Here is a 53,659-nt window from a genome sequence, read left to right as displayed (position 1 = left end):
GACAACGAGCCCCTCGACGGGTGCCGGCAGTACAACGACGGCCAGGCGGCAGCGTTCGCGAACCGGGTCAACGCGCGTCTGCGAACCAGCGGGCTGCAGGGGAAGACCTACCTCGGGCTGTCGGTCGCGAACTCGCAAAGCTGGCCGGCACTTCTCGCCACCGGTTGCGACATTGTCATCGCCGCGTACTCGTACGCACCATTCGCCTACACGCTGGCCACGATCCCCGCCGACCGCAACCACGGGCACCAGACGGGCGGCGTCACCATCGGCGGCATCGCCGTCGACCACGACGTGTGGAAAGACGACGCGTTCAACTTCGCCGCCACCGCGGCCACCACCATCACCCCGCTTGCACCCCCGACACCGAAGGACGACGACATGACCGTTTACCTCAAGCCCACCGACAATTCCAGCCCGCTCCCTGACGGCACCAGTCGCATCTGGACCGGCTACCGCACCCTCGACGGCATCGAGTACGCCGACGTGTGGGGCGTTGACGGCAACGGCACAGCACGCCGGCTGACCGCGATCCAGTGGCGCATCCTCAACGCCCTGCCCAAGACGGCGATCACCCTCAACGTGGTCGAAGTCACCGGCAACGAGCTCGAGCAGATCGTCTTCGCACCCGCATTCTGACCCCCCACTCGCGCCGTCGAGAGGCGGCCTCACCCCTGGAGGGGAAATGCAAACCCTGAATCAACGTATCGGTGCACGCATCACCCGCATCGTGGGCACCATGTGGGCGGCATACCTGTTCACCCTGCTCGCCCTCGTCTCACTGCCCGCTGTGATCGCGTCGGGCGATTCTGTGATCCTCGTCGCATGGATCGCCCAGACGCTGTTACAGCTCGTCCTGCTGCCCGTCATCATCGTGGGCCAGAACTTGCAGGCCGCGAAGGTTGAAGCCCGTGACGCCGAGCATGCGGCGAAGGTCGAAGCTCGCGACATCGAAATGTGGACGACGATCATGCGCGACAGTGCAGAGAATCACGCAGCCGCATCGTTAGAACGCGACGAGATGACGGAGATCCTGACGGACCTCCGCGAGATGGTCAAGGCACAAGCATGACCATCGCTCAGGAGTGGACACCCGACATGCTGCGAACCCTCATGCAGCAGCAGATCGACTCACTGCAAACCCTCATGACCCAGCAGGTGTCTGACCTGCGGACCATGCTCGACGAGCGGTATGCGACCCAGACCCGCGCCGTCGACGCCGCCTTCTTGGCCCAGTCCACCGCCATGGCAACCGCGCTCACCGCCGCCAAACAAGCTGTGGAGACGGCCCTGCAGGCGCAGGAGAAAGCCGTCGACAAGGCCGAGGCTGCCGCCGAAAAGCGCTTCGATGCCTTTCGACTTGAGTCTGACATGCAAATCCGGGCCCAGGGCGAGAAGCAGGACACCGACTCCGCGCGACTCTCGGACCGGCTGAATAAGTTGGAGCTCCGCCTCACGTCCCGGCTTGACCTCGATCAGGGGCAGGCCACGGGCACCACGGATGCGAGCGCCCTGCACCGGATCGCCATCGCACAAGGCTGGGCGATCGCGGGCGTCGTCGTCGCCATGATCGCCGCCGTCGTATCCCTCGCCATCCTCGTCACCCACCCCTAGGAGAAATCATGTCCACCATCGTCCAAACCATCACCACGAACATCTTGAAGCGGGCGTGGGGTGACATCGAACCGAAGCTGTGGGCGTGGCTCGCGACCGGTGTCACCGCAACTGTCGTCGTCAAGGCGGCCGCGTACGCAGGCATCGCGATCGATCCTGCCGCCGCTCTCGCTGTCTCAACGCTCGTCGGCCTCATCGCGGGTTACCTGAAGTCGAGCACGGAGCGTGTGGCCCCGGTCCTGCCCGCCGTTGAAGTGCCCGCTCAGCCTGCCATCGTGACCCCGGCCGCCCCGATCGTGGACGCCCCGGCCCCTGAGGTTGTCACCATCATCCCGGAGCCCCCCGTCGCAGCGATTGTGACGCCCGTTTCTGTCCCCGCGGTTGTCCCTGTCGTCCCAACCGTCTGATGTGCGAGTGCAAGCACCCCTGCAACCAGCCGGGGTGCCAGCACGACCGCGCCTGTGACTAATGCAAACACCCCAGCTAGGAGACATCATGCCCTTCACCCCCAAGGTCTACCAGGACGGTGCGGCAGGTAACACTCCGATCCTCGCGGCTGACCTCAACGCGCTCGAGAACGAGGCTGCAGCCGAAGACATCCTCATCCTGGGGTCCGCGGCCGCGAATGCATTCGCCGTCCATACCGCCGCCCTTGCCACGCACACGGCACAGATCGCAGCGGGCGATATCACCAACCCGGCATCCCCGGCCGCGGCTGTCATCGTCCCCCGGTGGACCCCCAGCACCGTCTACGCAGCATCCGCCATGGTCACCTCCCCGAACGGCGACAACGTGACCGCCCTGGCAGCGCACACCTCGGGGAGCACGTTCACCCCGGCGAACTGGGCGCTCTCACCCGTGCTATCTGCCACGTTTGCACGATCCGCTGCGGCCCGTTTCGCACCCGGACGGCGATGGGCATTCCTCGGTGATTCGATCACGTACGGCAGCAACGCAGCAGCACTCTACAGCTATGTGGACGTGGCGCTCCGTGGTGCAGGGGCACGAGCTCGAGACATCGCGGACGGGTCGATCAATGCGGGCGTGCCCGGTGATACCAGCAATGGTGCTCTCGGCCGCTTCGATGCGCAGGTGGCCGCATTCGCCCCGCAGGCAGTCCACATTCAGCTTGGGACCAACGACGTAAGTCAGGACGTAACGCTGGCCGTCTACTCCGCCAACATGAAGGCGATCGTTGCGAAGTGCAAGGCCCTCGGCATCCCGGTAACGATCGGGACCGTGCCGCCGCAGGCCGCTGGGACGGCTGGCCTCACGGACGCGCACCGTCTTCTTCGCGACTCGTACAATCTCTGGCTTCGCCTCTGGGCACCGGGCGCAGGGGTGATCCTCGCGGACACTTCTACGGCGGTGACCGACCCCGCGACAGGCGACATGCTCGCCGCCTACAGCAGCGACGGCACCCACCCAACGACGGAAGGGCACCGACTCCTCGGCCTCGCGGTCGCTGCGGCAATGAAGCAGGTTACCGACGTGCAGCCCGCATGGTTCGTATCATCCCCGTCAAAGGGTTGCCTCGTCGCAAACCCGATCATGGCTGGGGCCGGAACCATCCCGACCGGCTGGTCGGACGCGACGTGGCTCGGCGGTTCCGGGACCGTGCCGACATTCAGCCTCGTTGCCGACACGAGCGGAACCCTCACCGCCGGGCAGTGGTCGCAGTTCGCATGGACCGCAGCCGCCGCCGCATCGCAGCGCGTGCTCAGCACGGGCAACTTCCCGGGCAGTCCGTTCGCCGCGGGCACTGTGCTTCTCGTCTGCGGTCGCCTCCAGATCGATGACGTGTCCGGATGGCTCACCGCCCACGTCGTGGGCGGCGGAAATGCCAAGGTGAGCGTGGCGATCATTGATGCCGATTCGGCCGTCAACGTGGCCGTTGCAATGGTGGACGTGGACGCGGCAGGAACGATCAGCTTCGCCAAGCTCGTCACGGTCGCGGCCGCGCACACTAACATGGCCCTGACCCTGCGGGCGAACGTGCCTGTCGGGGTCAGCGTGAACATCCGGATGGGTCAAGTAGGCGTCTACAACCTGACCGCGCTCGGAGTCGGCGCGAACAACTAGGGCGTAGCCGTCAGGCAGGCAACGACGGCGTCCGCCCAGATCGTGTTCCCCTGATCGTTCGGGTGCACGCCGTCGCGGAGCTGAGTGCTCGTATCCGAGAACGCGGCGAACACATCGCAGACAACGTTCGCAGAGGCGAGAGCTTCGCGATCTCCCGCGATGTAGTCGGAGTAGTGCAGGCCGAGGGAATTGCTGCCGAGGTCGGCAATTGGTGAAGGCACGATCCCAACAATGAAGGCGTCGGGAAGTTGTGCGCGGAGATCCGCGATCGTCTGGGCGGTCAGGCTCTTGGAGTCCTTGATGCTGAGCGCCTGACCCATGTTGTTCGGAGTGCCCGGCTCAACGAACACGATGTCAGGATGGTCGGCCTCGACCGCCGCAACGCCGCCGCTTGCGCGGATCGCCTTGATTGTTTGGCCTGGGTAGCCGTGGACGCCGATCGTGAATCGGTCGCCGAGCGTGGTCTTGAGCTTCCAACCCCAGGTCTCCGCGTAGGTGCTCGCGCCGTTACCCGCTGTCAGTGAGCTTCCGAGGCTGGCCATAGCGACCGGTCCGGGCTTCGCCGCAACGAAGGTCTGGAATGCCGTCCTCGCGGCCTCCACTGTGGGCGATGCAGTCTCGGCCGGTCGAGCGTACGAAGACTCGGTGGCGCGTGGACTGAGCGCGACGACGACCAGGGCAAGCGCTGCGACCACCGTCAGGCCGATACCGACCATCGTCAGCATGCGAGTCTGCCTCGACTGGTGGTGGTTCCTCCGGCTGCGTTTCTTCCCCCGTGACATAACTTTGAGCCTACGGGGCTGCTACCCGGCAGGATGCCGAACGAGACCCCCCGAACAAGGGCACACCGCCCTCGCGTAACCCCGTCAATTCGACCCAGTACGTGTGATTCGTCCGCACGCAAATAAGGCCCTCGGCCATCCACTTCGGTGGGTGAGCCGGGGGCCTTTTCGTCGTTAACGCGCGAGCACCGCCGTCAAGCACGACGGGCAGTGACGTCCCCCGCAACTCCCCCATTCCGGGTGACACGGCGTCACATGCCAGTCGCGGCCTCATGGGGTACTGTTTAAAACTCGTTAGGCTAAACGTTAGGCTTACAAACCGTTTCCCGGATGGGGGTCGAACACCCTTGCATCCCTTTGTTTCATTGGTGCCCCCGGTTGGAATCGAACCAACGACAAGCGGATTAGAAGCTCGCTGTTTAATGGTTTTGGGGGCAATGAATCATTGAACATCCGCATGATTACGCGGTTCACATCTCGCTAGCACCCCGTAGCGCGAAGACACTTAGGCTAACGGTTAGGCTAACGTCGTGCTAGGTTCTAGACATGAGCGAAACAGGGAACACCAAGAGCAGCATCTCCCCATCCGGGAACACGGTGCCGAGCATCACCAACGCGAAAAGCCTCGAAATCAAGCTCGGCGACATTGTTGTAACCGCGGGGTCCAAGACGCAACGGGTGGTAGACGGCATTTCGAGGGGCGAGGTTCACGGCACCCGCCTGGACCGGGGCAACGTGGCCCATTCCAGGTGGCTGAACCCGGACAAGCTCACGATTCTCGGATCGGTCCTCTAGACATGCCCACCAAGACGAACACCAGAAGAACCGGAGCCGACCTCGCGCGGGAGCTCATTGCGATCACCCAGCGCATTGACGATGCCAGCTTTGGGGTGGGGGTTTACCAGTTCAACGCCGGCCCTGAACTTGCCAAGTTCCGGGCGCGTTACGCAGCGGCCTACGAAGACATGCGCGCGCTAACCGTCGAGATTTCCCAGATCTAGCTCGCAACAAAAAAGGCCTCACGGGTGTAGGAGCCCGTGAGGCCAGTTCAATCCAAGCTCTCGACAAGGAAGGAACATCATGCACTCTAGCAACCCCCGTAACGCTTCAGTCGGCAGAAGACTGGATAGGTCCGGTGTCATGTGCGGCTCAATGTGGAGCGTGCATGCCAGAAGAATCCCCGAAGGGCCGCGGCCCCCGATCATGGAGAAGGTGGCCAAGATGATGAACGACAGCCAGGAGCGCAAGGCGTGACCAAGCCTCGTGTCCCGAAGCCTGAACCCGAGGCTGTGAAGAAGACCCGCCAGCCGCGTGGGGAGCCCCGACCGTACCAGCGCGCATCCGATGGAATGTGGTGCGTGCCCGTCGAGCTCCCCTCGCGTGACGGCACACGCCGGCGCAAGGTCCTCGTCGCCAAGACCGAGGGCGCCGTGAAGCTCAAGGCAAAGAACGCCAGGCGCGACCTGCTCAAGAACGGGGATCTCTCGACGTCGAGTGTCACCGTTGAGAAGTGGATGAACATCTGGTTTGACACGATCGCGCTGAAGAAGATTGCCCCGCGTACTGCGAGCGCATACCGGGGCCAGATCAACAACTACGTGATCCCCGCGATTGGCAAGATCCGGTTGGACAAACTGACCGCTGTGCACATCTACCGGGTGGCCGATTACATCACGTCAAAGCCGAAGAACCCGAACGACCCGAGCAAGGGTTTCCTGTCCTCGACCACAGCGATGAACACGCACCGGATGCTGACGGTCGCACTCGACTATGCCGAACGCGAGTCACGCATCACGAAGAACCCCGCCAAGCTCGCTGACGCCCCACGTAAGGCCGTGGCGAACCTTGGCGTAATGACAGCCCTTGACGGCGTGAAAGTCCTACAGGCGGTCGCAGGTGACCGGCTGGGATCGCGCTGGGCGACGGCGCTACTCACGGGTGCGCGGCAAGGTGAAGTGATCGGGCTGGAGCTCGACCGGGTAACCGATGTTCTCGACCTGTCCTGGCAGCTGCAACGCATCACCTGGGAGCACGGTTGCGGCGGAACGTGCGGACGCAAGCGCGGCACCGACTGCCCGCAACAGAAGATCACGCACCCCGCCGACTGGGAATATCGACGCCTCGGAACCACCGGTCTGTGTCTCACCCGCCCGAAGTCTGCGGCAGGGTGGCGCATCATCCCCCTCGTGGAACCGCTGCGCACCATCATCGAGCGCCGCATCGCCGTGGCCGCGACCGAACCCAACCCGCACGGCCTCGTGTGGACGCAAGATCCCAAGCTGAACCGGGGCGGCGCTAAGGGTACGATACGTGTCCGGCAGCCCCTTGACGGCTCACCCCTCGACCCCTCCCCCGACAACCTCGCCTGGCACGCCGTACTCGAACGCGCCGGGGTCGCAAGTGTCCCCCTGCACGCCGCACGACACACAACCGCGTCCCTGCTACTCGAGGCCAACGTGCCCGAAGCGATCATCATGAAGATACTCGGGCACAACTCGTTCGCAGTGACCCGCGCCTATCAGACGGTCGATCGCAAGCAACTTGACAAGGCGCTGACGGCAATCTCCGCTTTGATGCCTCTCGACGTACCCCCAAAACAGGGTTAGACATGCCTAAACCCCTGATCAGCTGTCCCCATTAATGAGGACTACACAGCTTTGGGTGTCAGCGGTGGGACATACCGTTGAACCATGCACCGAGAATGGCTCGGCGCAGGGGAAGCACTGGGGTACAAATTGAGCAAGTGTGGATACACAATCACCGAATCAGCGGATGCAGCAGGGGTCGAGGAAAGAGACATCGAAGTCGCGCTCGCCACGAACAAGCTGAGCGCCCGAAGGGTCCCGTGCATGGGATCTGACCGGGCTATCGTCCTGCACGCAGATTTGGTGGCATGGCTGGAAACCATGCCGAGATGGATTGCCTAAAGCGGCGCAATCCCTCGGTCGGGCTCGGCGTTGCGTGAACTGGACGCAGCGTCGGCCTCGGCTATCACGGCCCGAGTTTTCAAGCCGAGCGCCCAGCAGATAGCGTCGATCTGCTCGATGTCGATCTGCTTCTCGCCGGCCAGTATCTTCTGCATTTGCGGTCGCGAGATTCCCACCGCGGCGGCCAGAGCTGTCTTGGTGATGTTGTCACGGCCCATGCGGGCGCGCAGGATAGACGTAATAGCTTCTGTGAGCGGACCTGGCACGCTCTTTGTTCCTCCGGGCATGCCCCCAGTGTGCCACCGATGGAACTAATCCGCTATTTTTCGCCTAAATAGTTCCATATGGTTCCTAAACGTTCCAACGTGTGCCATGCTGTTCTACATGGAACACACCAAGCTAAGAAGAGCAAGGATCGCGACTGAGCTTCGCGCAGAACTTGCCCGACAGAACAAGACCAAGGCCAGCCTGTCACGAGCCACCGACATTGCAGTACCAGTCCTGAGACGCCGCCTAGCAGGCGTCATGCCCTTCTACGTAGATGAGCTTGACGCCTGCTGCGCTTTCCTCGGGATATCAATCTCTGAACTCCTCCAGCGTGCCGACTCCGCTGAGGTTGCAGTATGACCGCCCTCGACCGCTGGTCGAATCTGGCCCCGGCCCCTATCGCCTATGACATTCCAGGCGCGGCCCGCGCTATCGGCCAGTCGGTCGACACCATCAAGAAGGCTATCGCGGCCAACACCTTGACCCCTCGGTTTCGCAACTCGAAGCCGATGATCCTCCACAGCGACCTCCTCGAGTGGGCTGAAACTGCCCCCCTGGACAAGCCGGAACCCCTGCAGAAGTAGGGCATCTGTCCCCCGTCGCTCTCGCCGGCGTCTGGGGATCAGGTTTGCCGAACCTAAAACGGCTGCACGACCAGCTCTGCCCCATGCCACACGCCGCCTCCGGGTCCGCGTGAAGGAGGGGGCGCTCGCTCATTCATAACTACACACGGAACCCCGCGAAATAGATGAGGGGAAGCCTCCGCACGGTTTAGCACCCGGCCGGAGAGGCGCAGCAGATTCGTTGCGTAGAGCGTCAGGCCCGTAAAGCCCTCGCTCACATGACCCAGGCCACAAACGGCAGGGGAGCACGACCGCTGACCCCCTGAGGTTGGTGGGTAAGGCCGTCGATGACCGCTCTAGCGCGATCGGCGGCAGACGTGGTTACAGACGGCCCTCATGGGTACCCGGTAAGGGCTAAGCGGTCACGAGGTAACCAGCCGGTCGGCTTCGAGTCCCGACCAGCCAGTGCGTGCGCTCACTGATCGGCGCACTGGCACTCACCAACAGAGAGGTCCATATGAAATACGTCTTACTCACCCTTGCCGCGATCGTCGTGCTTGTCGGTGCGTGGTTCGGCTACTGGGCGCTCGCTCAGGCCAACCAGACCGCACAGTACGGCGTGAACACGAACGGCCAGCAGTACCAGTCGGGTCTTGTCTCCCAGGAGCGCGACCGCATCGCCGGTTACGACAAGGCGCTCGACCCCGCGCAGAAGGCACAGATCAAGGTCACCTTCTGCCAGGTCTTCCCGGACCTGAAACCGGCCCCCACCGATCTGGTGCAGGCAAACGCCCGCATCTGCTTCTAACAGAAAGAGCAACCATGAACCGCAAGAAAACCATTCTCGCCTTGGCCGCCGTGGTCGCCCTCGGGCTGGCGCTGACGGGCTGCACGGAAACGCCGAGCGCCACGCAGAACGATCAGGTGGCGTCGAACAGCCAGTTGGACCGTTACCAGAAGAACCAACCGATCCCCGCCGCTGACTGGTCCCAATACAGGCAGACGGTGATCGACGTGGAGAACGCGCAGATCCACGGGGTTGCGACGACCACGTTCTTCTTCAATCAGGGCACGCCCAAGCCGATCAAGGTGTGCCCGTCCATCGGGTTCGCCGTCCCGACGACCGCGCAGCTGACCAATCCGGACCAGATCACCAACACCAGCGGGGCGGCGGCCGGCTACGGGGTTGTCGCACAGCAGGAGCCGAGCGGCGTGTACACGGGCGCATCGTCTGGAACGTACGTCGTCTGTGTCGCCTCCGATGGGAGTAAGTACATCTCCTACTGGGAGGGCGACGTGCAGACCGAGGGTGGCGCTGCCCACTGGGACAACACGCAGGGTCTGATCCTGCTCGACGGTGCACCAACCGTCACCGCAAAAACGCAGTAGCACGACGGGCGCCGAGTCGGTCGCGGGGTTGCGGAGGTTCGAATCCTCCCGGCGCTACGCACACACGAAAAAGGCCTCACCGGTTCGAGCCAGTGAGGCCATCACGCACACGAAAGGAACGTCATGGACACCGTACCAACTATCACCGGCGCCGACACGACGAGAGCCCGAGAGTCGGACCCGCTCACCTCCCACGCCGCGGCGGACAGCAACACGAACCGGGTGCACGTCAAGGCCGCCGTACTCCGGCTGATCACGGGCCGCCCGATGACGGACGAGCAGTTGACGGCCGCGTACTTCGCCGAGCTCGACTACGTGCCCGCCGACCTCGACTCACCCCGCAAGCGGCGGTCGGAACTCACCAAGGACGGCGTGATCGAAGCATCCGGCGTCACCGCCACGGGCCGTAGTAACCGACAGGTCAACGTCTGGCGGGTGACCTCATGAGCTTCACGCCCCCGAACTTTGATCCGCACGCCGACAGCATCGACGTGCCCGCCTACGCCTGGTCTGACCCGGAGATCTCCCGCCTGGATCTGATGGAGAACCGTCAGTGGGTACGCGACGCTGTGGCGCGGAGCCTCATGCTCCCGCCCATTGTGACTGCCCCGATTGCCCCGCCCCGGAAGTCGCACAGCGCACTCGCCTGGGCTACCACGGCGCTCCTACTGGCCGTCCTCGGCCTGCTCGTTCTCGCTGTGGCGATCTCCCAGTGACCGCCATCTGGAAGGTCGCACGAGTGCTCGCCGTCGTCTGGACTGTCCTCATCCTCGGCGCGATCGTCGCAGTCGTGTGGCGGGCTGCCTCGTGACCGCCGTCGAGGAGATCCAGGCAGCGATCGAGAAGCTGACTTCGCTTCGAGATGAGTGCGGCTACTTCGAGATGAACGGGTGGCTCGCCGAAGAAGTCCCCGGGGCATCGGGCGCAATCGACGATCCAGGATACGCACCGGTCACGAACGACCCACTAATGGTCACCCTGCACCGCACCATCGACGCGCAGCTCGACATCCTGTCCGATGGGCTGAACGCTCTCATGAATCCCTTGCCGTTCTTTTTCGTGAACGGTAAGGACTTCTCGTCGAACGTCTATCACTTCCACATTGAGCTCGCCCGCGCAATCAACGGGACCGCCTAATGGCTTCCTCAGGTCAGGGCGTCGCCGTCGAGATCGCCAATACCGAGTGCACGGAGCCCGTCATCCTTCTGGGCTTCGAGGTCCCTTGCAACTGGTCGGGCATCTCGGACGTCGACGTGGACTCGGACAATACCGCCTGGTGGACGTGCCCGTACTGCAGAACGCTCCACGAGACGACCGCTGAGGCGCTCGGGATGGGTGAGCCACCTTGCTGAAACTCATCCTCTGGCTCCTCTTCATCGTCGGCATCCTCGTCTTCCTCGTCGGGGCGCGCTTCGTCTGGCCTCTCTGGCCGACCCTCGGCTGGGGATTCGGCCTCATCACACCACTCATCACCGTCGCCTACATCCAGGCGACGTACTTCACAGAAACGGATCACTCATGACACAGGCAATCACCGAGCTCACTGCTCACCAGTACGGCGGCATCGTCGGCACGGCAACGATCCGGCCGGACGGGCCCGGGCTGATCGTCATCGCCGGGCCGAACGGTTCCGGCAAGTCGTCCTTCCTCAACGGCATCGAGGAGATCTTCGCCCCGGGCGGGATCAAGGGCACCCCGAAGCCCATCCACGACGGCGAGACGGAGGCGTACCTCGAGGTCGTCACGTCGAAGGCGCGACTGCGGAAGACGTACCGCGAGGGCAAGGCCATGAAGTTCGAGGTGTGGGCGCTCGACGGCGCCAAGTACCCGTCCGGTCCCGCGTTCGTCCTCGAAGCGGCAGGCGGCCAGTCGTTCAACACGAAGACGTTCATCAACCTGGACGCACCGAAACAGCGAGAGGTGCTGTTGTCCAAGGTGGCCCTGCCGTTCGACCTCGCCAAGTTGGAGGCCGAGCACAAGGCGGCGTACGACGGGCGCACGGATGCGGCACGCGAGGCAAAGCGGCTCACGGCCGTCGTCGAGGCGCTCGTGAAGCCCGCGGCCGGCACGCCCACCGTGGAGGTGTCGGCGACGGCAGTGCTCGCGGAGGCCGAGACGGCCCGCCTGCACAACGCGCACGTCGACCGGCTGCGCGCCGCGGCGATCAACGCGGAGAACGCGAAGTCGGATGCCGAGCGCGAGGTCGCCCGTCTCTCGGATCTGCTCGACGCCGCCAAGACATTCCTGCTCACCGCCACAGAGGTCGCCGCGACGACTCTCGCCGAGGCTCGCACCGTGCGCCCGGTCAACGTGGACGCCATCACCGCGAAGCTGGCGAGCGTCGAAGAGACGAACGCCACCATCCGGGCCGCCCGCGCCTGGCACGACGCCGACGAGCGAGCGACCGCGGCCAACGCTGTGGTCGCCGGGCTGAACGCGAAGCTCGAGGCGATCGCCAAGACGAAGTCGGACGGCCTCAAGGCCGCAGTCTTCCCGATCACGGGCATGTCGGTCGATGACACGGGCATCACCATCGACGGCATCCCGTTCAAACAGCAGGTGAACTCGGCGGCGAAGATCATCACCGCGTTCGACCTGGCCACGAGCGACAAGTCGGACCTGCGACTCGTCTTCATCGAGGACGGCGACATGCTCGACGCGGTGTCGCTCGCCGGGATCCGAAAGCTCGCCATTGAGCGCGAGTACTACGTCATCGTCGAGCGGGACCGGGATGACTCTCGCGAGCTCGGCGCCGTCTTCACCGCTGGGGAGCTGGCGGCATGAGCACACCGATCAAGCGGGAAGACATCCGCAAGGGCGACAAGGTACGCGAGATCCGCGAGTACACCGCAACGTGTGACCAGTTCGTCGAGGCATACCCCGGCAACACCTACGAGCTGATCAACCGCCCCGCCGAGCTGCCAACCGAGTATGGCCTCTACCAGATCAGCAACGGCATGGTGCTGGACCTGAGCATCATGGGGTGGCGCTCCCCGAATCTCATGCACTACATGGAGACCGAGGCTTCCCAGTCGGAGTCCTTCACCCTGCTCCGTCCTGTTGCCGAGGTCGCCGCCGAAGTGATTGCGGACGTGCGCAAGGTCATCCCGGCTACCATGCAGCACCCCTCGATGCAAGCCGTAATCTCCAAGTGGGTCGCCGAGTGAACGCCGCCCAGATGGCCTTCGCCCGCGATCTGGCCGACCCGGATTTCAGCCTCTCGGTACCGAATATCGCCAAGGATGTCATCCGCCAGCTCGTGGAAGAAGTTGAGGCGTTGAGCGCTGCAAACACCCTGGCGATCGGTGCCACCAAGTGACCGACATCGGAACTGACACCGGCCTGATGCCCGCACACTCGCAGCACCTCACCGGCCGCCGCGTGATCGGCATCGACCTGTCAATGACGTCAACCGGGATCGCGGTCATTGCGAACGGGGTGATCGCGACACACACGATCACCTCGAAGCCGGACGCCGGGACGCTGCGCAGCTTCCTTGCTCGGTCCGAAAAGATCGCGGAACAGATCGACAAAGCGGTGATATTCGACCGCACCGACCTTGTGGTCATCGAGGGCATGGCATTCGGCGCCAAGTCCTCCTCCCTCGACAAGATCCACGCGCACTGGTGGCTAGTGGTCAAGTACATCAGCGAGTTCGTTGATCAGGAGCCCGTGGTCATTACCTCGGGCCAGCGCTGCAAGTACGCGACCGGCAAGGGCAACGCGCCGAAGGACAAGGTTCTCGCCGCGGTGATCAAGCGCTACGCACAGGTCGACGTGAAGGGCAACGACGAGGCCGACGCTGTGATCTTCGCCGCGATGGGTGCCCGACACCTCTGGATGCCCGTCGAGGAGTCCCTGCCCCTGCTAAACCTCGAAGCCATGGACGCCGTGAGGTGGGAGGTATGACCGCCTACCGAATCCTGACCGCCACGGCAAATACCCCGGAATGGCTGACGCTCCGCAAGTCGATCATCGGGGCATCCGAGGTCGCGTGCATTCTCGGCCTGTCCCACTATTCGACACCCCTGGGGATCTACCTCGACAAGCTGAACCCGAACGTCACCGACGACATGACCGAGTGGCAGGAATGGGGCCACCGCCTCGAGGATGCGATCGCCACATGGGTCGCTGACAAGAAGGGCCTCACGGTCCTGCCGTCGCCGGGGCTGCTGCAGTCCACGGAATACCCGTGGCTCGGTGCAACCCCTGACCGGGTGACCGACCTCGGAGAACCTCTGGAACTTAAGACGTCGGATCGGTTCATGGCTGATGCGTGGGCTGACGGGGTGCCGGACAACTACCTGATTCAGGTGTTCGTCCAGATGATCGTCCTCGGCGCCCGCCGCGGGTACCTTGCGGTGCTCCACGGTGGCAACCGTCCGGAGTTCTACGTCATCGAGTGGGATCAGCAGGTGGTCGACCAGATCATCAGCATCACGAAGGACTTCTGGCAGAACAATGTCATGGCGAAAACGCCGCCTGAGCCCACAACGAGCGAGGAACTGGCGCTAACCCACCGCGACTCTGGCGAGACGCTGGACGGCGACGAGCGCTTGCTCATGGCGTGGTACCTCGACGGGCAGGAACGCAGCGCGTACAAGGAAGCCGACGCCCGCATCGAATCGGTGAAGGCCGCGTACAAGGAACTGCTCAACGTCACGAACAAGAGCGTCCTCGCCTACCAGGGAAAGGCGCTCTACACGTGGAAGCGCCCGAAGCCGACGACGTCGTTCGACATGGCCCTCTTCAAGGCTGAGCATCCTGCACTCGTGGACATGTACACCCGCGAGCACCCCGCAGCGCCCCGATTCCTCCGCAAGGACACCAAGGCGCTGAACGAAGAATTCGCGACCGACCCGCCCGAGGGCTGGGAGGCAGGACTGACCGTCTCCGACGTGCTCAGCGACTACGGCGAACTCACCATTTGGAAAAAAGAACAGAAGGCACACAATGACTGACCTCTCCGGCAAGATCGCCACCCAGCAGGTAGCGCAGCGGAAGAACCCCACCATCAAGGATCTCGTGCAGGCACAGCAGGCCGCGATCGAAGTGCAGCTGGCCGGCGCGCTCAACTCGGCCGCGTTCGTCCGGGCGGCGATCAGCACCATCGCATCCTCCCCGAAGCTGCAGCAGGCCACCCCGGCCTCCGTACTCGGCGGCATCATGCTGGCCGCGCAGCTCAAGCTCGAGATCGGCCCGGCGCTCGGACACTTCTACCTCACCCCCAGACGTGAGAAGGGCGTCGACATCTGCCTGCCGATCATCGGCTACCAGGGCTACATCGAACTGGCCTACCGGTCCGGGCGCATCGAGAAGATCGAGACGTTCCTCGTCCGCGACGGCGACAAGTTCGACCACGGCGCCAACAGTGAGCGCGGCCGCTTCTTCGAGTGGAACCCCGCCGACTACGACGAGGACCGCGCATGGACGGGCGTCGTCGCAATGGCGAAGATCAAGGGCGCCGGCACCGTGTGGGCGTACCTGCCGAAGGACAAGGTTCTCGCCCGCCGCCCGCACTACTGGGACAAGGGCACCCCATGGCAGACCAACGAGGAAGAGATGGCCCGCAAGACCGGCATCCGCGCTCTCGCCCCATACCTGCCGAAGTCCACCGAGCTCGCCAAGGCAATCGAGGCCGACGAGAACAAGGTGGAGTCGATCGCGGGGATTCACGATCTCGTCGTCACCCGCGACGAACCCGAGGTGATGACGGTCCAGGAACGGCCCGCCGACCCGATGGAGCGCACGGCCGAAGAGCAGGCCGAAGACGCGGCAGGGCAGTGATCACCCCGAAGCCTGACCCTCCAACCCGCCTCGCTGAGAAGGCTGCGTACGAGATTTGCACCTTGCGCGATATGGGCCGGTGTGTAAGGTGTGGCGCGGTCGGGACGGTGCAGCGCGACCATCGCCAGAATCGGATGCGAGGGAACACGGTCGCCTCGAATTTGCAGGCGCTGTGTCCCCGCTGTCACCAGTTCAAGTCGGAGCACCCGATGCTGGCGACGGAGGAAGGCTGGTCAGTCCCACGGTGGGGCGTCCCGTCATCCTGGCCGGCACAACGCATGGTCTGCGGGCCTCACGGTCTGCACCTCGTCTGGGTCCTGTACGACGACCTCGGCGGGTGCGCACGGTCGACGAGGCCACGGCGCGACGGCTGATGACCGGCGACGGAACGGTGTTCTGATGTCGCTCGACAAGGCAGCAATCCTCGCATGGTTGGCCGAACGTCAGGCATCAAGCAACGACGTCGTGCACGCCGTGTACAGCGGACTCCGCACTCGCATCGAGCGGGGCGATTTCAACGAGAAGGAAGGAGGTAGAAATGGCGTGGTTCAAGGTAGACGACAAACTCCACTCGTCGAGAAAGCTGATGCAGATCCCGCGCCGACACAGGCTGGCGGCGATCGGGCTGTGGACGGTGGCGGGGTCGTGGGCGGCTGATCAGCTCACCGATGGGCATGTCCCCGATTTCATGATCGACGAATGGGGCGGCACAACGACGCTCGTTGACGCACTCGTTTCGGTGAGGCTGTGGGCGCGAGTCCCTGTCGAGTTTCCAAACTCAAGCGTCGAGTCTCGAAACTCGACGGCTGAGTTTCGATTCTGGAACTGGGAGGAGTACCAGCCTACGAAAGCTGAGGTCGAGGCGGGCCGGGAGAAGAACGCCGAGAAACTGCGGAAGTGGCGGGAACGTAACCGGGTTACACAGCCCGATGTAACCGAGTTACAGGGTGGTTACGAACCACTTGGTAACCCTGCCCCCGACCCGACCCGACCCGACCCGACCCCTATTACTTCTAAAGAAGTAATAAAAGAGAGACCCGCTAGTCGCGGTTCTCGTCTCTCTCCCGAATGGATGCCCTCTGCTGCCTCTGTCGCAACGGCGAAGACGGACGCGCCGGACATCGACTGCCAAGCCGAACACTCAACGTTCGTCGACTACTGGATCGCCCAGCCGGGCCAAAAGGGAGTCAAAACGAACTGGGAGTCAACGTGGCGGAACTGGATGCGCCGCAAGCAGGCGGACGTCAAGAGCCGGCCGACACGACAAACCCCCGAACAGCGAGCACGGGCAACCCTGGCGCTCGCAACTGACATCGACATGAAGGGAATCAGCGCATGACGCTCGACGAGTGCAAGCAGGTAGTCGCCAAGGTGCAACTGGGCGACAACAGGCAGGTTGACCGGCTCGTGATCATGGAGTGGTTCGACACCATCGGTCACCTGAACGCGGCGGATGCGATCGCGGCCGTGAAGATGCACCGGCAGGAGTCAACGGACTACCTGCAGATGGCGCACGTCATCCGGAACGCCGTGCGAGTGAGGGCGAAGCGGGCAATCGACAGCGGGCCGGTCTACTGCCGGACTCACGACTTCTACCCGCTGCCTTGCGACCGGTGCAAGGAGCACCCGGAAGAGGTCAGCTTTTGACCACCTACGTCGAAACCCCATCGGATACGGCTTTCACCGTGTTCATCGAAACATGCATGGCCGCGATGCGGATGTCACCTGACCGGTGGCTCGTGTCGCAAACGGACCGGCCTCAGGGCCAGAACAGGAAGTAAGCACATGGCAATCATCAAGATCAGCGGGACCGTCGACAGGATCTTCCAGGACGGCCGCTGCGTGAAGATCACGGAGTCGTGAAAGCGGCTAATGACCAGCGCTTTTCATGCATTTCCGATAGAATGGAGACGGCCCCAAACCGAGTGTTAGTCGCACTCGCCGGGGCCTGACCCACAAATCGTCTAACCGATTGGAGGGCTGCCATGAATGGTACCCGAACCTGCACAATCCCCGACTGTGGGAAGCCATACGAAGCGCGCGGGATGTGCGCTTCGCACTATTCGCACTGGAAGTACGTCACGCCGCCCGACGAACGGAGCCGACCTACCGAGTGCGAGCGATTCGACTCGAAGTACACAGTTGGGTCCCAGTCTGAGTGCTGGGAGTGGAAGGCCGGTGTGACAGAGGACGGCTATGGCCGGTTTAACACGTCTGGTGGGCGACGGGTAATTGCTTCCCGGTATGCGCTCGAACGGGCGAAGGGCGCAGCTCAACAGCCTGAGTTCCGCGCATGTCACACCTGCGACAACCCGCCGTGCGTGAACCCGGCTCACCTCTACTGGGGGACGGAGAAACAGAATTCCCAAGATGCCGTCGTGAGGAATCGCAAGTCGCACGGGAACAGCCACCCGACATCGAGGCTAACGGCAGCGAACGTCCGATCAATCCGTACGCGGTACGCAGCAGGGGATTTCAGCACCGTACTCGCACGCGAGTTCGGAGTCTCCCCAGCATCCATCCGAGAAGCAACGTCAGGCGCGAATTGGAAGCGCGCTGGCGGACCCATAACACCTGTGAAAAAAAGGAGCCGAAATGGCAAAGATTGAAATCGAGTCCGCATTCGTCGAAAGCTGGACAAAGCACTCTGATGAGCACCCCGCATGGGGAATCAAGACCGCCGAACCGCACTCGAAGAAGAACGACGCCGGCAAGTACGAAACGATCGGGCGCACCTTCCGCACGGTGAAGGTGTCGAGAGCGTCAGGGATCGACCTGTCCGAGTTCGTCAAGGGCGACCGGGTGCACGTGTGGGGCACAGAGGCCACGGAGACCCGCGAGCACGAGGGGAAGAAGTACTACGACCTGATCGTGTGGGCCGATCGGGTCGAACCCGCCGAACGGGGCTCTGCAGCCACAGGATCGCCGGAGACGGCTCAGGAAGCTCCGGACGAGGAACCGTGGGCTCAGGCACCCACCGACGACTACGCGGGCGGAACCCCCTTCTAGCCCTGATCCACCGGGGGCGGCACTAGTCGCCCCCGCTTTGACAACTCCACACAGACAGGAAGACACGATGACGATCGCTGACCGCACACTCACGAGAGACGAGGTTGACCGCTGGCTCGCGGGCCCCCGCTCCCCGCTCGAACCCACACGCACTCTCTCGCGTATCCTCTTCCTCCGCGAGAAGGTCAACTTCGATAAGTCATTCGGCTTCCACATCGACCAGTCCGAAGTGAACCCGATGCTGAAACCCCACCAGCGCGACCTGGTGCAGTGGGGTGTCGCCGGCGGCCGTCGCGCGTTCTTCGCCGCGTTCGGCCTGGGCAAGACGTTCGTTCAGATCGAGACGCTGCGGCTGATCACGAAGCACCGCGGCGGCCGGGCCCTGATCGTCGCCCCGCTGGGGATGCGGCATGACTTCATCGCTGACGGGCAGAAGCTCGGCGTGGACATCTCGTTCATCAAGACCGCGGCGTTCGGCCTCCCGGCAGAGGGCATGTTCGTCACGAACTACGAGAGCGTGCGGGACGGGAAGATCGACCCGAACCTGTTCACGGCCACGACCCTCGACGAAGCATCCGTGCTCCGCGACTACGGCTCGAAGACGTTCCAGACGTTCCTGCACCTGTTCAAGGACATCGCGTTCCGCTTCGTCGCCACCGCGACGCCGAGCCCGAACCGGTTCAAGGAGCTGTCCCACTACGCCGCCTACCTCGGCATAATGGACTCCGGCCAGATCCTCACCCGATTCTTCCAGCGGGACTCTTCGCAGGCGGGGAACCTCACGCTCCATCCCCACAAGGAGCGCGAGTTCTGGCTGTGGCTGAACACCTGGGCGTGCTTCATCCAGAAGCCTTCCGACCTCGGCTATTCGGATGACGGCTACGAGCTCCCCGAGATCGAGGTCCGGTTCCACCGGGTCGAGGTCACGGACGGCGAGGTCCGCACCGACTCGGACGGTCAGGCTGTCCTCTTCGCGAACGGCGCGCTCGGCCTGTCCGGCGCCGCGCTGGAGAAGCGCAACAGCCTGCCGGCGCGGATCGAGAAGCTCACCGAGATCGTGAATGCCTCCCCCGAAGATCACTTCGTGCTCTGGCACACCCTCGAGGATGAGCGCCGGGCGATCAAGAAGGCGATCCCCGAGGCCATGGAGATCTTCGGCACCCTCGACCTCGACGAGCGCGAGGAGCGCGCGGTGAAGTTCGCCGACGGTGAGTCCCGGATCCTCGCGACCAAGCCGTCGCTGTCCGGGTCCGGGTCGAACTTCCAGCGTCACTGCCACCGGGCGATCTACGCGGGCATCGATTTCAAGTTCAACGACTTCATCCAGTCCGTGCACCGTCTCCACCGGTTCCTGCAGACGGAGCAGGTGCAGATTGACGTGATCCTGGCGGAGTCCGAGGAGTCGGTGATCGAGATCCTGCTGGCGAAGTGGGAGCAGCACAAGAAGCTGACCTCCTCGATGTCGGACATCATCCGCGAGTACGGTCTCGACGCCGGCGCCATCTCGGAGGCCCTCACCCGGACGATGGGTGTCGAGCGGGTCGAGGCGTCCGGTGCTAAGTGGATGTTTGCCCTCAACGATTGCGTTCTGGAAACCCGCGACCACATGGAGACCGACTCGGTCGACATGATCCTTTCGAGCATCCCGTTCGGCACGCAGTACGAGTACTCGCCGAGCTACAACGACTTCGGGCACACGGACGACAACGGGCACTTCTGGCAGCAGATGGACTACCTGACGCCGAACCTGCTCCGGGTGCTCAAGCCCGGCCGGGTGGCGGCCATTCACGTGAAGGACCGGATCCTCTTCGGCAACGTCGAGGGCACCGGCAACCCGACCGTGCAGGCCTTCCACGCCGAGACGATCGCGCACTTCCGGTCGCACGGCTTCGACTACCTGGGTATGCACACCATCGTCACCGACGTCGTGCGCGAGAACAACCAGACCTATCGCCTCGGCTACACGAAGATGCGCGCTGACGCGTCCTCGATGGGCATGGGCATGCCCGAGTACGTGCTCATCTTCCGCAAGCCGCAAACGGACCGGACGAAAGGCTGGGGCGACGAGCGGGTCACGAAGAACGTCTACGACCCGTCGAAGCCTGTCACCGAGGAGAACAACCCGGAGGACGGGTACTCGGGCTGCCCGCTGGCAGATCGACGCACACGCGTTCTGGCGCTCGTCGGGCGACCGGCACCTCACCCCTGAGGAGCTGGCGCAGCTCAAGCCCGAGGACATGTCTCGCCTGTTCACCGAGCAGACGAAGCACGAGGTCTACGACTACGCGTCGCACATCAAGGTCGGCGAGCTGCTAGCCGGCCGGAAGCGGCTGCCGTCGACGTTCATGTCGCTCGCCCCGGCGTCCTGGCATCCGGACGTGTGGCATGACGTGAACCGCATGCTCACCCTCAACAGCGAGCAGGCCCGCCGCAACCTGACGATGCACATCTGCCCGCTGCAGTTTGACATCGTGGACCGGCTCATCATCGAGAAGACGAACCCCGGCGACCTGGTCTATGACCCGTTCGGCGGGCTCGGCACGGTCCCGGTGCGCGCCAACAAGCTCGGCCGCCGCGGCCGTGCCGCGGAGCTAAACCCTGAATCGTTCCGCGACGGGATCAAGTACCTCGAAGCGGGCGAGCGAAAGCAGGAGATGCCGTCGCTGTTCGACCTGATCGACCTCGCCATGGAGGAAGCGTCGTGAAACACGCAACCACCGATTCATCCGAGGCACCCGTCACTCCGACTGGGGCCTTTTCCTTTGCCCAGAAAGGGGCCTCATGATCGAGCACGGAACCCCCACGAACACCACATGCCACGGCTCGGATTGCCTCAATAAAGGCTCGGCAACCCTGATGACGTGCGACGAGGCGGTCATCCGGTACCGCGGCGACTACCCGTACATGAATGCCGTGAAGGCGGGCACGGCGACCGCTGAGAAGGAGACGTACACGGTCCCGAAGCCCCCGCGGCTGGTCCTCGAAACGGTGGAGGAAGCGGCGGCACGACCGGCACCGGTGAAGAAGTCCAGACGGGGGACGCTGGGTCGCCGCGTGGTGAAAGTCATGATCGGCAAGGCAGGCGTCACACACGGCACACCGTCCGGGGCGAAGGCGTGCAACACCAACTGTCCGAATGAGGAGGCTGGCGGGATTTCGTGCACGGATGCCCGGCGTGCCTGGCAGCGCGAGTACCGGAAACGGCGAATCGCAGGGGACGGCCCGCCCTTGAATCACGGCACCATTCACGCGTATCAGGGCGGGTGCACGACGGTCGAGGGTTGCCCGCTGCCCGCTGGTGAGACGTGCACTGATGTGAAGCGGGCGGCCGGGAAATTGCAGGACAAGGCACGACGAGAAGGGCGCCCGCGGTGAGCCTCACCTGGCCGCAGATCACCGCGGCCGCAGCATCCCTTCGAACGGTCGGCGGTTGCTACCAAGCACCTTGCCGACGCACTCGAACATGACCACCAACATCTACGGAAGGAAAGCACCATGGGCAAGGAAGATGAGAGCTTGATCACGATTGAGTGCTCACAGCCAGGCGGGGCCTACACGCTGTTCAGCAGCAGCCCGAGGCTCAAGGTTCATCTGGCCGGGCCCGCTGAGAGCGGCGGCACAGGGCCGTGCATCTGCGGATTCGATCGCCATGCGCGAGACGAGAACGGGCGGCACCTCGTCGGGTTCTCGGTCGGCGGCGGAATGACCGGCCCCCGCGTCAATCACGAGGTCTGCTCGGATTGCGCACGACTGGCGGGTGACTCGGCGATACGCGGAACACACGCCGATCTGTTCGCCAAGCACGCCGCCGACCTCCTGTCATCCCAGAATCATGCCGCCCTGAAATCTCAGAGCGACTTCTACCGCAAACACCCACGAACAGACGACACAGGGAGAGACGAATGACGAACCGAGACGAAATCCGCAAGGCCATCATGCAGGAGCGCATCGACCTCGGCCTGCACCCGAAGGTGGGCAATCAGAGCCTCGCAGAATCACGGCGAGTCCTGATGACGTGGACGAAGGCTGAGATCGCTGAGTTCTACATCCGCGCCGAGTCGGACGAGCTCAAGGCCATCGACCGCGCGATCGCTGCCGAGATGGCGCTCCGGGAGCACCGCGCCGAAGCATTCACTCTGAACAAGCGCGACATCCGCGACACCCCCAAATCGCCTGAGCAGAAGCGGGCATACGAGGAATGGATGCACCGAAACAAGGGCAAGAGCCTGCTGGTCGACAGCATCTTCCTTGCCGGATGGAACGCGAGAGCAGCGAGCGACGACACGAAGGACGACGAATCATGAGCGAGAACGACAAGCGTGTGAAGTGTTTCGCGTGCGGACAGCCGGTACTGCCCATGTCTTCACTGGGCGTGTCCAAGACCGAAAACATCGCCCTCTGCAACCAGCACTGGAACTGGTGGATTGCCCGGTGGCTGAACGCTGAGGACGAGCCGCCATGCGGTGCACACCTGATAACCGACACGGAGGGAAACGAATCATGAGCAACCTGGACCGCATTTACGACCAGATCGACAGGGCAGTGGAGCGCGGAGACATGACCGATGAGGAGGCCCGTCAGGAATGGCTTGGTGCCCAGCAGGACGAACGGCGATACGAGGATGGCGAGCGATGAGCAATGACAAGATGGCCAGATTGCAGAACGCGGTGGTGGAACTCGCCGGATGGTCGGGCAACGACATCGCCGGTCTAATCGAGGATGGGCTGATCGAAGGCGGAGACCTCGAATCCATTCCCACCCCTCCCGCAGGAGAGCCGGAACGGGAAGCGCTGCGAGAGGTTGTCGCCGAGTGCCTGCGAGATATCACCTACACATGTGGGCGCGTCTGGGAGGCATGGCAGTACGGGACGATGACGCAGGATGACTTCTCGCCCGCTTGGGAGGATGACGAGGTGACCGGTGGGATTGTCGATGCAATCCTCGCGGCCCTGCCCTACCGTGAGCCTGAGCCGCGAGAGGTCACGACGTTCGAGGAACTGGACGCGCTGCCGCTGTGGAGCATCGTCAAGGGGCTCAATGGCGTCGGACGCAAGACACCGGACGGCTGGTTGCTGGATGGCTACATCTACCCGCGCACGAGCGAGGACCTCGAGGAGTACCTGATCGGGCCATTCCTGATCCTCTTCACGCCGCCCGTCACCCCCAGTACGGAGCAGCCCTCGTGAGCGCGGTCCGCCGCGTGCTGATCAAGCTCGGCATCGTGAAGCGCAAACCGTACACATGCCGTCACTGCGGCTACGTGGTGCCGCTCATGGGATCGCGGCAGTGGCAAGCGGTGGTCGCCTATGACCACTTCGAGAAGCGGCACTGGGAGCCGGACGCGCAAACCCCCACCGCAGCCCACCAGCCCCCAGCACAGCCCGTAACGCCCACACCGGGCACACGACAAGCGCGGAACCTGAAACGGCCGCAGAGAGCGAAGGAGAGAGCGATGAGTGACACGGTGATTCAGTTCCCCAAGCGACTAGGGCTGCGTTCATCCAGCGAGCAGCTCGACGCCCTGAAGGCGATGTCGATGGGCGAACTGCTGGCGGCATGGATCACGAAATACCCAGACAGCACGTTCAGCGCGGACGAACTACTCGCGGCGAAGGGTAAGCGGATCCGCGTCCAAGCGATCGGCCGAAACGAATGGACCATCGTCCAAACCGAGCACTGCGCACCCACAATTCCGGCGCGTCCTGAGGGCGCAGAGAGCGAGCAGGCACGATGAGCAAGAAGATCAAGATCAAGGTCCACGAGATCGCCACGGATGGCATGCCCCGGATGGACGAGATGACGGGGCGAGTCGCTTTCATCTTCGACGGGTGCATGGTGTCCGGTTGGCCGATCGAGGGCGGCGACCCCCTGTGGGAAGCGAACAGCGACGTTGGCAGCGGCCAGAAGTTCCTCGGCGTCACGCACTGGATCGAGTTCCCGGTTCCGGTCTGGAAGTTGACCCGATGAGCCGTAAGCAGTCATTTCGCCCGGGAGCATGGGCACCGAGCGACCACAACGAACAGGTGGCGTACCGAAAGTACATGAAGGCTCTCGTGCGGGCAACCAAGAACGCGCCCGTGTCGCTGGATAGCGTCCGTGACGCGTTCAAGGCTCTCTCGCTCGCGATCAGCAGATCGGTGTGGCGATGACTGACGCCCGCGTGCACCTCACAGCGAAGGTCAACGGCGGCCACGAGATCCGTATCAAGGAAACCGACCTCGCCGAACTGGGCATGGATGGCCTCGCCGCTGAACTCGAAGCCCGCGGATTCACCGCCGACCAGCTCGGCACCCCCGTGTACAAGCCCCACCGGATGCACTGGGTGATACCCGTGCGAGGAAGAAGCGAAGAATGAGCAACCTCCTCGAAAGGACCAAGCCAGTCACCACGGACACCGGCGACCACGACACCTTCTCGCACTACTTCGAGAAGACCGACCTCGACAAGGCATGGATCGACGGCCAGCCCATCGAAGCCCTCTGCGGCAAGTGGGACATCCCCACGAAGGACTTCACCAAGTACCCGGTCTGCGGGACGTGCAAAGACATCATCGGAAGGATGAAACCATGAGCGGCAGACAGGCCGACTACGTGCTCACCAACGACGTGCCGGAATGGCTCGCAGCCCAGGAGGCGCGCAATGAGTGACGCAGAACTCTTCCCCTGTGCCAGAGGTTGCACCTGGGACCCCATCGACGACGAACCCCCCAGGCCGAAGGGCGCACGTCACGGCATCCTCTGCGACTCGTGCTTCTACCGGATCCGGGGAGCACTGAAACTGGTCCCGGACCTCATGGCGAACATGCGCGCGCAGCTGTTCACCATGGGGACCGCCGACTACTCCGAACGGGTGTCAGGGGGCGGCGGGAATTCGCCCGCGCCGCTGAACATCGGGCCGCTCGACGCGAGTGACGCACTGTTCGCCAAGCTGCTCTCATGGTGCACCGAGTTCGCCGAAGAACTGCACGTCGCCCCGCCAGCCGTCCCGTCATGGGCGAACACCCGCGAGGTCCAAGGGTCCAAGCCCGTATCCGTGGAAGCCGCGCATATGCTCGCATCCTGGCTGTGTGATTGGCTGCTCGACAGGGCCGAAGAGATCGCACAGTCACCGTCCGCGGTCGCCTACCACGATGACCTAACCGCGGGCCACGAGGACGCACGAGGCGTGTTCAGCCTCTCAGCCATGTATGGCGTCGAAGCGCGGCCCGTGCGCCCAGCAGACAAGCGCGAGTGCGAGGTGTGCGGGGAACGTGAGATCTTTTGCAAGCCCCCCGACCTATTCGACCCTGAGGTCTCGATCATGTGCGGTCGGTGTGCTCATGTCGTCACACCGGACGCCAAGAAATATGCGGCCTATCTCGCAGAAATAGCCTGATCGAGGCCGATAACCGATAGAATGGAGACGGCCCCGACGAGTGTTTGACGCACTTGGCGGGGCCTCACCCCACATATCGTCTAACCGATTGGAGGGCTACCGTGAATGGTACCCGAAACGCTCCCGCCGCCGAGAATTGGCTGCCCATTCCAGACTTCCCAGGATACGAGGTTTCCGACCTCGGCCGCGTGCGATCGTTCATGCGCTCGGCACCGATCATCATGCGCCAGCAGTTCACCTCAACGGGCGGCTATGGGCATGTTGGGTTGCATAATGGCACGAGCCACACACGCAAGGTGCACTCTCTCGTCCTACTGGCATTTGTCGGCCCGCTGCCGAAGGGCATGGTGCGGCGCCACCTCGACGGCAACGTTCGAAATAACGCCCTGAGCAATCTGCGGTATGGCACGCAATCTGAAAACTTGCTCGACCAACGGGAACATGGGACTAATGCTCGTTCCAACAAGACCCATTGCCCGCAGGGGCACGAGTACAGTCCGGAAAACACGAAGATGGACGGCGGATCGCGCATCTGCCGGACTTGCCACAACCAGCAGGGCCGTGATGCCTATGTCCCGAAGGTCCGCCGTGATCCAATGGCGAAGACCCACTGCCCAAAGGGGCACGCTTACGACGGGACGGTCAGATCAGGTGGTTACCTGCTGTGCAGGATCTGCCACAACGCCTGGGCGCGCGCCGATTTCGCTAAGAAGATGGCGGCACGGTGATCGTCAACCAGCCGAACTACACGATCCGGAAGGCAGCCGAACGAGCCGGCCGGACAACTCGCACGATCAGCCAGTGGATTCGCGACGGCATGGAGTGCCGCGAGGTCGCCGGAATCATCGTCATCGATCACCGCGTGCTCATGGCTCGGCTCCGGTTGAATGCCGCCGCGAACCCGAGCGTCAAGGGCGGCACAACACGCCGAGAAAATGGATGCACGACTTCATAGTCAGGCAGTATGCTATGCATGTAAGGCATTCCCGTTCCCACGGTGAGTGTCCATCTGACTTTCAAAAGAGAGGGCGGCTACTTCGGTAGTCGCCCTTTTTTTGTGCCCAAAACTTGCCGAAGTGCAGACGCCGGTAGCTCACCGGCAGGCAAGCCAACGAGCGCACGAGAGCACCGAACAGGCATCGTGCACAACTGAACACGCGCTAGCCACGACGGTAGATATCGGGGCTCAAGGGTGGCGAAGTCCCAATGGTGGGCACTGGTGTCGAATACCAGGGCACGGTTTGTAGCCGTGAGGGGTTCGAATCCTCCGACATCCGCGGATACACATAGCCCAAGCAGGTGTCTAGTCGCGGTAGCACGAGACGAAGCGATCCCCAGAGTGTTCCCCGAATCCACCGTGACTGACTGCTGCTCGACGGCGATTCGCGCAAGGCGAGCATTGGCCCCTCGCTGTATCCACCCAATATTTTCCGCGCCCGCCCACCATGAAATCCCCTGAGAGGCTACGACCTCCCCCGCAGACACTGTGTTTCGTGAGCGGGTGAGCGAGTCCTGGCCTATGCCGTGAAGGCGACTGGAAAACGGGGCGGGCGCGGAAAGCACCTACCGAAAGGCGCGACATGGGCAAGCCGAAGCGCGACCTTACCAAGTCCTACGCTCGACAGGCCAAGGCCCGCAAGCTGCCCCCGGTGACACCCCCGCATCCGTGCATTCACTGTGGCAGCCTTCCAGCGCCGTGGTGCTGGCCCGGTGTCTGGCTGTGTGACGACTGCGCCGGCTAAAGGCACCCCTTGCACGCCTCGTCTACTCCACGGGGCGTTCACCTTTCCGTCATCCCGCGTCAACACCGTCCATAGCGGTGAAGGCAGCCCTGAGGTCGTGTTCCTGTTCACGACTGGTTGACCTGCGCGGGATGACGGAAGTTCTTCGAGAGGGCGAACATGCGGCGGCTCAAATGGCTGTTCACGGCGTTCGTCACGCGCAAATACTGGATCTGGGATTTCGAGTCTTACCCCGAGGCGCATCGGTACCCGAACCGGGACAAGATGCAGCACGAAGCGATCGACTGCTGGTGCGGTCCTGCGTCGTCCGTGCACAACGACGGAGACGGCGACTGCTGGCACGTGCTTCATTGCTCACTCGACGGCAGAGAAGCCAGGGAGCGCGCATGAACCCGTTCCAGTGCCAGTACTGCAACCGCGTCTGGCCCACGATCACACTCGCCACCCTGTGCACGCACAAGGTCAAGCCATGACCGGCCGCGAAGACGACACCGAAGAAGCCTACGCAACCCAGTTCGACGCCGAGCACACGGTAGACGAAAAGTGACACCGATCGAGAGGCCCACCATGGCACTGCTGACCATCGCTGACCTCGACCAGTTCAAAGCCTCCCCCGTCGACCCCACGTACCCTGCGGACACGCGCACGTTCTACTCGCCCATCGATGACGTCCATGGGGCACTCAAGGCCGTCATCGCGTCCGCGCAGCACAGCCTTATCATTTCGATGTTCGGCTGGGACGATGACGAACTCGCCGAGATCATCGCGCACATCATCGACAACCCCGCCATCTTCGTGCAGATCACCCTCGACAAGTCCCAGGCCGGCGGGGTGCACGAGAAGGCTCTGCTGACCAAGTTCAAGCACGAGATGGACTCGAACTCCGTCGCCATCGGCACGTCTGAGCACGGGGCTATCGTTCACCGGAAAATGGTGATCATCGACGGCGTGTGGCGCATCGGCGGATCCACCAACTGGTCCGCCTCGGGCGAGACCCTTCAAGACAACGAAATGACTGTTCACCGAAACGCGGTCATCTGCGCTGAGGCCCGCCCCGTGCTCGACATCTCGCACAACAAGGCGCTCAAAGATATGGCTAAAAGGCTGGCCGTCCGTGTCTGAGCTCGCCGGCCAGATCGGCCTCGTCCGCACGCGCGGCCCGCTTGGCTGGCTGATCCGTGCCGTCACCCGCTCCCCCGTGAACCATGTCGTGGTCGCCGTGGACGAGGTGCTGTGCATTGGCGCCGAGAAGTCCGGGGCCCGCATCCGCCCGATGACACATTTTGGGCACATCGACTGGTCGTCGTTCGCACTCACGGACTCGGAGCGTTCCGGGATCGTCGCATGGTGTGAAGGCATCGAGGGCAGCCCGTACTCGTGGATTGACGACGTGGCGATCGGCCTTGAGCAGATCATGCACGAGCGCACCCCGCGCTGGCTACTCCGCCGGCTATCGGCCACAAAGACACTGCAGTGCGCCGCCCTGGCTGATGCCGCCTACGTGTATGGCGCCGGCATTCAGGTCTTCGAGGACCGCCGTTACTTCGGGTGCGTGTTCCCCGGATCCTACGTGGCCGTTTTCAAGGCGAAGGGCTGGCTGTGATGGTTGAACCTTCCGCCGCGATGCGCTCACACGCCGCTGAAACGTTCCGGATGTTCGTCGCCTACATGCAGGCGGGTTTTCTCGAGGAGCAGGCGCTCGCCCTCGTCATGCAGCACATCAAGCTAAGGACTGACCAGTGACACTCGCAGACATTGAGGCTGAGCACGGCTTCACCTTCGGCGGCAAGGGCGAATCTTCGGGTTCACCGGCCGTCGCCGCCGTCGTGTGCGGGAAGCCCGGCTGTGCGAACCTCGGACATCACGTGCAGGTGCACGCTGATACTCCGCAGCCCGTCCACTGTGGCTCGTGCGGGGGTATCCTCCTCTGCCAGCACACCACGGAGCCTGTTACGCGCTTAGAGGGCACTGTGCAGGCTCCCATCCGGGTCACCGTCGACGTGTGCACGGTGTGCGGGCTCGAAACGAACCCTTCACGGGTGGAACTACCCGCGGTCGACGTCGCAGGTTTGCCCGCTGCAGCGTTCGCCGCTCACATCGGCTGAGGCTGCTCTTTGGTGGCTAACCACTTCTTGTAGGCCTTGTGAACGCCGTTATCGGTCATGCCGAGGATGGCTGCGATCTCGCGCCACGTAACGCCAGACGATCGAGCTGCTTCGATGCGTTGGGCGCGGTCGGCCTCGAAATCGTATGAGGCGAGCGCCTTGAGGTCGTCTACGGCATCATCACGAGTCATCCACACAGTGTACCCGAGTACACAGTGTACTGGAATTGGGTAAACCCAGTCATGTATCCGCCCTCATACGGCATGCCCGACATCCTGGCCAAAACAACAACGGAGCGCACACCATGAACCCCTGGGAAATCGTCAGCTGGATCGGCGCTATCTGCACCGGTGTCATTATCATCACGCTCACTGTCGGCCTCGCGGTCGCCGTCGCTGTCGCCCCGTTCAAGACCGAGAAGACCGCAGCCCCCTCCACGGTCAACATCTTCAAGGGCCACGGCGGCGCCCAGTGACCCCGAACCTGAACGACGACCGGCCCCGTCAGCACGCCACACACTGCCGGGCACTGGCCAACCCGCCCAGCCGTGACCACCTCAGCGGCCCGAAGCTATTCAGGCTCGACGACCTCCGCGAATGCGAACACGGCCGCATCCAAATCGTCGCCAAGACCAACGGCCGCATGCAATGCCCCGGCACATGGGCGTGGGAAGACCTCCCCAAGCTGTTCAACCGCCGCGAATGGAACCGGGCAAGGGACCTCCTCGCGTTCGTACCCGAGCCGACATCTGCACCCACCGCAGTCGCGCCAGCTTCGGACAGCGCAGCGGCAAAGCGGCCTCGCCCCGTCGGAACACCAATCTCCAAAGGTTCGCAGCCCCGCACGAGTAACGCTGGCCCGCAGAACCCGCCACCCTCGCCCGGATCCGGATCTGCGCAGGCAAGCTGCCCACCCCGCGACCTCAACGCCGCATACTTCAGCCCGAGAGGGAAGGCCACCCAGTGAAGACCAGTCACGCACGCGCGATCCGCGCCGGTATCGAAGACGCCCGGGCAGGGTACTGGGACAACAGGGAGGGCTCGCTCCTCCTGAGCTTCACCGAGTACCAGCCCCGCCTGTACAGCGCAGCGTGGGAGCGCACATCCCGCAAGCCTCCGCACGCGACGCCCGTCAAGCCACCATGGCTCACGGACAACACTTCGCGCACCAACGCACACACCAACGCCCCCGAGACACTCTCCACCTGCACCCGCTGCGTCCTAGCGATCATCGGTGGCAGCACGTTGACGTATGACCAGCTACTCGCAGCACACACGGACGCGATACACGGCGCCCATGAGTGACCAACGAGCACAGACGATCACAGCCACCTGCCACCACTGCGGAACACAGGTCGACGTCCGAAGCGTGTGGGACACCACAGAGATAGACCAACACCTGGCCGAAGCGCACCCGAGCACCCGATAAGGGCGAAGGAGACCAATGAGCTACGTCGCCCCGTTCCACGCCAAGATGCACATCTCAGACCCAACAATCATGTTGCAGGCCGAAGCCGAAAGCTGGGCACACGATCAGCTCCAGCGCGAAATGGTCACATACGCCGACACTCACGGCCTCTGCGACTTCGACCCCGAAGCGGTCCAATACTCTGCACGCGAAGACACCGCGACCCTCGAGCGCACCATCACCGCCACATGGCACCCCGAAGACGCCAAGCCCATCGAAATCGAAGGCGGCGCCCACGACGGCATGCTCGTCAAATCACACAACGGGATGGCACACATCATGCTCCCCGTGGTCGTAGTCCCGCAGCTCTTCATGAGCGACGGCCCCGTGACAGTCATACCCGCCAGTGCAGCACGCTACAAGCTCGCAGGCATCAACCCACAAACCAACCGGTGGGTGTACATCCCCGAATGAACGCACACACGACCCGGACGCCTGAGCCTCACCCTTTGGTGAATGTATACCCAGTAGGGAGATTCGATGCCTCGGGCTTACGTCGTCAAGCAGATGTGCACGGCACAGAAGAAAGATGGCGGCGGCCCGTGTGGGCACTCGGCGATTGCTGGGGGGATGGTGTGTCGCTTTCATGGCGGTGCTGCCCCTCAGGTTCGGTCGAGTGCGATGGTGCGCGCGCAGCTGTCGAAGTGGGCTTTGGGTGAGGCTGTGGACGATCCGGGCGAGGTCCTGCTGCGCCTGGTCACTCAGTCGCGGATGCGCGTGGATGCGTACAGTGCCGAGTTGGAGAAGCTGGTCGCTGAGTCCCCCACGCTGCGTGATGCGCTGGTCGGTGATGCGATGGGCGAGTTCGGCAAGGTCGGCGAGTACATTCGCGGTCTTGCACAGTTGGAGTCTTTGGAGCGTGACCGTCTGGCCACCTTCGCGAGTAAGGCGGTGCAGGCGGGTCTTGGTGAACGTCAGGTGCGTCTCGCTGAACGTCAAGGCGAGCTTATGGCCATGGTGTTGACGACGGTCCTCGACTCGGCCCAGCTGGGGTTGAGTGCGGCGCAGAAGTCGCTGATGCCGGGGCTGATGCGGGAGACTCTGGTCCTGGCTGCTGCCGGGGAGTTGAATGCCCGATAAAATGGGGGCATGAACATTTTCAGGTGAGCATTTACCCTGTGGATAACTTCGGTGAAAAAGTGACCGATAAACAGTATTATGTCAGTTTCGGCCTTTTTCCTGTGGATAACCCCGGATTTCAGCCCGGCTAAACCCACCCATTCCCAAGCACTTTCCCCCACCTGATTCGCCCGCCTCACGCCCCGCCCAGTCGACGACACGCCGAACAGGACAGACAACAGGCAACCCCGGGCCGGCCACACCTCGACACGGCCGCCCGCCACGACCTCGCCACCCCAGCGAGCACGCGGCAGAGCACCCACGACCGCACCCGGCAGCCACACAATCACCCCGGCACGCCACCACGGCCACACACGAGCCACAGTGACGCACCGCCGCGACGGACGCACCCGCCGAACATCCAACGCCCCACACAGACGCACAAGGCCGCACACAGACACGACTACGCCGGCCGGTTCAAACTTCCGTCAGTTTTCAGCGCACCCCCCAAAGAGGTGACGGCCAATCCGCAATACCCCCCACACCCATTTCCCCGGTTTTTTCGACTCCAAACCGTTTTCTCCCGGTCTGGTTGGGCTGGTGTGGCGTCCCCCGGGGTTGTGGGTCGATCTGGCGGGGTTTCCGGTCTGGTTGGTCCTGCTCCCCCATAAATATTTTCTTGCCCGTTGGGCAGTCAGGAGGGCTTCCTGATGTCGGGTTTTTCCTCGCTTGATCTGGCTGCGTTTGATGCGGCGTTGGCCCGGTTTGCCCCTCCGGTTGTTCGGTGGGAGACGCCGGGTGATTTGGCTCGGGCGATCGATGTGAAGACGGTGCAGACGGAGGCGCTGTCGGTCATCGATGAGGCGCTGGTGAAGGTGCTGAATACTCCTGATGGCCGCCTGATCGTGTCCCTGCCCCCTCAGGAGGGCAAAAGCCAGAGGGTCACGAAGACGGGCGTGCTGTGGGCGCTGTTGCAGAACCCGGATCTTCGGGTGGGCATCGCTTCGTATTCGCAGACCTTGGCTGAGGGTTTCGGGCGTGAGATTCGCAACTGGATCGCGAACAATAACGGTGACGAGGGTGAGCTGGATCTGGGTTTGCGGATTGCCCCGGACAATGGTGCGGCCAAGCGTTGGCAGTTGAATGGTCACCGCGGCGGCGTCGTCTGTGTGGGTATCGGTTCCGGTTTGACGGGTCGCCCGCTGGATCTGCTGGTCATTGATGACCCGGTGGCTGATGCTGCGCAGGCTGATTCGGAGTATTACCGGAATCAGGCGTGGGATTGGTGGCAGTCGGTCGGTTCGACACGTCTGGCCCCTGGTGCCCCGGTGATTGTCATTCTGACGCGTTGGCATGAGGATGACCTGGCCGGCCGTCTGTTGGCTGCTGATGACGGTCACCTGTGGACTGTGGTGAACATTCCCGCGCTCGCTGATCACAAGCCTGAGCTGGGCGAGACGGATCTGTTGGGCCGGAAGCCGGGCGAGTGGTTGACGTCTGCCCGGGGTCGCACGGTGGAGCAGTGGCAGGCCATTCAGGTGCGTGCGGGCTCTCGAGTGTTCAACTCCCTGTATCAGGGCCGCCCGTCACCGGATACCGGCAACGTGTGGCAGCGACAGTGGTGGCAGCGTTTCACGGAGCCGATGTGGGCGAACGTGAACGGTGTCTGCCGTATGGAGTGCGACGAAATGCTCATGTCTTGGGACATGACGTTCAAGGACACGAAGGGCTCCGACTTTGTGGTCGGGCAGGTGTGGGCACGGAAGGGCGCCGACGTCTTCCTCGTCGATCAGGTACACCGCCGGATGTCATTCACGCAGACCATTGCCGCGTTCGAACGGCTGGTGCTGAAGTGGCCGCAGGCGACCGCCAAGCTCGTCGAGGACAAGGCGAACGGTTCCGCTGTCATCGACACGTTGAAATCAAAAATTGGCGGGATCGTCCCGATCACCCCGAAAGAGTCCAAGTATTCCCGCGCGAACGCTGTGGCCCCGTTCATCGAGGCGGGCAACGTGCACGTGTGGGCGGGCCAGTGGGGTGACGAGTTCGTGGACGAGTGCGCTTCCTTCCCGAACGGCGCGCACGACGACCAGGTGGACGGCGCGTCTCAGGCCTTATACCGGATGTTCATTCAGGGCACCGGGGCGGGTGTGGTGTTCCTGTCGGCGTGGAAGCAACAGGCCGCTGACCGTGCCATCGAAGTTCCCTCTATCGCGCGCAACTGGCGCGAAATCGCTAATGATCTGAAAGCCCGGAGGTAACGCATGGGTATCTTCGAACGGCTTGCAAAGTCCTTTGGTTTCGGCGTCCCGGCTGCGATCGATCAGGCCATGACCGATCAGGGCATGACGGGTTCCACGATGATGGGCCCGGGTCGCCCGGCTGTCCCGTCGACGGGGTACTCGCAGGTGCCGCGGGCGATGGACTTCCCGGTTGGGGTGAACCTTGCGGTTCGGTCCCGGCAGGCGTGGGGCCGCACCTCGTACGATACTCTGCGCGAGATGGTCAACTCCTACGACGTTTCTCGTATGTGCATTAACCATAAAATCGATGAGATCCGGTCGATGGGCCTCCTGTTTCAGGCGGCCACCGGCGTGACCTCGGATGTGAAGGATGCCATCGAGGCGGCGCGCGCGGTGCTGGCTTTCCCGGACCGGGAGCACCCGTACGACGAGTGGCTGTCGATCTGGATGGAAAACCAGCTGCGCTACGACGCCGGGGTGCTTTACCGCCGCCGGAACATGGCCGGGCAGATCATCGGCCTGGAAATTCTCGACGGTTCGACGGTGTTCCCGAGCATCGACGCGCACGGCCGCCGCCCTCATGCCCCCGCCCCTGCCTACTACCAGGTGATCAAGGGCCAGTCGTGGTCGTCGTACACGGCCGAGGATCTCATTTACGCCCGGTTCCGCCCGCAGGGGGATTCCCCGTTCGGTTTGGCGCCGCTCGAGTCGATCATGCTGACCGCGAACACGGACATGCGTTTCCAGTGGCACCTGTTGCAGATGTTCACGGACGGGTCTGTCCCGGCCGGGTTCATGGAGCTGCCCCCGGATATTTCGTCGCCGGATCAGGTGGCGGAATGGCAGGACTACTACGACGCTGTGGTGCAGGGCGATCAGGCCAAGCTGCACCAGCTCGTCGCAGTGCCGGCCGGTTTCAAGATTTCGGAGACCCGGCCCAAGGGTTTCGACCCGCTGTTCCCTGACTACCTCGTGACGCGTGTCGCCGCGGCGTATGGCGTGGTCCCGCAGGATCTCGGTCTTCTGAAAGACGTGAACCGGGCCAACGGTGAGACGCAGGTCGACATCCAGTTCCGCGTGAACACCCTGCCGTGGGTGCGGTTCGTGGAGCAGATCCTGAACCGTTACCTGCAGCACGACCTCGGCCTGCCCGTGCGCGTGTCTCTGGACACCGGCCGGGACAAAGAGGACCGTCTCATGGAGGCGCAGGCGTGGGAGGTGTACGTCAAGACTGGCGCGGCGTCCATGGACGAGATGCGTCAGGAGCTCCTGGGCTTGCCGGTGGATAACGAGCGCCCGATCCCTCGCGGCATCATCACCGCTCGCACCGGGTTCGTCCCGTTGACGTCGATCCTGGCCATTTCTGGCACGATCGACGGACAGACGGGCGCGCCGAGCGACGCGCAACCGTTGGGGTTGGACGCGTTCGCGGGCGCCGGCGGGATCCTGCCGGACAAGCTGCCAGGCGGGACCGATTTCAAACGGGCCCCGACGAACCCGGACGAACCCGCGTTCCCGGACCTTGAGCACATCATCCCCGGGTCCGATGTCGTGAATGGCATGCCCACGGTGGGCGGTGCGATCACGAAGGCCGAGACGGCCGGGGTCACCGCTGCAACCGGGCTGACGGGTTCCTCTTTGGAGGGGCCGGTGAAGATGAAGGATGCCACGGACGCTTTGCAGGCTGAGCTGGTGAAATTCCGCTCGTTCACGAAGACACGGGTGAAGGCGGGCAAGTGGCGAGATTTCCAGTTCGAGGTCGCCCCGCCGGACATTGCGGAGATGCTGAACAAGAAGGGACGTGAGAGCGTCCCTTTTTTAGTGCCCGCCGCGATTGAGAAGTCGTGGCGCGATTCTTCGGACAAAGTGCCCCAGCATGCATTCGATCTGCGCCTGACCGACCACTACACGCCGCTTGTGGCAACCGCAATGCGGGCGCTGCTGGCGTCGATGGACGTGGCCGGTGTGATCGGTTCGCTTTCGGGCGCACTGGTCAAGGATGCGGCCAGCGATGCGATGTTCGCACGGGCCCGGCAGATGTTGGGCGCGAACGCGGACAGTTCGCAGATCGAGTCGGTGCTTCGGCAGCTTCTCGCGGACGGGTATCTGACGGGTGCTCATGGTGCGGCGCAGCAGTTGGGCGCGCATGCGGTGAGTGTGGCCGGGATGACCGGTCAGGCCGTTGCTGACGTCAATTGGGACGCCTGGGTGCCCGGTGATGCGCAGGCTGCCTCACTGGTCGCTGACGGCGGCCTGAGGGCGCTGCTGGATAGTGCTGGGATCACAGTCAAGGGCATCGAAGACACGGTGCTCGATCAGGTCGGGAACCGGATCAGCTCAGGGCTTGACTCTGGCTGGTCGTCAGAGAAGATCGCGGGCACCATCAGCGACCTGATCGGCTCGGATTCCCGGGCTCAACTGATCGCTCACACGGAGATCGCCCGCGCGCAAACCCTCGGCTCCCTCGACTCCTACTCCGCCAGCGGGGTCGGTTCCTGGGATCTGATCCTCTCCGACGACGCGTGCTCCGAGTGTGTCGACGTGGCGGCCGCCAACCCGCACCCGGTCACGGACACGGACAATTCCCCGCCTGTGCACCCGCGCTGCTTACCTGCCGCGACGGGCCTGGTTGTGCCCGCTGATATAAGTCATCGGTTCGCCCTTGAGGTGGCCTCGTCGGTCGGATTTGGCGATGGCGGTCGTGCGACCGCATCCGCAGTGGCAGATTCCGTAGGGCACGGTAGCTGGCTCGGTCTCGGGTCGGTCACTGAACGGCACTATGTCGGGGATTTCATCGACATTGTGACGGAACTCGGCCAGAAACTGACCATTACCCCGAATCACCCGGTAGCGACGGTTGATGGATGGGTCCCGGCCGGCGACCTCCGTGAAGGCGATTACGTGCTCAGCCGTGGCGCTGTCGACCCTGTACTTGAAGGCGGACCAGATGTAGAGAACATCGAAGCCACTATCAAGGAGGTAGCGGATGCGCTCCCCGTGAGATTTGGACCGATGCCAAGCGCCGCCGAGGACTTCCACGGCGACGGTTCCGAGGGCCACGTCTACGTTGTACGGTCCGCAGGCGAGCTGCCTCGTGAAGGCAACCTCGCGCGTGACAAGTCCGGCGACGAGGGCGTCCTCATAAACGCTCACGTTGGGCAAGTAGATCGCGTTGCGTCTAGCTCTCTCGGCCTTGATGCTATCGCTTTGAGTGCTGCCCCGGACGGCCTCATGAGCAGCGGTCGTGAGGGACAGCCTGCCCTCGACGCCCAAACGGGACATGCGAACAAGCATGGCGGAACTCCTATCTCGGGGCTGGATGTTGGCCTCGATGAGATGCCGACGGATCACGCGGCGGTCGACGCCGAAGGATACTGCGAGAGCCTTCTCGCTAGTTCCCCCGAGGTATTCGCGAACAAGGTATTGAGTGTCAAGAGATATTTTGCTCATACCCAAGTGTACAACTGCAACACCACGCACGGGTGGTATTTGGCAAATGGAATTGTGGTTCACAACTGTCGGTGTGCGGCCTCCCCGGTGGTCGAGTCAATCAACGGGTCCAACATTCGCACCATCGACGCAACCGAGTAAGGACTGACATGGCCAAGGAACTCCGGATCGTGCTCGGCGTCGCATATCAGGCGGGTCCGGATCCGCGCATCAAGAAGGGCGCGGATGGCTCCCGGGACTATTTCACCGCTGACGAGTTGGAGAAGGCCGCCGCCACGTTCCTCCGTGACGGCGGCCGGCAGATCGGCATCGAGCACATGGACGGGACGATCGGTCATGCCGAGGTGTGCGAGTCGTACACGTGGCCGTCCGATGACCCGTTCGTCATCGACGGCGAAGTGGTCGCCTCCAAGGGTGACTGGCTGATCAAGGCGCTCCTCGACGAGGTGTCGTGGGAGCTCGTCAAGTCAGGAAAACTAACCGGCTTCAGCCCACAGGGCTCTGCCACTCGCAAGCGAAGGGCATAACCCATGCACACTCTCATCGACGATGAACTCACCGAAGTGATCGACGCGAAGATTCCCCGCGTCGACCTCGTATCCAAAGCGGCGAACGGCCTCGACTTCATCTTCATGAAGTCCGACAGCACACCCAATCTTCTCCCCGCAGACGCGGTGCGGGAACTTCTCAAACAAGCCCAGGAGGGCGAAGACATGACTGAACCCGTGATCAAGGCTGACGAGGAAGTCCTCGAGGCTCCCACCGCAACCGCAGAAGGTGACGTGAACGAGCCCGGTTCCCCCGCATGGGAGGCCGTGGACGCTGCCACCGCATGGGAGCAGCTCGCTGTTCTCACGGGTGTGAAGCGCGCCCTCGACCTGCTCTCGCAGCGGGAGGCCGAAGAGGTCTTCGCTGGCGCCGAGGCTTGCGACGACAACTCGTGGGATCTGCAGACGGCGTGCGAGCTCGTGGATCAGGCCATCGACCTGATCGCCCCGTATGCGGTCGGCGAGCAGGCGGAGTCGGAGCAGCCGGTGGCGAAGTCCGCTGAGGATGCCCGCGCGGTCCTGTCGGCGTTCGTGAAGGCTGGCCGTGCGCTGTCCTCGGCCAACGAGTCTGCCCTGCGCGGTGCGGCCGCGGCGATCCAGAACGTCCTTGCGAGCCTGCCGCCCGTCGCCGAACCGGTCATGAAGGCCAAGGGTGACCCGCAGGTGCTCGTCTACGATGCGAGCGGGCGCGTGCTCGGCTCCGTCGACGCGGCCAATCTGACCACGTTCGCCCCGGAGGCTCCCGCGGAGGATTCCCCCGCCGAGGAGGCTGCTGAGACCCCCGCCGAGGAAGCTGCCGAACCCGATGCGACCTCCGACGAGGGTGCGGAAGACCTCACCTCCGGCACCGAAGACGTGCCAGCCGTACCTGACGCGGCCGAGCCCACCCCCGAGGTGGCCCCCGCTGAGGCTGTCATCCCCGGCACCAAAACTGTCCAGTCGCCTGTGGTGACGGACCCCGAAAAACGTCACGAAGGCACTCCATAACGAGTTCACCCTCGCGCTCACAGAAGCTCTCGCCCCGTTCGCGAAGCAGGCCGCAGAAAATGCGGACCTGGTGGACTTGGTGAAGAGCTTGCAGGAGCGCGTCGAGCACCTCGGCAAGATGCCTGACGATCGCAAGAGCCCACTGCTGAACGGGAGCACCGGTACCGCCGGAATGCCTGCCCGCGACGCTTCCACTGACGAGTTCGCGGATCTCCGCAAGGCCGTCGAGGATGCACCGCCCGCGCAGAAGGTGGCGGCGCAGCAGGCCCTCACATACGCGGAGCTTCGGAGCCGTTTCGTCTAGCTCCAACTGAACCACACCCCCCTAAAACCCTCTTCGACAAGCCCTCCACCGCGGGGGTTTTTTGTCGTGCCCATTTTGAAAGGCATCATCGTGAATCTCGATTCCGTTTCCCGCGACACTCTCGTGCAGCTGTACAAGGCGCAGTCCTCCGGGGTGACCACCGCGACCGGCCTCACCGGCGTGGACCTCACCGGCTGGATCAGCCAGATCCCCGTCAACACGCCGTTCCTCGACTCCCTGGCGCGCTCCACGCCCGAGGTCGCCGGTCCCCGCGGCCCTGTGGCGCGTGCTGACCAACGTCAACAACCTGCAGTCCGACCCCGGAACCGCGTTCGACGCGCCGGCCCCGATGGCCATCCTGAACATGATCAACGCGTCCAGCCAGTACGCGAAGCTCGGTTACGGCTACACCGTCACCCAGGACGCCATCGACCTCGCCAAGGGCTTCGCGGACGCGCGCACCATCGCCGTCATCAACGCGATGAACCAGTGGAAGATCGGTTCGGACAAGAAGCTGCTCGGCGGCCAGAACTTCGCCCTGCCGACTCCCGCCGTGCCCACCACGGCCACCGCGGCCACGGGCGGAACCGTCGCAGCGGCCACGTACCTGATCAAGGTCGCGGCGCGCACCGGCTCGAACTACTCCTACGGCGGATCCACCATCGCCTCCGCGCAGGGTTCGCAGATCACGACCGGCGCAACCTCGACGCTGACCGCAACCGTGGGCCAGCATCCCCGGCGCTGTCGCCTATGACTGGTTCGTCGGCGGTTTCTACATCACCACGACCACCGTCAACACGGTCACGTTCCTGACGACCCCGGCCGGTTCCAACCAGCCCGTCCCGAACCTCCCCGGCATCTACGGTGTCGCGCCGACCTCTGTCCCCGTCGCTGATTCCTCGGCCAAGGCGACGGACTTCAACGGCCTGCTCGCCACCCTCGCGGGTGACTACGTGACCGGTGGTGCAACGGGCCTCGTCACCCGCGGCTCCGGCATCAACTCGGGTGCCGGGTTCACCAGCCTCGGCGGTTCCACATTCACCAGCTCGGGCCAGTCCATCAACGAGCTCGACGCGCTCAACACACGCATCTTCAACACGGTGCAGCTCTCCCCGACCCGCTACCTCGTGTCCGCGCAGGAATCGAACAGCATCAGCAAGCTGCTCCTCGCCAACGGTGCCGCGAACACGTTCTTCACCCCGGGCGCCGAAGGACGCACGGACGTGACCGGTGGCGGCTACGTCACGCACTACGTGAACAAGGCTGCCGGCGGTGTCCCGGTCCGGATCGAGGTTCACCCGAACCTCACCCCCGGAACCCTCATCGCCGTCAGCGACACGGTGCCGTTCCCGAACTCGAACATCAGCAACGTGCTCGAGGTCCGCTCGCTGCACGACGTCGCCGACTACGAGTACGCGACCAACCGTGGCACGGGCGTCGGCGGCGGCCCCCGCTTCGACGGTGAAGTCTTCTCCACCTCGACGCTCATCAACCGGGCTCCTGTCGCCTGCGCGGTCGTGCAGGACATCGCCGCTAACTAGCGGCCTCCGGTGCCGCCGTGACCTTCGGGCCGCGGCGGCACCACCCCACTACCCCCGGCGCCCTCTGGTGTCTGCCTCCCATCGGGGGGTGTCGGGTTTCACCTCAACACTTTGGAGTGCGCAATGGTTGTCACCCCCCGCCTCGGCGCTGTACGTCCCCACGTACGCCTCCCGGTCGCCCTATCTGACCCCGGCCGAATATCTGGCCTCCCCCACGGGCGTGAACGTCTCCCAGCTCGTTGTGGGCGGCACCCCGCAGCAGAACGCGGACGCCCTCTCCCAGACCATCGCCCGCGCATCTTCGCTTGCTGACGACTACTGCTACCAGATTCTCGGCGCGACCTTGGACACGCAGGCGGGCCGGTACCGGGTGAGCAACGAGGGCACCCTCAAGGTTCCCCTCGCCTTCACCCCTGTCATTCAGGTCACGAACGTGTCTGTCGGCCCGCAGCCGAGCATGATGGCCTCCCTGCCGGACCTGTCCAACGTGTGGGTTGGCCGCAAGGTCACCGAGATCCCCATTCTGGCCATGTCGTTCCCGATGCCCGGCGCAACGTCGCGCACCGCCTCCGGGTACCTGTACGCCGCGGTCACCTACGTCAACGGGTACGCGAACAGCGTCCTCACGGCGGCCACGAACGGCGGGGCAACGACAATCCTGGTCGACTCCACTCTCGGCGTCCTGCCGGGCATGCAACTGACCATCCATGAACCGGGTGTGAGCGAGCGTGTCAACGTGCTCTCCGTGACCGGCAACACTGCCACACTGGCCGCCCCTCTCGTCAACCTGCACTCTGCGGGCGCGAACGTGTCCGCCCTCCCCGAGGCGATCAAGCAGGCTGTCGTGCTCCTCACCTCGGCGCTGATCAAAACCCGCGGGTCGGAGGCGCTCGTCATGAGCTCCATGCGCGGCCAACCCGCCAAGACAGCCAAGGTCGAGGATGGCGGCCTCGAAGAGATCGACCTCGCCGTCGAATGGCTGTCCCGTCACCGGAGGACGCAGTGAGCGACGGGGCGGTCCGGGTCGCCCTCCGGAACTTCTTCCAAACCCCGGCAATCGTGGGCATGCCGAAGGTGTATTTGGACCAGCCGACCATCATCCAAGGCGCGAACTGGAATGTTCAAGTCAATCTTGGCTGGGGTGCGGTCGGGTTCGTGCACCTGGACACGTCGCACGAATCCCGGGTGACTTTGGGCGCTGCGATCGGCGGCTCCAAACAGGTCAACCACACCGTGGGGCTCGTCGTCCAGTATCAGTTCCTCGTCCCTGCCGCCTACCCGGACGGCACTGACGAGGACGCCTGGGTGACACCGTTCGACTCCATCATCGACGCGATCAAGACGCGGATCCGCTCGGACCCGACGATGGGAAATTCGGCGGTGATCTTCCAGGGCGGTCAGGACCAGAACGACATTCGGGTCACCCGCGATCTTCCCCAGGATGATGTCGGCCGGGTCGTCGTCTTCGCCGTCGTCGAGTTCGACGTGACCGAGATTCTTCAAGCCTGATGGGGCGCGCACGTGCAACATCCACCCGGCACGGCCGGACCGGCAAGAAGGTTCGGAAGCGCCGCCCGGTTCGCCGCTCCACCCGTGTCATCCGTGTCAAGCGCGGCCAGAAGGCCCGCCATACCGGCAAGAAGGCGACGACCGGCCGTCTTCGCCTGGGCCACACCGCCCGCGTCTCAACAGCCCTGAAGGCGCGCGCCGCCAAACGCCACAAGTAACTCTCACTCAACCCCGTTAGGAGCCCCCGTGGCCCGATACAAATTTGTCCACGATTTCGCCGAAGTCTTCGCCCACCTCGTACACGGCCCCGATGCTCTCGTGCACCGCGACGGCGACGACGCGGAAGGCTCCACCGTCGTCCTGAATCCGGGCGACGAGATCACCCTCACTGAACCTCTCGAACACGCGCACCTGGTGCCGGTCGAAGAGCCCACCAAGCCCACCAAGGCTCCCAAGTCGACCGAATCGAAGGAATAACACATGCCCGCATCGACGTTTGCCCCGGCGAATCTGCAGTGGATGGGCCTCGCAAAAGAGACCACCCGCGGCGTCGCCATGGCCGCCCCCACATTCTGGGTCCCGGTCGACTCGCCCACATGGGTTCCGACCCGCCCCCCGATCGTCGACGGCGCCCTCCGCGGTTCCATGGCCGGTGAGTACGAGCAGCAGCAGGGCCAGGGCCACGACACCATCGCCTACAAGACGTACTTCTACCTCGACTCGGTGTACCCGCACCTGCTCGCCGTCCTCGGTAACCCGGACACCATCGGCGGTGCCGGCCCGTACACGCACAAGACGGCCCTATACAACGGTTCTGGCGGGGACGCGGCCCAGCCGCCGTCCTACACCGTCTTCTACAACGACGGCGCGGGCAAGGTCCTCGCCATGCCCGGCGCCATCCCGTCGACGGTGAAGATCACCATCAAGCCTGAGGGCCTCGCCGAGCTCAACGTCACGTGGGTGGGGTCTTCCGGCCACGGCGATCACCCCGCCCGCCAACACTCCGACGACGGCCAAGCCGATGCCGGGCTGGAATACCATCATCACCCTCGGCGGAACCGCCCTCTCGACCTTCTCCGAGGTTGACGTCGAGTACAAGCGTGCCACCGAGATCATCCCGGCGGTCACGGGCACGCAGACACCGTTCGCGATCTTCGGCGGCCCGGTCACCGTGGCCGGTTCCATCACGGCGATCTACCAAGGGTACACCGCTGACACGAACCTCCAGGATTACCTCACCAACACCCAGCCGACCCTGCTCGTGAAGGTCGCCCCGGCCGGCGACGCGGTGAATTCGATCCTGTTCCAGCACTCGAAGGTCACCTACGACGTCGCGGCCCCATCCGGCACGAACAAGTGGATGGAAGTGAAGGCGACCACAAAGATGCTTGCCAACGCCACGGACGCTCTCGGCGGCGGATTCTCTCCCGCCCAGGTGATCCTCACCTCCGCACAGTCCACCGCCTACTAACCCACCTATCGGAGGCAATCATGGCAGCACAGAAAGATGATCTATACCGGACTCGCATCCCTGGCGGGTCCGCGTCGTTTTACAAGCTCAAGGAGCTTTCGAACCGTCGCGAGGAGGAGCTGGCTGTGGCCGGGACCCCGGCCGAGGGTGCGATTCGGAAGATTCAATCGGCCCGCTCGGTGACCGCGGACGGGTTCGAGCCGGCCGAGTCGGCTGCGCTTACCGGGGCGGACGTGCACCTCACCCGTGAGGAGGCCCGCGACATCCTGTATCTGAACAACACGGTTGCGTGGGTGCTGCTGAAGTCGTGGACGCTCAAGCGTGACGGCAAGCCGATCCCTCTCCCGCAGTCCGTCGATGATCTTCTGGACCTGCCGAAGGACACGAAGAAGGCGATCGCGGACCACGCGCAGAAGATCTTCGCGGCCGAGCGTGTCGTCGCCGAAGATTCCTTCCAGATCGACCCGGGCATCGAGGAGCCGGACTCCCCTACTGGGGCCTCCGACACCTAGAGTCTGCGCTTCGGGATGGGGGCGCAATGCCCCTGTCCCTGCGTGCGTCGAGGGCGAACAACGAATATCTGTTTCGCAAACTCATCCCGATGACTCACGACGAATACATGGACGAACCGGGCGACGTCATCGAGTGGACGCTGCGAATCGACCAGCTGTACAAGGCGGAAGAAGCACGGCACAACTCGTGATTTGAGGGTGATTCTGTGGGCTGGTTGGGGATCTCCGAATTCGAGTCCGCGCTGAAGAAGGTTGCGGCTCAGGCTGACGACGCCTCGAAAATCATTGTCGCTAAGTCCGCGGCGGTCGTGGTCAAAGAGGCCATGAGCAACTTCGAGGGCACCCGTAAACGGATCATGGGCCCGCGGGCCGAGAAATACGGGCATCTCGTCGCGGACCGTCACGTGGGCGGCGATAAGCCGAATGTCATCTCGGGCGACCTGCGCCGCTCGATCAAGGCGGACCCGATCACCCGGTTCGGTTTCACCGAGTACGGCACCAAGGTCGCCCCGCGGATGGCTTACGGCCGTCGTGTCGAGCTGGGTCTGAACGGGTCCAAGGGCTACCCGTTCTTCGAGCCCGGAGTTCTGAATGCCCGGCCGTTGCTTGCCGCAATTGCACGGGATGCCTGGGCGGAAATCGTCCGCCTCTGATTTTTCACAACTCAAAACTGATCGAGGTGCCCCGTGGAAATGTTTCCCCCGCTGGTTTTGGAGCTGAGGGCAAAGGCTGGGGAGCTCTACAGCGAGCTCGGCAAGGTCAAGGGCGAGGTCTCCAAGATGGAGAAGGAGACTGACGGGTCTTCCTCCAAAATGCAGCACGCTTTCCAGACGACGGCAGTTGCTGGCAAGGCGATCACGTTCGGCGTCGTCGCCGCTGGCGGGGCAATCGCCGGTTTCAGCCTGGAGGCTGGGGCTGCCGCCGAAGTCGTGGACGCGAAGCTGAAAACGGCTGTCCAGAACGCGGGCGGTTCCATGGAGGAGCTAGAACCGAAGGTTGCCGGGCTCGACTCGACGATGCGCGGTTACGGGTTCACCAACGACCAGACGAACACCGCCCTCGCGACCCTCACTATGTCTTTGAAGGACCCGGAGAAGGCCATGTCCGTCATGGGTGTGGCCGCGGACCTCGCCAAGGCGAAGAACATGGACTTGAACGCCGCAGCGCTCCTCGTTGCGAAGGGCATGGAGGGGCAGACGAAGCCCCTGAAAGCTCTCGGCATCGACATGCCCATTTATGCGGGCAACGCGCAAGCGGTCCGTCTCGCGCAGGATGCTCTCGCGAAGGCGCAAGACAACGTGAACGCGATCCTCGCGAAGACCCCGGGCGCGGCCGACTCGGCATCGAAGGCTCACGGCGCGTACGAGAAAGCTGTCGCCGCCAGCCAGCTCGCACAGGAGAAACTCACCGAGAAGCAGGGCGCCGGCGACGAGATCCTCAAGACCCTCTCCGACAGGGTGAAGGGTTCCGCGGACGCGTTCGGCGATACTTTCGCGGGCAAGCTCGCGCAGGCCAAGGCTGGCGTAGAGGCCATGGGCGAGAAGCTCGGCGGCATGCTCATCCCCATCGTGGAGAAGGTCATCACGGTCGGGTCTCAATGGGCCGACTATCTCGACCAGAACAGGCCGCTGCTATACACGATCGCGGGAATCATCGGCGGCGTCCTCGTGATCGCCATCGGCGCGTACACAGTGTCCATGATCGCCGCGGCCGTAGCGACAATCGCCGCAACATGGCCGATCCTGCTCATCATTGTGGGCATCGGATTGCTGGTCGCCGCGATCCTCTGGCTCGTCGCGAACTGGGATCAGGTGACGTCATTTCTGCAAACCACTTGGCAGGCTGTCGCCGGATTCTTCGTATCTGTCGGTGACGGTATCGCGTCGTGGTGGAACGGATTATGGTCCGGGATCGGCCAATTCGCGTCGGACACATGGAACGGACTCGTCGGATTCGCCCACGATTCCTTCAATAACCTGTGGCTGGGCCTGCGCATCATCGGCGACGGGATCTCGTCCTGGTGGTCTGGATTGTGGCGGGGTTTCGGCGGCATGGTCGGCGACGGCTTCAACGGTGTCGTCGGCTTCGTCAAGGGAATCTTCAACAACGTTATTGACGTCGTGAACGGGCTCCTCGGGCCGATCAACGGCATCTTGTCGGCCGGGTCGGTGATCGGCATCCACCTGGCCCTCCCGACCCTGCCGCACTTTGATATCGGCACCGACCGGGTGCCTGGCGCGGATGGCACTCCGGTGCCTGCTGTCATCCACGGCGGCGAGGCGGTCCTGTCCACGGACATGCTCGCCGGTCGGAAGGCCATGCCCTCCCGGGTCACGGCTGCGGTGAACGCACAGCAGGGCCAGCAGGGCGCAACAGCAGCCCCGGCCACTCGCTCACAAACGGTGCAGGTGTTTGCGCAAACCAACGCGGACCCGCACCGGATCGGGGCTGAGGTCGGCTGGGGTCCTCCGCGGCCTCGGATGAACAACACGAAACGGCGGAGGTAGCCCATGCCATACTCTGGCGCAACGCTTTACCCCGGGGTCACCACGTATCCCGGCAGCACTCTCGTGGCCGCGTTCCAGGGGTCCTTCAACGGGCTCCTGTTCGGTCCAGGCACGGACGTGCAGTTCACGAAGATCGACGGATTGCGCGCCCTGCCCGCACTGCGGTCCGGTGACGTTGTAGTTCCGCGCCGGGACGGCTCGTATCCCGGCGTGAACCTGCTGGGCTCACGGATCTTTGTTGTCGACCTGATGGTGACCGTCACCTCGCAGCCGTTCGAAACAGTCCTGTCGGGTGTGGCGAACGCCTTGCAGAACATCTCGGACCCGGCGAAGCAGCTGCAACTGCAGTTCCTCGCCCCGGGGTGGGCCGGACCGCGGCAGATCACGTGTCGCCCTACGAAAGCGGCCCTGCCGATCGACTTGGACTATTCCTTTCACAAGGCTGTCATCCCGGTCGAGTTCACCGCGGCCGATCCGCTCCTGTATGACACGGTGCTCCAAACCGCGTCCGCCGGACTGCCGTCGCCGACGGCCGGAATCACGTTTCCGCTGACGTTTCCGGCATCGTTCGGAGCGTCCACAGGTGGTTCCATGCAGGTCAACAATGCGGGGAACTACGCGACCGCCCCCGTCTTCACCATCACCGGCCCGTGCACGAACCCGAGCCTCACGAACTCATCAACGGGCCAGTTCATGAAGCTGAACCTGACCCTGGCAGCCTCCGACTCGGTGGTCATTGACATGGGCACGCGGAGCATCATGCTCAACGGCACGGCTACACGGTTCAACGCTGTGGCAACCGGGTCCAACTGGTTCACGCTGCCGCCCGGGTCATCCACGATCCGTGTGGCCTCAGCGGATAGCGCACAAGTCGCTGCCCGGTTCAGTATCGGTTTCCGCTCGGCTTGGGGGTTTGCCTGATGGTCGAAACGTTCCGGGTGTTCGCGTACGACTTGAACACGAACACAAGACTGACTGAGCTTTCCGTGCAGAATCTGTCCTTTGATACCCGGCTCAACGATTCCGGTTCGATCGGGTTCGAGATCAATTTGCAGAACCCTGACAGCGCCCTCTCGGCCGGCCCGATCCTCAGCTACGACGGCATCCCCTTCGCCGTGTATGTGGACCGGAATGGCACCATCGTGTGGGGTGGGATCGTCTGGACAGGCGCGTTCGCGCGATCGAGTGGGATGCTTCCCGTCACGGGCAAGGAGTTCGGCTCCCATTTCAACCAGCGTGTGATCGCCGCCGACTATTCCGCGATCACCTACCCGGCGGGGATTGACCCGGCGCAACTGGTGTTCAAGGCGTACACGGACGCGCAGAACGTGGCCCTGTGCGGGCCCGGAGCATCCATCGGACTGACCGTGGTCGGGGGCACGTCGACGATCCCGCCGTTCATCCCGGGGTACCCGGTCACGCAGCACACGACGGTCTCGCAGGTTGCTGCCGACATGGCCTCCGTTTCCGCCCCCGGCGCGGGGTCGGTGGACACGACCATCACCTGCTACTGGGATGCCAACGGCAACCCGCAGCGTGTTCTAAGAATCTGGTCGCCGCGCGCCGGCCGGACGGCAGCGTTCACCGGGCTCGCCTTCGACATGACCTCGTGCCTGGACTACACGTGGCCGACGGACGCCACGAAAATGGGCACGACCATCATTGCGACGGGCTCAGGGACCGGGGCAGCCACCCCCACGGCAACGGTCTACTCTGCCGCCCCAGTCGGTGGCCTCGGCCAGGCACCCCGCCTCGATCAGGTCATCTCGTTCAGCAACGTGGAATCCGTGGCGCAGGTGACTGCGATGGCGAACGGGTACGCGCTCCTCAACGGCCTCCCTGTCGCCACACCCACCCTCACCCAGCCGACCGCGGCAGAGCCACAGCTGGGATCCTGGCTTGCAGGCGACGACGCCCGGCTCTGGACGCCCGGCGATGGGCGATTCCCGAACGGCAAGGACCAGTTCTGGCGCATCATCCAGTTCTCCACGAAGGTTCCTGACGCGGGCGTTGCCACCGTCACTCTCACCTTCAACCGACCGCCGATCATTTAGGAGCAGCGTGCAGATAGATCTCGGCCCAGCGCACGACTTGGCCAAACGACTGTCCACGATGGAATCCAACATCGCCAAGCTCTCCACCCGCGACGTGTTGCAGAACGCGTCCATCGGAACGGGTGGTCTGACCGTGAACGGCGGCTCGATCAACATCACGGGCGGCGGGGCTCTGACTGTCTCCGGCACGGCTACCTTCTCAGGCTCGCTCACGGTGCCTGCTGGGTCGTTGAACACGGGTGGCGCGATCACCGCGGGCACGTCAGTCACAGCAGGAACATCCCTCAACGGGCAGTCGTTGGCGCTCTCGGGCGGGTCAGGGGCGGTCACGGGTGTTTCTTCCCTGGCTGCGACCGGGGCGCTCAGCGGGGCATCTCTCGCCGCCTCCGGTGCGGTCACGGCCGGGTCGCTCTCCTCCGTGGGCGGGGTCGCGGTCGGCGGCGCGGTCACCGGTGCGACGACCATCGCTGCCTCCGGCGCGGTCAGCGGAACCACGGGAACGTTCAACTCCGGGATCTACTCCACGGACGCCCGCAACTTCACCGTCGTCACCGGGTATGCGTCGAGCTGGATCGACTCGAGCGGGCACCTCGGCATCTCCGCATCGACAGAACGCTTCAAGAAGGACATCGCGCCCTGGGCTGGCATTGACCCCGAAGTTGTGCTCAGCATTCTTCCGATGCAGTACCGGCTGGCGATTCCCGACCGGATCGTCCCCGTCGTCGACGAATCCACCGGCGTGCAGGCCCTCGACCCCGAGACTGGTCTCCCCGTGACACGGATCATCGCAGGATTCGAGGAAGCCGAGACCGACGCACTCCACGTCGGATTCATCGCCGAGCGACTCGTCGAGGCTGGCATTCCGCAGACCGTCGTCTACGACTCGGACGGGCTCCCAGTCTCACTCAACTATTCGGAATGGGTCATTCCGCAGCAGGTAGCCCTCCGTTACCTGCGCGGACTGGTCACGGCCCAGCAGGTCCAAATCGATGCGTTGAGTCTGCGACTGACGAACGCGGGAATCGTTTAGGGCTTGAATGGTGTCGCGCACTCGGGGTGAGCGGGGTCCGGGAGTGTGATGTGGAAGCAGATATCAGGGAAGCAGCTGGTGTCGTTTCCGGCATCCCCGGAGTTTGCTGAGCTTCCTGCTGGGCACTTGACCAGGCCTGAGGGCGCGGCAACCGTTGGGGCGGCGCTCGCGTGCGAGGTTGACGCGACGGGCACAGACGCGGCATGAGCGGCGACAGTGGCCGCCTGGGCATCCGCGGCCGCCTGTGCGGCAGCAGCAGCCTGAGCTGCGGCCTGAGCCGCCGCAGCGTCCGCGGCAGCCTGAGCCGCGGCGGCAGCCTGAGCCGCGGCGGCAGCCTGCTCGTCCGCGAGGACGGCCGCGACCTGCTCCGCGGTCTGCGCCGTGTAGTCGGCCCGCTGGCTCCCCGCGGTGTCCGTCATCGACGGGTTCGCCGGGGCTGTTTCCGCCGTCGCCGTAGACAACGCACCGAAGCCCGCACCCGCCACCACCAACGCGGCCACAACCATCCCGACCTTCGCGGCCCGGCTGAATTTGTTCATCGTTCCCCCTCATCCAATGACGACACCTTACGCCCTGCCGCGCACCCGCGATCAGCAATTTCCGCAAACCCACTATTAGGGAGCCCACATTGGCTATTCAGCTTGTACCTTTCGCCCTCCAGAATGCTTCGCATTCGGCGGCTCTCTTCCGCCAGTCGGCAAGCGCAGGATGGTCGACCGCGGGCGTGATCGGTCTGGGCGAGCTCTCCGTCACCGCGCAGAGCACACCGAATATGAGCGTTCAAATCTCGGCCGGGCGGGCGAAGGTGCTCGGTTCGAGCATCGCGCCGCCGTCCGGGTTCACGTTCACCACGCAGGGGTTCTACGACGTCCTGAACGACGCGGCCGCAACGGTCACTGTCGCGGCCGCCGACGCGACGAACCCGCGCATCGATGTCGCGTACGTGCAGGTGCAGGACTCGTACTACGCGGGGGCAACAAATCAGGCCGTCCTCGGTGTTGTGACCGGCACCCCGGCAACATCGCCAGTGGCACCGGCGACCCCTTCCAACGCTCTCGCCCTGGGGACGATCGCCGTTGCCGCGAACGCGACCGTGATCGTCGCCGGGAACGTCGCGAGGGTCGCCGCCATGGCGATCCCCACGCCCACGCCCGCGTCAGTGAATTCGGGGGGCCTCACCCTGGTCAAACCCACGTCGGTCTCTGGTGCTGGCTCGCCCACAGTGTCCGCCCTCGGGACGGTGACATTCTCGGCAACGACGGCGGTGGGCATCAACGGTTGCTTCTCCGCCCTGTACGACAACTACTGCGTGCTGCTGAACGTGACGTCCGCCAGCGCCCCGGATGATGTCGCCGTGCGAGTGAGCGCGGCAGGGGTCGCCCAGTCCGCTGCGAACTATGTCCGGGCGGCCGCGGCGATGGTCTCCGTCTCCCCGTCATACACGTACACGTCCGGGGCGACTTTCACAGCCATCGGCAGGGTCGCGACATCGGGCGGCGACATCAAGGCGGAGATCCTGTCCCCGTTCAACATGCGTCCGACACGGCTCACGGCTTCAGCGATGGATGGCGATGGGTACTACGAGCAGTTGGGCGGATCCCACAACGCGGCGTTCTCCGCTGACGGGCTCACCCTCTTCGCGCTCGCGGGCTCCACGTTAGCTGGCACGGCCCGCATCTACGGCTACAACAACGGCTAGGAGATCCCATGCTTGACGGCATCGACGCGGCAACCCCGCAGAGCTCACTCGACTGGGCGCTCGCGCACGCGCAGGGGTTCCGGCACCCCTACATCAAACTCGGCGGCGACAACAATGGCCGGTATGTTGCGCCGCACTACGCGGCCGAGTGCGATCTCGCCCGGAGTGCGGGAGAGGGCGGCATCGGGCACTACTGGGTGCCCTCCGCAGCGAAGGACCCGACTGAGGCCGCCGACTACTTCGTGGACCACCTTCACGGGTGGGCTCCCGGCGACTTCTGGGTCTTGGACAACGAGCCCCTCGACGGGTGCCGGCAGTACAACGACGGCCAGGCGGCAGCGTTCGCGAACCGGGTCAACGCGCGTCTGCGAACCAGCGGGCTGCAGGGGAAGACCTACCTCGGGCTGTCGGTCGCGAACTCGCAAAGCTGGCCGGCACTTCTCGCCACCGGTTGCGACATTGTCATCGCCGCGTACTCGTACGCACCATTCGCCTACACGCTGGCCACGATCCCCGCCGACCGCAACCACGGGCACCAGACGGGCGGCGTCACCATCGGCGGCATCGCCGTCGACCACGACGTGTGGAAAGACGACGCGTTCAACTTCGCCGCCACCGCGGCCACCACCATCACCCCGCTTGCACCCCCGACACCGAAGGACGACGACATGACCGTTTACCTCAAGCCCACCGACAATTCCAGCCCGCTCCCTGACGGCACCAGTCGCATCTGGACCGGCTACCGCACCCTCGACGGCATCGAGTACGCCGACGTGTGGGGCGTTGACGGCAACGGCACAGCACGCCGGCTGACCGCGATCCAGTGGCGCATCCTCAACGCCCTGCCCAAGACGGCGATCACCCTCAACGTGGTCGAAGTCACCGGCAACGAGCTCGAGCAGATCGTCTTCGCACCCGCATTCTGACCCCCCACTCGCGCCGTCGAGAGGCGGCCTCACCCCTGGAGGGGAAATGCAAACCCTGAATCAACGTATCGGTGCACGCATCACCCGCATCGTGGGCACCATGTGGGCGGCATACCTGTTCACCCTGCTCGCCCTCGTCTCACTGCCCGCTGTGATCGCGTCGGGCGATTCTGTGATCCTCGTCGCATGGATCGCCCAGACGCTGTTACAGCTCGTCCTGCTGCCCGTCATCATCGTGGGCCAGAACTTGCAGGCCGCGAAGGTTGAAGCCCGTGACGCCGAGCATGCGGCGAAGGTCGAAGCTCGCGACATCGAAATGTGGACGACGATCATGCGCGACAGTGCAGAGAATCACGCAGCCGCATCGTTAGAACGCGACGAGATGACGGAGATCCTGACGGACCTCCGCGAGATGGTCAAGGCACAAGCATGACCATCGCTCAGGAGTGGACACCCGACATGCTGCGAACCCTCATGCAGCAGCAGATCGACTCACTGCAAACCCTCATGACCCAGCAGGTGTCTGACCTGCGGACCATGCTCGACGAGCGGTATGCGACCCAGACCCGCGCCGTCGACGCCGCCTTCTTGGCCCAGTCCACCGCCATGGCAACCGCGCTCACCGCCGCCAAACAAGCTGTGGAGACGGCCCTGCAGGCGCAGGAGAAAGCCGTCGACAAGGCCGAGGCTGCCGCCGAAAAGCGCTTCGAT

The 53,659-nt window shown here is 63.9% G+C and carries 75 protein-coding genes, 1 tRNA gene and 1 pseudogene (2 of these 77 running past the window's edge); 72 read left to right on the top strand and 5 right to left on the bottom strand.

Annotated features, from left to right (window positions below):
- From RCH22_RS04575 to RCH22_RS04555, 5 genes are all read left to right on the top strand, one after another.
- Positions 1–639: the 3' portion of a GH25 family lysozyme gene (locus RCH22_RS04575; RefSeq protein ID WP_327012919.1), read on the top strand. 279 nt of this gene lie to the left of the window's left edge; the window shows 639 of its 918 coding nt (coding positions 280–918); its start codon lies off the left edge, out of view; its stop codon occupies positions 637–639.
- Between the two features lie 46 nt (positions 640–685).
- Positions 686–1,072, top strand: a complete 387-nt coding sequence (locus tag RCH22_RS04570) for a hypothetical protein (RefSeq protein WP_327012918.1) — start codon at positions 686–688, stop codon at positions 1,070–1,072.
- A complete protein-coding gene (locus tag RCH22_RS04565; protein WP_327012917.1) occupies positions 1,069–1,614 on the top strand; it encodes a hypothetical protein in 546 nt (181 codons plus the stop codon). The genes RCH22_RS04570 and RCH22_RS04565 overlap by 4 nt, the downstream gene beginning before the upstream one ends.
- An 8-nt stretch (positions 1,615–1,622) precedes the next feature.
- Entirely contained in the window at positions 1,623–2,021 is a 399-nt protein-coding gene (locus RCH22_RS04560) for a hypothetical protein (RefSeq protein ID WP_327012916.1), read from the top strand.
- An 88-nt stretch (positions 2,022–2,109) separates the two neighbouring features.
- Positions 2,110–3,696 carry a GDSL-type esterase/lipase family protein gene (locus RCH22_RS04555; protein WP_327012915.1) on the top strand — a complete coding sequence of 529 codons (1,587 nt, stop codon included), beginning with the start codon at positions 2,110–2,112 and terminating at the stop codon, positions 3,694–3,696.
- Here the strand turns inward: RCH22_RS04555 and RCH22_RS04550 are convergent.
- On the bottom strand, positions 3,693–4,421 hold the full coding sequence (locus RCH22_RS04550) for an SGNH/GDSL hydrolase family protein (RefSeq protein ID WP_327012914.1): 729 nt from the start codon (positions 4,419–4,421) through the stop codon (positions 3,693–3,695). The genes RCH22_RS04555 and RCH22_RS04550 overlap by 4 nt on opposite strands.
- A gap of 423 nt (positions 4,422–4,844) precedes the next feature.
- A tRNA-Ser gene (locus RCH22_RS04545) sits at positions 4,845–4,914 on the bottom strand.
- A 110-nt stretch (positions 4,915–5,024) separates the two neighbouring features.
- Here RCH22_RS04545 and RCH22_RS04540 point away from each other — a divergent pair.
- The 3 genes from RCH22_RS04540 to RCH22_RS04530 all read left to right on the top strand — a co-directional run bounded on the left by RCH22_RS04540 (position 5,025) and on the right by RCH22_RS04530 (position 7,084).
- Positions 5,025–5,273 (top strand): hypothetical protein, encoded by a 249-nt coding sequence (locus RCH22_RS04540; protein WP_327012984.1) that lies wholly within the window; start codon positions 5,025–5,027, stop codon positions 5,271–5,273.
- Between the two features lie 2 nt (positions 5,274–5,275).
- The gene (locus tag RCH22_RS04535; RefSeq protein ID WP_327012983.1) at positions 5,276–5,479 is read left to right on the top strand and encodes a hypothetical protein; all 204 of its coding nucleotides are present in this window, start codon (positions 5,276–5,278) and stop codon (positions 5,477–5,479) included.
- Between the two features lie 249 nt (positions 5,480–5,728).
- Positions 5,729–7,084 (top strand): site-specific integrase, encoded by a 1,356-nt coding sequence (locus tag RCH22_RS04530; protein WP_327012982.1) that lies wholly within the window; start codon positions 5,729–5,731, stop codon positions 7,082–7,084.
- Positions 7,085–7,401: 317 nt separating this feature from the next.
- Here RCH22_RS04530 and RCH22_RS04525 read toward each other — a convergent pair whose 3' ends face one another.
- Positions 7,402–7,623, bottom strand: coding sequence for a helix-turn-helix transcriptional regulator (locus tag RCH22_RS04525; RefSeq protein WP_327012981.1), 222 nt, complete (start codon positions 7,621–7,623; stop codon positions 7,402–7,404).
- A 166-nt stretch (positions 7,624–7,789) separates the two neighbouring features.
- Between RCH22_RS04525 and RCH22_RS04520 the strand changes: the two genes are divergently transcribed.
- The 38 genes from RCH22_RS04520 (at position 7,790) to RCH22_RS04340 (ending at position 29,641) form a co-directional block, all read left to right on the top strand.
- Entirely contained in the window at positions 7,790–8,032 is a 243-nt protein-coding gene (locus tag RCH22_RS04520) for a helix-turn-helix transcriptional regulator (protein WP_327012980.1), read from the top strand.
- A complete protein-coding gene (locus RCH22_RS04515) occupies positions 8,029–8,256 on the top strand; it encodes a hypothetical protein (RefSeq protein ID WP_327012979.1) in 228 nt (75 codons plus the stop codon). Before RCH22_RS04520 ends, RCH22_RS04515 begins: the two co-directional genes overlap by 4 nt.
- Before the next feature lie 496 nt (positions 8,257–8,752).
- On the top strand, positions 8,753–9,043 hold the full coding sequence (locus RCH22_RS04510; RefSeq protein WP_327012978.1) for a hypothetical protein: 291 nt from the start codon (positions 8,753–8,755) through the stop codon (positions 9,041–9,043).
- A 14-nt stretch (positions 9,044–9,057) separates the two neighbouring features.
- On the top strand, positions 9,058–9,624 hold the full coding sequence (locus RCH22_RS04505; RefSeq protein WP_327012977.1) for a hypothetical protein: 567 nt from the start codon (positions 9,058–9,060) through the stop codon (positions 9,622–9,624).
- Between the two features lie 123 nt (positions 9,625–9,747).
- Positions 9,748–10,071 carry a hypothetical protein gene (locus tag RCH22_RS04500; RefSeq protein ID WP_327012976.1) on the top strand — a complete coding sequence of 108 codons (324 nt, stop codon included), beginning with the start codon at positions 9,748–9,750 and terminating at the stop codon, positions 10,069–10,071.
- Complete coding sequence (locus RCH22_RS04495; protein ID WP_327012975.1) at positions 10,068–10,340, top strand: hypothetical protein; 273 nt, start codon at positions 10,068–10,070, stop codon at positions 10,338–10,340. The genes RCH22_RS04500 and RCH22_RS04495 overlap by 4 nt, the downstream gene beginning before the upstream one ends.
- 91 nt (positions 10,341–10,431) lie before the next feature.
- The gene (locus RCH22_RS04490; protein ID WP_327012974.1) at positions 10,432–10,761 is read left to right on the top strand and encodes a hypothetical protein; all 330 of its coding nucleotides are present in this window, start codon (positions 10,432–10,434) and stop codon (positions 10,759–10,761) included.
- Positions 10,762–10,969: 208 nt separating this feature from the next.
- The gene (locus RCH22_RS04485) at positions 10,970–11,146 is read left to right on the top strand and encodes a hypothetical protein (protein ID WP_327012973.1); all 177 of its coding nucleotides are present in this window, start codon (positions 10,970–10,972) and stop codon (positions 11,144–11,146) included.
- Positions 11,143–12,408, top strand: coding sequence for a hypothetical protein (locus tag RCH22_RS04480; RefSeq protein WP_327012972.1), 1,266 nt, complete (start codon positions 11,143–11,145; stop codon positions 12,406–12,408). The genes RCH22_RS04485 and RCH22_RS04480 overlap by 4 nt, the downstream gene beginning before the upstream one ends.
- A complete protein-coding gene (locus tag RCH22_RS04475) occupies positions 12,405–12,791 on the top strand; it encodes a hypothetical protein (RefSeq protein ID WP_327012971.1) in 387 nt (128 codons plus the stop codon). The genes RCH22_RS04480 and RCH22_RS04475 overlap by 4 nt, the downstream gene beginning before the upstream one ends.
- Entirely contained in the window at positions 12,788–12,943 is a 156-nt protein-coding gene (locus tag RCH22_RS04470; RefSeq protein ID WP_327012970.1) for a hypothetical protein, read from the top strand. Before RCH22_RS04475 ends, RCH22_RS04470 begins: the two co-directional genes overlap by 4 nt.
- Entirely contained in the window at positions 12,940–13,533 is a 594-nt protein-coding gene (locus tag RCH22_RS04465; protein WP_327012969.1) for a hypothetical protein, read from the top strand. Before RCH22_RS04470 ends, RCH22_RS04465 begins: the two co-directional genes overlap by 4 nt.
- Positions 13,530–14,585, top strand: coding sequence for a lambda-exonuclease family protein (locus tag RCH22_RS04460; protein WP_327012968.1), 1,056 nt, complete (start codon positions 13,530–13,532; stop codon positions 14,583–14,585). Before RCH22_RS04465 ends, RCH22_RS04460 begins: the two co-directional genes overlap by 4 nt.
- Entirely contained in the window at positions 14,578–15,411 is an 834-nt protein-coding gene (locus RCH22_RS04455; RefSeq protein WP_327012967.1) for a recombinase RecT, read from the top strand. The genes RCH22_RS04460 and RCH22_RS04455 overlap by 8 nt, the downstream gene beginning before the upstream one ends.
- Positions 15,412–15,482: 71 nt before the next feature.
- The gene (locus RCH22_RS21145; protein WP_369125303.1) at positions 15,483–15,785 is read left to right on the top strand and encodes an HNH endonuclease; all 303 of its coding nucleotides are present in this window, start codon (positions 15,483–15,485) and stop codon (positions 15,783–15,785) included.
- Positions 15,786–15,949: 164 nt separating this feature from the next.
- Complete coding sequence (locus RCH22_RS04450) at positions 15,950–16,750, top strand: hypothetical protein (RefSeq protein WP_327012965.1); 801 nt, start codon at positions 15,950–15,952, stop codon at positions 16,748–16,750.
- Complete coding sequence (locus RCH22_RS04445; protein WP_327012964.1) at positions 16,747–17,058, top strand: hypothetical protein; 312 nt, start codon at positions 16,747–16,749, stop codon at positions 17,056–17,058. The genes RCH22_RS04450 and RCH22_RS04445 overlap by 4 nt, the downstream gene beginning before the upstream one ends.
- 948 nt (positions 17,059–18,006) lie before the next feature.
- Positions 18,007–18,420, top strand: coding sequence for a hypothetical protein (locus RCH22_RS04440; protein ID WP_327012963.1), 414 nt, complete (start codon positions 18,007–18,009; stop codon positions 18,418–18,420).
- Between the two features lie 67 nt (positions 18,421–18,487).
- Complete coding sequence (locus RCH22_RS04435) at positions 18,488–20,629, top strand: hypothetical protein (RefSeq protein ID WP_327012993.1); 2,142 nt, start codon at positions 18,488–18,490, stop codon at positions 20,627–20,629.
- A 28-nt stretch (positions 20,630–20,657) separates the two neighbouring features.
- Positions 20,658–21,125 (top strand): DNA methyltransferase, encoded by a 468-nt coding sequence (locus RCH22_RS04430; protein ID WP_327012992.1) that lies wholly within the window; start codon positions 20,658–20,660, stop codon positions 21,123–21,125.
- A 76-nt stretch (positions 21,126–21,201) separates the two neighbouring features.
- The gene (locus tag RCH22_RS04425; protein ID WP_327012961.1) at positions 21,202–21,795 is read left to right on the top strand and encodes a hypothetical protein; all 594 of its coding nucleotides are present in this window, start codon (positions 21,202–21,204) and stop codon (positions 21,793–21,795) included.
- Between the two features lie 120 nt (positions 21,796–21,915).
- Positions 21,916–22,326: a hypothetical protein gene (locus RCH22_RS04420; RefSeq protein WP_327012960.1), complete on the top strand. Its 411-nt coding sequence runs from the start codon at positions 21,916–21,918 to the stop codon at positions 22,324–22,326.
- On the top strand, positions 22,323–22,724 hold the full coding sequence (locus RCH22_RS04415) for a hypothetical protein (RefSeq protein ID WP_327012959.1): 402 nt from the start codon (positions 22,323–22,325) through the stop codon (positions 22,722–22,724). The genes RCH22_RS04420 and RCH22_RS04415 overlap by 4 nt, the downstream gene beginning before the upstream one ends.
- A complete protein-coding gene (locus tag RCH22_RS04410) occupies positions 22,721–22,924 on the top strand; it encodes a hypothetical protein (protein ID WP_327012958.1) in 204 nt (67 codons plus the stop codon). The genes RCH22_RS04415 and RCH22_RS04410 overlap by 4 nt, the downstream gene beginning before the upstream one ends.
- Positions 22,921–23,055 carry a hypothetical protein gene (locus tag RCH22_RS04405; protein ID WP_327012957.1) on the top strand — a complete coding sequence of 45 codons (135 nt, stop codon included), beginning with the start codon at positions 22,921–22,923 and terminating at the stop codon, positions 23,053–23,055. Before RCH22_RS04410 ends, RCH22_RS04405 begins: the two co-directional genes overlap by 4 nt.
- Positions 23,052–23,606, top strand: coding sequence for a hypothetical protein (locus RCH22_RS04400; RefSeq protein ID WP_327012956.1), 555 nt, complete (start codon positions 23,052–23,054; stop codon positions 23,604–23,606). The genes RCH22_RS04405 and RCH22_RS04400 overlap by 4 nt, the downstream gene beginning before the upstream one ends.
- Positions 23,603–24,154 carry a hypothetical protein gene (locus tag RCH22_RS04395; protein ID WP_327012991.1) on the top strand — a complete coding sequence of 184 codons (552 nt, stop codon included), beginning with the start codon at positions 23,603–23,605 and terminating at the stop codon, positions 24,152–24,154. Before RCH22_RS04400 ends, RCH22_RS04395 begins: the two co-directional genes overlap by 4 nt.
- Positions 24,151–24,387 (top strand): hypothetical protein, encoded by a 237-nt coding sequence (locus RCH22_RS04390; protein WP_327012953.1) that lies wholly within the window; start codon positions 24,151–24,153, stop codon positions 24,385–24,387. The genes RCH22_RS04395 and RCH22_RS04390 overlap by 4 nt, the downstream gene beginning before the upstream one ends.
- Positions 24,388–24,565: 178 nt before the next feature.
- The gene (locus RCH22_RS04385) at positions 24,566–24,775 is read left to right on the top strand and encodes a hypothetical protein (protein WP_327012952.1); all 210 of its coding nucleotides are present in this window, start codon (positions 24,566–24,568) and stop codon (positions 24,773–24,775) included.
- Positions 24,772–24,990 (top strand): DUF3039 domain-containing protein, encoded by a 219-nt coding sequence (locus RCH22_RS04380; RefSeq protein ID WP_327012951.1) that lies wholly within the window; start codon positions 24,772–24,774, stop codon positions 24,988–24,990. Before RCH22_RS04385 ends, RCH22_RS04380 begins: the two co-directional genes overlap by 4 nt.
- A gap of 69 nt (positions 24,991–25,059) precedes the next feature.
- A complete protein-coding gene (locus tag RCH22_RS04375) occupies positions 25,060–25,794 on the top strand; it encodes a hypothetical protein (protein WP_327012950.1) in 735 nt (244 codons plus the stop codon).
- A gap of 101 nt (positions 25,795–25,895) precedes the next feature.
- The gene (locus tag RCH22_RS04370; RefSeq protein WP_327012949.1) at positions 25,896–26,522 is read left to right on the top strand and encodes an HNH endonuclease; all 627 of its coding nucleotides are present in this window, start codon (positions 25,896–25,898) and stop codon (positions 26,520–26,522) included.
- A complete protein-coding gene (locus RCH22_RS04365; RefSeq protein WP_327012948.1) occupies positions 26,519–26,749 on the top strand; it encodes a hypothetical protein in 231 nt (76 codons plus the stop codon). Before RCH22_RS04370 ends, RCH22_RS04365 begins: the two co-directional genes overlap by 4 nt.
- Before the next feature lie 946 nt (positions 26,750–27,695).
- Complete coding sequence (locus RCH22_RS04360) at positions 27,696–27,926, top strand: hypothetical protein (RefSeq protein ID WP_327012947.1); 231 nt, start codon at positions 27,696–27,698, stop codon at positions 27,924–27,926.
- A gap of 177 nt (positions 27,927–28,103) precedes the next feature.
- On the top strand, positions 28,104–28,658 hold the full coding sequence (locus RCH22_RS04355) for a phospholipase D-like domain-containing protein (RefSeq protein WP_327012946.1): 555 nt from the start codon (positions 28,104–28,106) through the stop codon (positions 28,656–28,658).
- Entirely contained in the window at positions 28,651–29,139 is a 489-nt protein-coding gene (locus tag RCH22_RS04350; RefSeq protein ID WP_327012945.1) for a hypothetical protein, read from the top strand. The genes RCH22_RS04355 and RCH22_RS04350 overlap by 8 nt, the downstream gene beginning before the upstream one ends.
- Positions 29,139–29,279, top strand: coding sequence for a hypothetical protein (locus RCH22_RS04345; protein ID WP_327012944.1), 141 nt, complete (start codon positions 29,139–29,141; stop codon positions 29,277–29,279). The genes RCH22_RS04350 and RCH22_RS04345 overlap by 1 nt, the downstream gene beginning before the upstream one ends.
- Positions 29,276–29,641 (top strand): hypothetical protein, encoded by a 366-nt coding sequence (locus RCH22_RS04340; protein WP_327012943.1) that lies wholly within the window; start codon positions 29,276–29,278, stop codon positions 29,639–29,641. The genes RCH22_RS04345 and RCH22_RS04340 overlap by 4 nt, the downstream gene beginning before the upstream one ends.
- On the opposite strand, the gene RCH22_RS04335 is transcribed toward RCH22_RS04340, so the two are convergent.
- A complete protein-coding gene (locus RCH22_RS04335) occupies positions 29,629–29,832 on the bottom strand; it encodes a hypothetical protein (RefSeq protein ID WP_327012942.1) in 204 nt (67 codons plus the stop codon). The two genes, RCH22_RS04340 and RCH22_RS04335, sit on opposite strands and share 13 nt — an antisense overlap.
- A 113-nt stretch (positions 29,833–29,945) precedes the next feature.
- On the opposite strand from RCH22_RS04335, the gene RCH22_RS04330 reads away from it, so the two are divergent.
- From RCH22_RS04330 to RCH22_RS04225, 22 genes and pseudogenes are all read left to right on the top strand, one after another.
- The gene (locus RCH22_RS04330; protein WP_327012941.1) at positions 29,946–30,116 is read left to right on the top strand and encodes a hypothetical protein; all 171 of its coding nucleotides are present in this window, start codon (positions 29,946–29,948) and stop codon (positions 30,114–30,116) included.
- Between the two features lie 487 nt (positions 30,117–30,603).
- Positions 30,604–30,945 (top strand): hypothetical protein, encoded by a 342-nt coding sequence (locus RCH22_RS04325; RefSeq protein ID WP_327012940.1) that lies wholly within the window; start codon positions 30,604–30,606, stop codon positions 30,943–30,945.
- Positions 30,946–31,084: 139 nt separating this feature from the next.
- Positions 31,085–31,522 (top strand): hypothetical protein, encoded by a 438-nt coding sequence (locus RCH22_RS04320; RefSeq protein WP_327012939.1) that lies wholly within the window; start codon positions 31,085–31,087, stop codon positions 31,520–31,522.
- Positions 31,523–31,729: 207 nt separating this feature from the next.
- Positions 31,730–32,188 carry a hypothetical protein gene (locus RCH22_RS04315; protein WP_327012938.1) on the top strand — a complete coding sequence of 153 codons (459 nt, stop codon included), beginning with the start codon at positions 31,730–31,732 and terminating at the stop codon, positions 32,186–32,188.
- A gap of 689 nt (positions 32,189–32,877) precedes the next feature.
- Positions 32,878–34,428 carry a phage terminase large subunit gene (terL, locus tag RCH22_RS04310; RefSeq protein WP_327012937.1) on the top strand — a complete coding sequence of 517 codons (1,551 nt, stop codon included), beginning with the start codon at positions 32,878–32,880 and terminating at the stop codon, positions 34,426–34,428.
- A 3-nt stretch (positions 34,429–34,431) separates the two neighbouring features.
- A complete protein-coding gene (locus tag RCH22_RS04305; protein WP_327012936.1) occupies positions 34,432–38,001 on the top strand; it encodes a phage portal protein in 3,570 nt (1,189 codons plus the stop codon).
- A gap of 8 nt (positions 38,002–38,009) precedes the next feature.
- Positions 38,010–38,387, top strand: a complete 378-nt coding sequence (locus RCH22_RS04300; protein WP_327012935.1) for an XkdF-like putative serine protease domain-containing protein — start codon at positions 38,010–38,012, stop codon at positions 38,385–38,387.
- A 3-nt stretch (positions 38,388–38,390) separates the two neighbouring features.
- A complete protein-coding gene (locus RCH22_RS04295; RefSeq protein ID WP_327012990.1) occupies positions 38,391–39,395 on the top strand; it encodes a hypothetical protein in 1,005 nt (334 codons plus the stop codon).
- Positions 39,396–39,474: 79 nt separating this feature from the next.
- Positions 39,475–39,699, top strand: coding sequence for a hypothetical protein (locus RCH22_RS04290; protein ID WP_327012989.1), 225 nt, complete (start codon positions 39,475–39,477; stop codon positions 39,697–39,699).
- A gap of 286 nt (positions 39,700–39,985) precedes the next feature.
- On the top strand, positions 39,986–40,453 hold the full coding sequence (locus RCH22_RS04285) for a hypothetical protein (protein ID WP_327012988.1): 468 nt from the start codon (positions 39,986–39,988) through the stop codon (positions 40,451–40,453).
- A 199-nt stretch (positions 40,454–40,652) separates the two neighbouring features.
- On the top strand, positions 40,653–41,240 hold the full coding sequence (locus tag RCH22_RS04280) for a hypothetical protein (RefSeq protein WP_327012987.1): 588 nt from the start codon (positions 40,653–40,655) through the stop codon (positions 41,238–41,240).
- Between the two features lie 127 nt (positions 41,241–41,367).
- Complete coding sequence (locus tag RCH22_RS04275) at positions 41,368–42,246, top strand: hypothetical protein (RefSeq protein WP_327012986.1); 879 nt, start codon at positions 41,368–41,370, stop codon at positions 42,244–42,246.
- Entirely contained in the window at positions 42,243–42,749 is a 507-nt protein-coding gene (locus RCH22_RS04270; RefSeq protein WP_327012931.1) for a hypothetical protein, read from the top strand. Before RCH22_RS04275 ends, RCH22_RS04270 begins: the two co-directional genes overlap by 4 nt.
- Positions 42,749–42,967 carry a hypothetical protein gene (locus tag RCH22_RS04265; protein WP_327012930.1) on the top strand — a complete coding sequence of 73 codons (219 nt, stop codon included), beginning with the start codon at positions 42,749–42,751 and terminating at the stop codon, positions 42,965–42,967. The genes RCH22_RS04270 and RCH22_RS04265 overlap by 1 nt, the downstream gene beginning before the upstream one ends.
- Before the next feature lie 28 nt (positions 42,968–42,995).
- Complete coding sequence (locus RCH22_RS04260) at positions 42,996–43,226, top strand: hypothetical protein (protein WP_327012929.1); 231 nt, start codon at positions 42,996–42,998, stop codon at positions 43,224–43,226.
- 3 nt (positions 43,227–43,229) lie between these two features.
- Positions 43,230–44,220, top strand: a pseudogene (locus RCH22_RS04255) (phage tail tube protein).
- Between the two features lie 20 nt (positions 44,221–44,240).
- Positions 44,241–44,732: a hypothetical protein gene (locus tag RCH22_RS04250; RefSeq protein WP_327012927.1), complete on the top strand. Its 492-nt coding sequence runs from the start codon at positions 44,241–44,243 to the stop codon at positions 44,730–44,732.
- A gap of 206 nt (positions 44,733–44,938) precedes the next feature.
- Positions 44,939–45,385, top strand: coding sequence for a hypothetical protein (locus tag RCH22_RS04245; RefSeq protein ID WP_327012926.1), 447 nt, complete (start codon positions 44,939–44,941; stop codon positions 45,383–45,385).
- A 39-nt stretch (positions 45,386–45,424) separates the two neighbouring features.
- A complete protein-coding gene (locus tag RCH22_RS04240) occupies positions 45,425–47,239 on the top strand; it encodes a hypothetical protein (protein WP_327012985.1) in 1,815 nt (604 codons plus the stop codon).
- Between the two features lie 3 nt (positions 47,240–47,242).
- On the top strand, positions 47,243–48,160 hold the full coding sequence (locus RCH22_RS04235; RefSeq protein ID WP_327012924.1) for a hypothetical protein: 918 nt from the start codon (positions 47,243–47,245) through the stop codon (positions 48,158–48,160).
- Positions 48,160–49,293 (top strand): hypothetical protein, encoded by a 1,134-nt coding sequence (locus RCH22_RS04230; RefSeq protein WP_327012923.1) that lies wholly within the window; start codon positions 48,160–48,162, stop codon positions 49,291–49,293. Before RCH22_RS04235 ends, RCH22_RS04230 begins: the two co-directional genes overlap by 1 nt.
- Before the next feature lie 7 nt (positions 49,294–49,300).
- A complete protein-coding gene (locus RCH22_RS04225; protein ID WP_327012922.1) occupies positions 49,301–50,323 on the top strand; it encodes a hypothetical protein in 1,023 nt (340 codons plus the stop codon).
- Here the strand turns inward: RCH22_RS04225 and RCH22_RS04220 are convergent.
- Positions 50,320–50,862 (bottom strand): hypothetical protein, encoded by a 543-nt coding sequence (locus RCH22_RS04220; protein WP_327012921.1) that lies wholly within the window; start codon positions 50,860–50,862, stop codon positions 50,320–50,322. The genes RCH22_RS04225 and RCH22_RS04220 overlap by 4 nt on opposite strands.
- An 89-nt stretch (positions 50,863–50,951) precedes the next feature.
- On the opposite strand from RCH22_RS04220, the gene RCH22_RS04215 reads away from it, so the two are divergent.
- The 4 genes in view from RCH22_RS04215 to RCH22_RS04200 are tightly spaced (at most 46 nt apart) and all read left to right on the top strand, a layout consistent with a single transcriptional unit that may run on beyond the window.
- Entirely contained in the window at positions 50,952–52,022 is a 1,071-nt protein-coding gene (locus RCH22_RS04215) for a hypothetical protein (RefSeq protein ID WP_327012920.1), read from the top strand.
- 8 nt (positions 52,023–52,030) lie between these two features.
- On the top strand, positions 52,031–52,948 hold the full coding sequence (locus RCH22_RS04210; protein ID WP_327012919.1) for a GH25 family lysozyme: 918 nt from the start codon (positions 52,031–52,033) through the stop codon (positions 52,946–52,948).
- Between the two features lie 46 nt (positions 52,949–52,994).
- Complete coding sequence (locus RCH22_RS04205; RefSeq protein WP_327012918.1) at positions 52,995–53,381, top strand: hypothetical protein; 387 nt, start codon at positions 52,995–52,997, stop codon at positions 53,379–53,381.
- Positions 53,378–53,659, top strand: the 5' portion of a protein-coding gene (locus RCH22_RS04200; protein WP_327012917.1) for a hypothetical protein. 264 nt of this gene lie beyond the right edge of the window; only the first 282 of its 546 coding nucleotides appear in the window; the start codon lies at positions 53,378–53,380; its stop codon lies beyond the right edge, outside the window. Before RCH22_RS04205 ends, RCH22_RS04200 begins: the two co-directional genes overlap by 4 nt.

Source organism: Cryobacterium sp. GrIS_2_6 (assembly GCF_035984545.1).
In the GTDB taxonomy this organism is placed as follows: Bacteria; Actinomycetota; Actinomycetes; order Actinomycetales; family Microbacteriaceae; genus Cryobacterium.
Note: the sequence above shows the minus strand (reverse complement) of the source record. Positions and strands in the feature narration are given on the sequence as shown.

What these genes read in the sequence shown, in the direction of transcription:
- RCH22_RS04570 (WP_327012918.1), top strand. Translation starts at nt 686, where the DNA reads ATGCAAACCCTGAATCAACGTATCGGTGCACGCATCACCCGCATCGTG.
- RCH22_RS04565 (WP_327012917.1), top strand. Translation starts at nt 1,069, where the DNA reads ATGACCATCGCTCAGGAGTGGACACCCGACATGCTGCGAACCCTCATG.
- RCH22_RS04560 (WP_327012916.1), top strand. Translation starts at nt 1,623, where the DNA reads ATGTCCACCATCGTCCAAACCATCACCACGAACATCTTGAAGCGGGCG.
- RCH22_RS04555 (WP_327012915.1), top strand. Translation starts at nt 2,110, where the DNA reads ATGCCCTTCACCCCCAAGGTCTACCAGGACGGTGCGGCAGGTAACACT.
- RCH22_RS04550 (WP_327012914.1), bottom strand. Translation starts at nt 4,421, where the DNA reads ATGCTGACGATGGTCGGTATCGGCCTGACGGTGGTCGCAGCGCTTGCC.
- RCH22_RS04540 (WP_327012984.1), top strand. Translation starts at nt 5,025, where the DNA reads ATGAGCGAAACAGGGAACACCAAGAGCAGCATCTCCCCATCCGGGAAC.
- RCH22_RS04535 (WP_327012983.1), top strand. Translation starts at nt 5,276, where the DNA reads ATGCCCACCAAGACGAACACCAGAAGAACCGGAGCCGACCTCGCGCGG.
- RCH22_RS04525 (WP_327012981.1), bottom strand. Translation starts at nt 7,623, where the DNA reads ATGGGCCGTGACAACATCACCAAGACAGCTCTGGCCGCCGCGGTGGGA.
- RCH22_RS04520 (WP_327012980.1), top strand. Translation starts at nt 7,790, where the DNA reads ATGGAACACACCAAGCTAAGAAGAGCAAGGATCGCGACTGAGCTTCGC.
- RCH22_RS04515 (WP_327012979.1), top strand. Translation starts at nt 8,029, where the DNA reads ATGACCGCCCTCGACCGCTGGTCGAATCTGGCCCCGGCCCCTATCGCC.
- RCH22_RS04510 (WP_327012978.1), top strand. Translation starts at nt 8,753, where the DNA reads ATGAAATACGTCTTACTCACCCTTGCCGCGATCGTCGTGCTTGTCGGT.
- RCH22_RS04505 (WP_327012977.1), top strand. Translation starts at nt 9,058, where the DNA reads ATGAACCGCAAGAAAACCATTCTCGCCTTGGCCGCCGTGGTCGCCCTC.
- RCH22_RS04500 (WP_327012976.1), top strand. Translation starts at nt 9,748, where the DNA reads ATGGACACCGTACCAACTATCACCGGCGCCGACACGACGAGAGCCCGA.
- RCH22_RS04495 (WP_327012975.1), top strand. Translation starts at nt 10,068, where the DNA reads ATGAGCTTCACGCCCCCGAACTTTGATCCGCACGCCGACAGCATCGAC.
- RCH22_RS04480 (WP_327012972.1), top strand. Translation starts at nt 11,143, where the DNA reads ATGACACAGGCAATCACCGAGCTCACTGCTCACCAGTACGGCGGCATC.
- RCH22_RS04475 (WP_327012971.1), top strand. Translation starts at nt 12,405, where the DNA reads ATGAGCACACCGATCAAGCGGGAAGACATCCGCAAGGGCGACAAGGTA.
- RCH22_RS04460 (WP_327012968.1), top strand. Translation starts at nt 13,530, where the DNA reads ATGACCGCCTACCGAATCCTGACCGCCACGGCAAATACCCCGGAATGG.
- RCH22_RS04455 (WP_327012967.1), top strand. Translation starts at nt 14,578, where the DNA reads ATGACTGACCTCTCCGGCAAGATCGCCACCCAGCAGGTAGCGCAGCGG.
- RCH22_RS21145 (WP_369125303.1), top strand. Translation starts at nt 15,483, where the DNA reads ATGGGCCGGTGTGTAAGGTGTGGCGCGGTCGGGACGGTGCAGCGCGAC.
- RCH22_RS04450 (WP_327012965.1), top strand. Translation starts at nt 15,950, where the DNA reads ATGGCGTGGTTCAAGGTAGACGACAAACTCCACTCGTCGAGAAAGCTG.
- RCH22_RS04445 (WP_327012964.1), top strand. Translation starts at nt 16,747, where the DNA reads ATGACGCTCGACGAGTGCAAGCAGGTAGTCGCCAAGGTGCAACTGGGC.
- RCH22_RS04440 (WP_327012963.1), top strand. Translation starts at nt 18,007, where the DNA reads ATGGCAAAGATTGAAATCGAGTCCGCATTCGTCGAAAGCTGGACAAAG.
- RCH22_RS04435 (WP_327012993.1), top strand. Translation starts at nt 18,488, where the DNA reads ATGACGATCGCTGACCGCACACTCACGAGAGACGAGGTTGACCGCTGG.
- RCH22_RS04430 (WP_327012992.1), top strand. Translation starts at nt 20,658, where the DNA reads ATGTCTCGCCTGTTCACCGAGCAGACGAAGCACGAGGTCTACGACTAC.
- RCH22_RS04425 (WP_327012961.1), top strand. Translation starts at nt 21,202, where the DNA reads ATGATCGAGCACGGAACCCCCACGAACACCACATGCCACGGCTCGGAT.
- RCH22_RS04420 (WP_327012960.1), top strand. Translation starts at nt 21,916, where the DNA reads ATGGGCAAGGAAGATGAGAGCTTGATCACGATTGAGTGCTCACAGCCA.
- RCH22_RS04415 (WP_327012959.1), top strand. Translation starts at nt 22,323, where the DNA reads ATGACGAACCGAGACGAAATCCGCAAGGCCATCATGCAGGAGCGCATC.
- RCH22_RS04410 (WP_327012958.1), top strand. Translation starts at nt 22,721, where the DNA reads ATGAGCGAGAACGACAAGCGTGTGAAGTGTTTCGCGTGCGGACAGCCG.
- RCH22_RS04405 (WP_327012957.1), top strand. Translation starts at nt 22,921, where the DNA reads ATGAGCAACCTGGACCGCATTTACGACCAGATCGACAGGGCAGTGGAG.
- RCH22_RS04400 (WP_327012956.1), top strand. Translation starts at nt 23,052, where the DNA reads ATGAGCAATGACAAGATGGCCAGATTGCAGAACGCGGTGGTGGAACTC.
- RCH22_RS04390 (WP_327012953.1), top strand. Translation starts at nt 24,151, where the DNA reads ATGAGCAAGAAGATCAAGATCAAGGTCCACGAGATCGCCACGGATGGC.
- RCH22_RS04385 (WP_327012952.1), top strand. Translation starts at nt 24,566, where the DNA reads ATGACTGACGCCCGCGTGCACCTCACAGCGAAGGTCAACGGCGGCCAC.
- RCH22_RS04380 (WP_327012951.1), top strand. Translation starts at nt 24,772, where the DNA reads ATGAGCAACCTCCTCGAAAGGACCAAGCCAGTCACCACGGACACCGGC.
- RCH22_RS04375 (WP_327012950.1), top strand. Translation starts at nt 25,060, where the DNA reads ATGAGTGACGCAGAACTCTTCCCCTGTGCCAGAGGTTGCACCTGGGAC.
- RCH22_RS04360 (WP_327012947.1), top strand. Translation starts at nt 27,696, where the DNA reads ATGCGGCGGCTCAAATGGCTGTTCACGGCGTTCGTCACGCGCAAATAC.
- RCH22_RS04355 (WP_327012946.1), top strand. Translation starts at nt 28,104, where the DNA reads ATGGCACTGCTGACCATCGCTGACCTCGACCAGTTCAAAGCCTCCCCC.
- RCH22_RS04345 (WP_327012944.1), top strand. Translation starts at nt 29,139, where the DNA reads ATGGTTGAACCTTCCGCCGCGATGCGCTCACACGCCGCTGAAACGTTC.
- RCH22_RS04335 (WP_327012942.1), bottom strand. Translation starts at nt 29,832, where the DNA reads ATGACTCGTGATGATGCCGTAGACGACCTCAAGGCGCTCGCCTCATAC.
- RCH22_RS04330 (WP_327012941.1), top strand. Translation starts at nt 29,946, where the DNA reads ATGAACCCCTGGGAAATCGTCAGCTGGATCGGCGCTATCTGCACCGGT.
- RCH22_RS04320 (WP_327012939.1), top strand. Translation starts at nt 31,085, where the DNA reads ATGAGCTACGTCGCCCCGTTCCACGCCAAGATGCACATCTCAGACCCA.
- RCH22_RS04315 (WP_327012938.1), top strand. Translation starts at nt 31,730, where the DNA reads ATGGTGCGCGCGCAGCTGTCGAAGTGGGCTTTGGGTGAGGCTGTGGAC.
- terL (WP_327012937.1), top strand. Translation starts at nt 32,878, where the DNA reads ATGTCGGGTTTTTCCTCGCTTGATCTGGCTGCGTTTGATGCGGCGTTG.
- RCH22_RS04305 (WP_327012936.1), top strand. Translation starts at nt 34,432, where the DNA reads ATGGGTATCTTCGAACGGCTTGCAAAGTCCTTTGGTTTCGGCGTCCCG.
- RCH22_RS04300 (WP_327012935.1), top strand. Translation starts at nt 38,010, where the DNA reads ATGGCCAAGGAACTCCGGATCGTGCTCGGCGTCGCATATCAGGCGGGT.
- RCH22_RS04295 (WP_327012990.1), top strand. Translation starts at nt 38,391, where the DNA reads ATGCACACTCTCATCGACGATGAACTCACCGAAGTGATCGACGCGAAG.
- RCH22_RS04265 (WP_327012930.1), top strand. Translation starts at nt 42,749, where the DNA reads ATGGGGCGCGCACGTGCAACATCCACCCGGCACGGCCGGACCGGCAAG.
- RCH22_RS04250 (WP_327012927.1), top strand. Translation starts at nt 44,241, where the DNA reads ATGGCAGCACAGAAAGATGATCTATACCGGACTCGCATCCCTGGCGGG.
- RCH22_RS04240 (WP_327012985.1), top strand. Translation starts at nt 45,425, where the DNA reads ATGTTTCCCCCGCTGGTTTTGGAGCTGAGGGCAAAGGCTGGGGAGCTC.
- RCH22_RS04235 (WP_327012924.1), top strand. Translation starts at nt 47,243, where the DNA reads ATGCCATACTCTGGCGCAACGCTTTACCCCGGGGTCACCACGTATCCC.
- RCH22_RS04230 (WP_327012923.1), top strand. Translation starts at nt 48,160, where the DNA reads ATGGTCGAAACGTTCCGGGTGTTCGCGTACGACTTGAACACGAACACA.
- RCH22_RS04220 (WP_327012921.1), bottom strand. Translation starts at nt 50,862, where the DNA reads ATGAACAAATTCAGCCGGGCCGCGAAGGTCGGGATGGTTGTGGCCGCG.
- RCH22_RS04210 (WP_327012919.1), top strand. Translation starts at nt 52,031, where the DNA reads ATGCTTGACGGCATCGACGCGGCAACCCCGCAGAGCTCACTCGACTGG.
- RCH22_RS04205 (WP_327012918.1), top strand. Translation starts at nt 52,995, where the DNA reads ATGCAAACCCTGAATCAACGTATCGGTGCACGCATCACCCGCATCGTG.